Origin of the sequence: Nocardia sp. NPDC052316, assembly GCF_044547795.1 — a bacterium.
Lineage (GTDB): Bacteria > Actinomycetota > Actinomycetes > Mycobacteriales > Mycobacteriaceae > Nocardia.
Window position 1 is genome coordinate 114,551 of sequence record NZ_JBIUBB010000009.1, and the last position, 54,676, is coordinate 169,226.

Annotated in this window: 60 protein-coding genes (1 of these 60 only partly in view); 32 read left to right on the forward strand and 28 right to left on the reverse strand. The window is 66.6% G+C overall.

Annotated features, from left to right (window positions below):
- The 4 genes from ACIHA7_RS36570 to ACIHA7_RS36585 all read left to right on the forward strand — a co-directional run.
- Nucleotides 1-80 carry the final stretch of an ADP-ribosylglycohydrolase family protein gene (locus ACIHA7_RS36570; RefSeq protein WP_397296135.1) on the forward strand. The gene continues 877 nt to the left of window position 1, outside the view, so 80 of the gene's 957 nt are visible here — the last part of the coding sequence; the start codon falls outside the window, past its left edge; it ends in the stop codon at nucleotides 78-80.
- A gap of 170 nt (nucleotides 81-250) precedes the next feature.
- The gene (locus tag ACIHA7_RS36575; protein ID WP_397296137.1) at nucleotides 251-460 is read left to right on the forward strand and encodes a hypothetical protein; all 210 of its coding nucleotides are present in this window, start codon (nucleotides 251-253) and stop codon (nucleotides 458-460) included.
- 4 nt (nucleotides 461-464) lie between these two features.
- Nucleotides 465-1,310 (forward strand): hypothetical protein, encoded by an 846-nt coding sequence (locus ACIHA7_RS36580; protein WP_397296138.1) that lies wholly within the window; start codon nucleotides 465-467, stop codon nucleotides 1,308-1,310.
- 118 nt (nucleotides 1,311-1,428) lie between these two features.
- Nucleotides 1,429-2,394 (forward strand): DUF1152 domain-containing protein, encoded by a 966-nt coding sequence (locus ACIHA7_RS36585; RefSeq protein ID WP_397296139.1) that lies wholly within the window; start codon nucleotides 1,429-1,431, stop codon nucleotides 2,392-2,394.
- A gap of 7 nt (nucleotides 2,395-2,401) precedes the next feature.
- On the opposite strand, the gene ACIHA7_RS36590 is transcribed toward ACIHA7_RS36585, so the two are convergent.
- Nucleotides 2,402-2,896: an Lrp/AsnC family transcriptional regulator gene (locus ACIHA7_RS36590; protein WP_397296141.1), complete on the reverse strand. Its 495-nt coding sequence runs from the start codon at nucleotides 2,894-2,896 to the stop codon at nucleotides 2,402-2,404.
- A gap of 63 nt (nucleotides 2,897-2,959) precedes the next feature.
- Between ACIHA7_RS36590 and ACIHA7_RS36595 the strand changes: the two genes are divergently transcribed.
- From ACIHA7_RS36595 to ACIHA7_RS36610, 4 genes are all read left to right on the forward strand, one after another.
- Nucleotides 2,960-3,838, forward strand: coding sequence for an EamA family transporter (locus ACIHA7_RS36595; protein ID WP_397296142.1), 879 nt, complete (start codon nucleotides 2,960-2,962; stop codon nucleotides 3,836-3,838).
- A 2-nt stretch (nucleotides 3,839-3,840) separates the two neighbouring features.
- Nucleotides 3,841-4,821 carry an aldo/keto reductase gene (locus ACIHA7_RS36600; protein WP_397296144.1) on the forward strand — a complete coding sequence of 327 codons (981 nt, stop codon included), beginning with the start codon at nucleotides 3,841-3,843 and terminating at the stop codon, nucleotides 4,819-4,821.
- Between the two features lie 228 nt (nucleotides 4,822-5,049).
- Nucleotides 5,050-6,366 (forward strand): pentapeptide repeat-containing protein, encoded by a 1,317-nt coding sequence (locus ACIHA7_RS36605; protein ID WP_397296146.1) that lies wholly within the window; start codon nucleotides 5,050-5,052, stop codon nucleotides 6,364-6,366.
- Nucleotides 6,367-6,864: 498 nt separating this feature from the next.
- Complete coding sequence (locus tag ACIHA7_RS36610; protein WP_397296148.1) at nucleotides 6,865-7,242, forward strand: hypothetical protein; 378 nt, start codon at nucleotides 6,865-6,867, stop codon at nucleotides 7,240-7,242.
- Between the two features lie 7 nt (nucleotides 7,243-7,249).
- On the opposite strand, the gene ACIHA7_RS36615 is transcribed toward ACIHA7_RS36610, so the two are convergent.
- Nucleotides 7,250-7,681 (reverse strand): SRPBCC family protein, encoded by a 432-nt coding sequence (locus ACIHA7_RS36615; protein WP_397296150.1) that lies wholly within the window; start codon nucleotides 7,679-7,681, stop codon nucleotides 7,250-7,252.
- Nucleotides 7,682-7,944: 263 nt separating this feature from the next.
- On the opposite strand from ACIHA7_RS36615, the gene ACIHA7_RS36620 reads away from it, so the two are divergent.
- Together ACIHA7_RS36620 and ACIHA7_RS36625 are read left to right on the forward strand one after the other, a co-directional pair.
- Nucleotides 7,945-9,219, forward strand: coding sequence for a cation:proton antiporter (locus tag ACIHA7_RS36620; protein ID WP_397296152.1), 1,275 nt, complete (start codon nucleotides 7,945-7,947; stop codon nucleotides 9,217-9,219).
- Between the two features lie 123 nt (nucleotides 9,220-9,342).
- A complete protein-coding gene (locus ACIHA7_RS36625) occupies nucleotides 9,343-9,909 on the forward strand; it encodes a hemerythrin domain-containing protein (protein ID WP_397296154.1) in 567 nt (188 codons plus the stop codon).
- 91 nt (nucleotides 9,910-10,000) lie between these two features.
- On the opposite strand, the gene ACIHA7_RS36630 is transcribed toward ACIHA7_RS36625, so the two are convergent.
- Nucleotides 10,001-11,524 carry a carboxylesterase/lipase family protein gene (locus ACIHA7_RS36630; RefSeq protein ID WP_397296156.1) on the reverse strand — a complete coding sequence of 508 codons (1,524 nt, stop codon included), beginning with the start codon at nucleotides 11,522-11,524 and terminating at the stop codon, nucleotides 10,001-10,003.
- 100 nt (nucleotides 11,525-11,624) lie between these two features.
- On the opposite strand from ACIHA7_RS36630, the gene ACIHA7_RS36635 reads away from it, so the two are divergent.
- On the forward strand, nucleotides 11,625-12,875 hold the full coding sequence (locus ACIHA7_RS36635; RefSeq protein ID WP_397296158.1) for an ROK family transcriptional regulator: 1,251 nt from the start codon (nucleotides 11,625-11,627) through the stop codon (nucleotides 12,873-12,875).
- Here ACIHA7_RS36635 and ACIHA7_RS36640 read toward each other — a convergent pair.
- The 6 genes from ACIHA7_RS36640 to ACIHA7_RS36665 all read right to left on the reverse strand — a co-directional run bounded on the left by ACIHA7_RS36640 (nucleotide 12,872) and on the right by ACIHA7_RS36665 (nucleotide 17,265).
- Nucleotides 12,872-13,729 (reverse strand): class I SAM-dependent methyltransferase, encoded by an 858-nt coding sequence (locus ACIHA7_RS36640; protein ID WP_397296160.1) that lies wholly within the window; start codon nucleotides 13,727-13,729, stop codon nucleotides 12,872-12,874. The genes ACIHA7_RS36635 and ACIHA7_RS36640 overlap by 4 nt on opposite strands.
- Nucleotides 13,730-13,819: 90 nt before the next feature.
- A complete protein-coding gene (msrA, locus tag ACIHA7_RS36645; RefSeq protein ID WP_397296162.1) occupies nucleotides 13,820-14,335 on the reverse strand; it encodes a peptide-methionine (S)-S-oxide reductase MsrA in 516 nt (171 codons plus the stop codon).
- A complete protein-coding gene (msrB, locus tag ACIHA7_RS36650; RefSeq protein ID WP_397296163.1) occupies nucleotides 14,332-14,787 on the reverse strand; it encodes a peptide-methionine (R)-S-oxide reductase MsrB in 456 nt (151 codons plus the stop codon). Before msrB ends, msrA begins: the two co-directional genes overlap by 4 nt.
- A gap of 80 nt (nucleotides 14,788-14,867) precedes the next feature.
- Nucleotides 14,868-15,656, reverse strand: coding sequence for a 2-phosphosulfolactate phosphatase (locus ACIHA7_RS36655; protein WP_397296164.1), 789 nt, complete (start codon nucleotides 15,654-15,656; stop codon nucleotides 14,868-14,870).
- A gap of 101 nt (nucleotides 15,657-15,757) precedes the next feature.
- Entirely contained in the window at nucleotides 15,758-16,420 is a 663-nt protein-coding gene (locus ACIHA7_RS36660) for a peptidylprolyl isomerase (RefSeq protein ID WP_397296166.1), read from the reverse strand.
- 77 nt (nucleotides 16,421-16,497) lie between these two features.
- A complete protein-coding gene (locus tag ACIHA7_RS36665; protein ID WP_397296168.1) occupies nucleotides 16,498-17,265 on the reverse strand; it encodes a DsbA family protein in 768 nt (255 codons plus the stop codon).
- Nucleotides 17,266-17,388: 123 nt separating this feature from the next.
- Between ACIHA7_RS36665 and ACIHA7_RS36670 the strand changes: the two genes are divergently transcribed.
- Nucleotides 17,389-17,787 (forward strand): NUDIX domain-containing protein, encoded by a 399-nt coding sequence (locus tag ACIHA7_RS36670; protein WP_397296170.1) that lies wholly within the window; start codon nucleotides 17,389-17,391, stop codon nucleotides 17,785-17,787.
- A gap of 79 nt (nucleotides 17,788-17,866) precedes the next feature.
- Here the strand turns inward: ACIHA7_RS36670 and ACIHA7_RS36675 are convergent, their stop codons facing one another.
- Entirely contained in the window at nucleotides 17,867-18,946 is a 1,080-nt protein-coding gene (locus tag ACIHA7_RS36675) for an ADP-ribosylglycohydrolase family protein (RefSeq protein ID WP_397296172.1), read from the reverse strand.
- 146 nt (nucleotides 18,947-19,092) lie between these two features.
- Between ACIHA7_RS36675 and ACIHA7_RS36680 the strand changes: the two genes are divergently transcribed.
- The 3 genes from ACIHA7_RS36680 (at nucleotide 19,093) to ACIHA7_RS36690 (ending at nucleotide 23,703) form a co-directional block, all read left to right on the forward strand.
- Nucleotides 19,093-20,703, forward strand: coding sequence for an alkaline phosphatase D family protein (locus ACIHA7_RS36680; RefSeq protein WP_397296174.1), 1,611 nt, complete (start codon nucleotides 19,093-19,095; stop codon nucleotides 20,701-20,703).
- 204 nt (nucleotides 20,704-20,907) lie between these two features.
- Nucleotides 20,908-22,638, forward strand: coding sequence for a DUF3556 domain-containing protein (locus ACIHA7_RS36685; RefSeq protein ID WP_397296176.1), 1,731 nt, complete (start codon nucleotides 20,908-20,910; stop codon nucleotides 22,636-22,638).
- 162 nt (nucleotides 22,639-22,800) lie between these two features.
- Nucleotides 22,801-23,703, forward strand: coding sequence for an aromatic prenyltransferase (locus ACIHA7_RS36690; RefSeq protein WP_397296178.1), 903 nt, complete (start codon nucleotides 22,801-22,803; stop codon nucleotides 23,701-23,703).
- On the opposite strand, the gene ACIHA7_RS36695 is transcribed toward ACIHA7_RS36690, so the two are convergent.
- Nucleotides 23,700-24,017 (reverse strand): NIPSNAP family protein, encoded by a 318-nt coding sequence (locus ACIHA7_RS36695; RefSeq protein WP_397296180.1) that lies wholly within the window; start codon nucleotides 24,015-24,017, stop codon nucleotides 23,700-23,702. The two genes, ACIHA7_RS36690 and ACIHA7_RS36695, sit on opposite strands and share 4 nt — an antisense overlap.
- A 170-nt stretch (nucleotides 24,018-24,187) precedes the next feature.
- On the opposite strand from ACIHA7_RS36695, the gene ACIHA7_RS36700 reads away from it, so the two are divergent.
- Both ACIHA7_RS36700 and ACIHA7_RS36705 read left to right on the forward strand, forming a co-directional pair.
- Nucleotides 24,188-24,331, forward strand: coding sequence for a hypothetical protein (locus tag ACIHA7_RS36700; protein WP_397296182.1), 144 nt, complete (start codon nucleotides 24,188-24,190; stop codon nucleotides 24,329-24,331).
- Nucleotides 24,332-24,501: 170 nt separating this feature from the next.
- Nucleotides 24,502-25,443, forward strand: a complete 942-nt coding sequence (locus tag ACIHA7_RS36705; protein WP_397296184.1) for an RDD family protein — start codon at nucleotides 24,502-24,504, stop codon at nucleotides 25,441-25,443.
- Here the strand turns inward: ACIHA7_RS36705 and ACIHA7_RS36710 are convergent, their stop codons facing one another.
- Nucleotides 25,444-26,112: a VOC family protein gene (locus ACIHA7_RS36710; RefSeq protein ID WP_397296186.1), complete on the reverse strand. Its 669-nt coding sequence runs from the start codon at nucleotides 26,110-26,112 to the stop codon at nucleotides 25,444-25,446.
- A gap of 207 nt (nucleotides 26,113-26,319) precedes the next feature.
- Between ACIHA7_RS36710 and ACIHA7_RS36715 the strand changes: the two genes are divergently transcribed.
- From ACIHA7_RS36715 to ACIHA7_RS36740, 6 genes are all read left to right on the forward strand, one after another.
- On the forward strand, nucleotides 26,320-27,501 hold the full coding sequence (locus ACIHA7_RS36715; protein ID WP_397296188.1) for an ROK family transcriptional regulator: 1,182 nt from the start codon (nucleotides 26,320-26,322) through the stop codon (nucleotides 27,499-27,501).
- A 37-nt stretch (nucleotides 27,502-27,538) separates the two neighbouring features.
- The gene (locus ACIHA7_RS36720; RefSeq protein WP_397296190.1) at nucleotides 27,539-28,879 is read left to right on the forward strand and encodes an ABC transporter substrate-binding protein; all 1,341 of its coding nucleotides are present in this window, start codon (nucleotides 27,539-27,541) and stop codon (nucleotides 28,877-28,879) included.
- 136 nt (nucleotides 28,880-29,015) lie between these two features.
- A complete protein-coding gene (locus tag ACIHA7_RS36725) occupies nucleotides 29,016-29,903 on the forward strand; it encodes a carbohydrate ABC transporter permease (protein ID WP_397296192.1) in 888 nt (295 codons plus the stop codon).
- Between the two features lie 3 nt (nucleotides 29,904-29,906).
- Entirely contained in the window at nucleotides 29,907-30,794 is an 888-nt protein-coding gene (locus ACIHA7_RS36730) for a carbohydrate ABC transporter permease (RefSeq protein ID WP_397296194.1), read from the forward strand.
- On the forward strand, nucleotides 30,794-32,083 hold the full coding sequence (locus ACIHA7_RS36735) for a 6-phospho-beta-glucosidase (protein ID WP_397296196.1): 1,290 nt from the start codon (nucleotides 30,794-30,796) through the stop codon (nucleotides 32,081-32,083). Before ACIHA7_RS36730 ends, ACIHA7_RS36735 begins: the two co-directional genes overlap by 1 nt.
- Nucleotides 32,084-32,127: 44 nt before the next feature.
- Complete coding sequence (locus ACIHA7_RS36740; RefSeq protein WP_397296198.1) at nucleotides 32,128-33,180, forward strand: N-acetylglucosamine kinase; 1,053 nt, start codon at nucleotides 32,128-32,130, stop codon at nucleotides 33,178-33,180.
- Between the two features lie 4 nt (nucleotides 33,181-33,184).
- Here the strand turns inward: ACIHA7_RS36740 and ACIHA7_RS36745 are convergent, their stop codons facing one another.
- The gene (locus ACIHA7_RS36745; protein ID WP_397296200.1) at nucleotides 33,185-34,513 is read right to left on the reverse strand and encodes a cation:proton antiporter; all 1,329 of its coding nucleotides are present in this window, start codon (nucleotides 34,511-34,513) and stop codon (nucleotides 33,185-33,187) included.
- 143 nt (nucleotides 34,514-34,656) lie between these two features.
- A complete protein-coding gene (locus ACIHA7_RS36750; RefSeq protein ID WP_397296202.1) occupies nucleotides 34,657-35,304 on the reverse strand; it encodes a TetR/AcrR family transcriptional regulator in 648 nt (215 codons plus the stop codon).
- Nucleotides 35,305-35,350: 46 nt separating this feature from the next.
- Between ACIHA7_RS36750 and ACIHA7_RS36755 the strand changes: the two genes are divergently transcribed.
- The gene (locus tag ACIHA7_RS36755; protein ID WP_397296204.1) at nucleotides 35,351-36,355 is read left to right on the forward strand and encodes a hypothetical protein; all 1,005 of its coding nucleotides are present in this window, start codon (nucleotides 35,351-35,353) and stop codon (nucleotides 36,353-36,355) included.
- Nucleotides 36,356-36,499: 144 nt separating this feature from the next.
- Here ACIHA7_RS36755 and ACIHA7_RS36760 read toward each other — a convergent pair whose 3' ends face one another.
- From ACIHA7_RS36760 to ACIHA7_RS36785, 6 genes are all read right to left on the reverse strand, one after another.
- Nucleotides 36,500-37,666, reverse strand: a complete 1,167-nt coding sequence (locus tag ACIHA7_RS36760; RefSeq protein WP_397296206.1) for a DUF6236 family protein — start codon at nucleotides 37,664-37,666, stop codon at nucleotides 36,500-36,502.
- A gap of 121 nt (nucleotides 37,667-37,787) precedes the next feature.
- Nucleotides 37,788-38,492: a cation transporter gene (locus tag ACIHA7_RS36765; RefSeq protein WP_397296208.1), complete on the reverse strand. Its 705-nt coding sequence runs from the start codon at nucleotides 38,490-38,492 to the stop codon at nucleotides 37,788-37,790.
- Nucleotides 38,492-38,812 (reverse strand): ArsR/SmtB family transcription factor, encoded by a 321-nt coding sequence (locus ACIHA7_RS36770; protein ID WP_397296340.1) that lies wholly within the window; start codon nucleotides 38,810-38,812, stop codon nucleotides 38,492-38,494. Before ACIHA7_RS36770 ends, ACIHA7_RS36765 begins: the two co-directional genes overlap by 1 nt.
- A gap of 130 nt (nucleotides 38,813-38,942) precedes the next feature.
- Complete coding sequence (locus ACIHA7_RS36775; protein WP_397296210.1) at nucleotides 38,943-39,680, reverse strand: LGFP repeat-containing protein; 738 nt, start codon at nucleotides 39,678-39,680, stop codon at nucleotides 38,943-38,945.
- 110 nt (nucleotides 39,681-39,790) lie between these two features.
- Nucleotides 39,791-40,519: an LGFP repeat-containing protein gene (locus ACIHA7_RS36780; protein ID WP_397296212.1), complete on the reverse strand. Its 729-nt coding sequence runs from the start codon at nucleotides 40,517-40,519 to the stop codon at nucleotides 39,791-39,793.
- A 47-nt stretch (nucleotides 40,520-40,566) separates the two neighbouring features.
- Entirely contained in the window at nucleotides 40,567-40,890 is a 324-nt protein-coding gene (locus ACIHA7_RS36785; RefSeq protein WP_397296214.1) for a hypothetical protein, read from the reverse strand.
- 133 nt (nucleotides 40,891-41,023) lie between these two features.
- Between ACIHA7_RS36785 and ACIHA7_RS36790 the strand changes: the two genes are divergently transcribed.
- Nucleotides 41,024-42,043, forward strand: a complete 1,020-nt coding sequence (locus tag ACIHA7_RS36790; RefSeq protein WP_397296216.1) for an NADP-dependent oxidoreductase — start codon at nucleotides 41,024-41,026, stop codon at nucleotides 42,041-42,043.
- Here ACIHA7_RS36790 and ACIHA7_RS36795 read toward each other — a convergent pair.
- Together ACIHA7_RS36795 and ACIHA7_RS36800 are read right to left on the reverse strand one after the other, a co-directional pair.
- Nucleotides 42,040-42,396, reverse strand: coding sequence for a hypothetical protein (locus ACIHA7_RS36795; protein ID WP_397296217.1), 357 nt, complete (start codon nucleotides 42,394-42,396; stop codon nucleotides 42,040-42,042). The genes ACIHA7_RS36790 and ACIHA7_RS36795 overlap by 4 nt on opposite strands.
- A 97-nt stretch (nucleotides 42,397-42,493) precedes the next feature.
- Nucleotides 42,494-43,321, reverse strand: coding sequence for an SAM-dependent methyltransferase (locus ACIHA7_RS36800; RefSeq protein WP_397296218.1), 828 nt, complete (start codon nucleotides 43,319-43,321; stop codon nucleotides 42,494-42,496).
- A gap of 510 nt (nucleotides 43,322-43,831) precedes the next feature.
- On the opposite strand from ACIHA7_RS36800, the gene ACIHA7_RS36805 reads away from it, so the two are divergent.
- Nucleotides 43,832-44,107, forward strand: coding sequence for a hypothetical protein (locus tag ACIHA7_RS36805; protein WP_107660396.1), 276 nt, complete (start codon nucleotides 43,832-43,834; stop codon nucleotides 44,105-44,107).
- Between the two features lie 14 nt (nucleotides 44,108-44,121).
- Here the strand turns inward: ACIHA7_RS36805 and ACIHA7_RS36810 are convergent, their stop codons facing one another.
- On the reverse strand, nucleotides 44,122-45,150 hold the full coding sequence (locus ACIHA7_RS36810; RefSeq protein ID WP_397296220.1) for an Acg family FMN-binding oxidoreductase: 1,029 nt from the start codon (nucleotides 45,148-45,150) through the stop codon (nucleotides 44,122-44,124).
- 268 nt (nucleotides 45,151-45,418) lie between these two features.
- On the opposite strand from ACIHA7_RS36810, the gene ACIHA7_RS36815 reads away from it, so the two are divergent.
- From ACIHA7_RS36815 to ACIHA7_RS36825, 3 genes are all read left to right on the forward strand, one after another.
- Nucleotides 45,419-45,955: a MarR family winged helix-turn-helix transcriptional regulator gene (locus ACIHA7_RS36815; RefSeq protein ID WP_397296222.1), complete on the forward strand. Its 537-nt coding sequence runs from the start codon at nucleotides 45,419-45,421 to the stop codon at nucleotides 45,953-45,955.
- 323 nt (nucleotides 45,956-46,278) lie between these two features.
- Entirely contained in the window at nucleotides 46,279-48,948 is a 2,670-nt protein-coding gene (locus ACIHA7_RS36820; protein ID WP_397296224.1) for a hypothetical protein, read from the forward strand.
- A gap of 12 nt (nucleotides 48,949-48,960) precedes the next feature.
- Complete coding sequence (locus ACIHA7_RS36825; protein WP_397296226.1) at nucleotides 48,961-49,824, forward strand: hypothetical protein; 864 nt, start codon at nucleotides 48,961-48,963, stop codon at nucleotides 49,822-49,824.
- A gap of 132 nt (nucleotides 49,825-49,956) precedes the next feature.
- Here ACIHA7_RS36825 and ACIHA7_RS36830 read toward each other — a convergent pair whose 3' ends face one another.
- Entirely contained in the window at nucleotides 49,957-50,451 is a 495-nt protein-coding gene (locus tag ACIHA7_RS36830) for a phosphoribosyltransferase (RefSeq protein ID WP_397296227.1), read from the reverse strand.
- Between the two features lie 348 nt (nucleotides 50,452-50,799).
- Here ACIHA7_RS36830 and ACIHA7_RS36835 point away from each other — a divergent pair, with 348 nt between their 5' ends.
- On the forward strand, nucleotides 50,800-51,153 hold the full coding sequence (locus ACIHA7_RS36835; RefSeq protein ID WP_397296229.1) for a hypothetical protein: 354 nt from the start codon (nucleotides 50,800-50,802) through the stop codon (nucleotides 51,151-51,153).
- 8 nt (nucleotides 51,154-51,161) lie between these two features.
- Here ACIHA7_RS36835 and ACIHA7_RS36840 read toward each other — a convergent pair whose 3' ends face one another.
- The 3 genes from ACIHA7_RS36840 to ACIHA7_RS36850 form a co-directional block, all read right to left on the reverse strand.
- Nucleotides 51,162-51,506, reverse strand: a complete 345-nt coding sequence (locus tag ACIHA7_RS36840; RefSeq protein ID WP_397296231.1) for a hypothetical protein — start codon at nucleotides 51,504-51,506, stop codon at nucleotides 51,162-51,164.
- Between the two features lie 165 nt (nucleotides 51,507-51,671).
- Nucleotides 51,672-51,875: an amino acid--tRNA ligase-related protein gene (locus ACIHA7_RS36845; RefSeq protein WP_397296342.1), complete on the reverse strand. Its 204-nt coding sequence runs from the start codon at nucleotides 51,873-51,875 to the stop codon at nucleotides 51,672-51,674.
- Between the two features lie 118 nt (nucleotides 51,876-51,993).
- Complete coding sequence (locus tag ACIHA7_RS36850; protein ID WP_397296232.1) at nucleotides 51,994-52,740, reverse strand: DUF6882 domain-containing protein; 747 nt, start codon at nucleotides 52,738-52,740, stop codon at nucleotides 51,994-51,996.
- A gap of 129 nt (nucleotides 52,741-52,869) precedes the next feature.
- Here ACIHA7_RS36850 and ACIHA7_RS36855 point away from each other — a divergent pair, with 129 nt between their 5' ends.
- Both ACIHA7_RS36855 and ACIHA7_RS36860 read left to right on the forward strand, forming a co-directional pair.
- Complete coding sequence (locus tag ACIHA7_RS36855; RefSeq protein WP_397296233.1) at nucleotides 52,870-53,319, forward strand: helix-turn-helix transcriptional regulator; 450 nt, start codon at nucleotides 52,870-52,872, stop codon at nucleotides 53,317-53,319.
- A 5-nt stretch (nucleotides 53,320-53,324) separates the two neighbouring features.
- On the forward strand, nucleotides 53,325-53,735 hold the full coding sequence (locus ACIHA7_RS36860) for a VOC family protein (protein ID WP_135236954.1): 411 nt from the start codon (nucleotides 53,325-53,327) through the stop codon (nucleotides 53,733-53,735).
- A gap of 5 nt (nucleotides 53,736-53,740) precedes the next feature.
- On the opposite strand, the gene ACIHA7_RS36865 is transcribed toward ACIHA7_RS36860, so the two are convergent.
- Nucleotides 53,741-54,670 (reverse strand): LysR family transcriptional regulator, encoded by a 930-nt coding sequence (locus ACIHA7_RS36865; RefSeq protein ID WP_397296235.1) that lies wholly within the window; start codon nucleotides 54,668-54,670, stop codon nucleotides 53,741-53,743.
- Nucleotides 54,671-54,676 lie beyond the last annotated feature (6 nt).

Sequence of the window (54,676 nt, forward strand, 5' to 3'; positions counted from 1 at the left end):
TCAACCCGCCGCCCCGAGCGCGACGGCGCAAGTCCTCCGGCGTCGGTCGTCTTCGGAATTGGTTGTCCGGCACGTCCTGAGTCACATGCCGGCGAACCCCTGCACCATGGTAGGACCCCCGCATGACGCCACGCGCACCGTCCTGGCGGAATCCACGCTCGACCTCTTGATATTCCGTTGCCGCGCCACGAAGATCGCGCTACGCGCTCGAGCTGTCCATGTCTGTCCCGGCGTGGATTACTCTGGCGAGGTGGGGTTTACCGAATATGCGCCAGGTGATGTCGTCTACTTTCCGGAGGGCCCGTTCAGCGGTGTCTGCGGGGTTGTCCGGACGGTCGACGCGCGTACCGCGAAGCTGCGCATCGACTTCGGTGAGGGCGCGGTCCATCGGGAAGGAAATGTACTGCGGGAGCGGCGGCACACGCTGACCGTCGGCTTCGACGAGATCGAGTTGGGCTAGCCGCGTGCCCGCAACCGCATCGCGATCCGCCCGCATCTCCGGTCGCGTGGTCGCCGTACTCGTCGTGCTGGCTTCGGGTCTGGTGGCCGCTTTCGTTGCCGCTCCGGGCAAGCTTGCGGCGGCAGGCTCGAGCGACAGCTTCGGCGATGAAAGCAGCCTTCGCGCAGCCCTCCGTGTGGCGTTCGTCGAGTATTGGCGCTCCGGCGACCGGGATTTCTCACCCGCCTTGTCGGACGTTGTCGATTATTGGTTCCGCTATCACCTGGTCAAAGCCGTGATCGCAGCCGTATTGCTGATCGTGCTCGGTGTGCTCGCCGTTCTGCTCTGGCGGGCGTTCCTGCGCAGCACCCGACACAGCCCCGCCCTCGCCTCGGCGGGTGCTCTGGTCACGCTGCTGGCACTTGCCGCGTCAGTGCTGGTAATGGCCAACGTTCAGGGTGCGGTAGCCCCTTTCTCCTCCCTGTTGCCGATTCTGACGACCGGCGCACCCGACCCCGCGCTCGCGGACACGCTCGACCAAATCCGGCGGCAACTCGGCGACCTCCCGAGTGCGGGGAGCCGAACCCCGCCCGCTCTCGACATGATGATCAGCGACTTCGCCCGCTACCACCTGGCCATGGCCGTGATCGCCGCCGTCGCGGCCCTCGTCCTCATCGCCATCAGCATCGCGTCATGGACAGCGTTCGCGCGAACGAACTCCGCCGACAGCCGAACCAGACGGGTGTGGGGTTGCTTCGGCGTGCTGTTCGCGATGGTGTCGCTGGCCGCGCTGCTCGTCGCCGTGGTGAACACATCCACCGCCGCGGACTCGGCCCCCGCTCTCCTGGCCTTCTTCGAGGGCGGCTGGTGAAGCACCGCGTAAACACGCCACAACAGAAGGCGCGGACGGTCGGCGAACTCGGGTATCCAGTGCGGTAGCCGCGCGAAACCGCATGGCAGCAAGTCGTTTCCGTCGCCATGATGGCTGTGTGTCTTCGTTCAGTTTGGCCGAGCCGCCACTGTTCACCCGCCTGCGGAAGGCCGCCAGGGTGCTGATAGCCGGGGCGGGTGGCGGATTCGATGTGTACGGCGGCCTGCCGCTGGCCGTGGCCCTGGAAGGGCTCGGCAAGGAGGTGTTTTTGGCGAACCTCTCGTTCAGCGACCTGCGCCGCACCCCGATCGACGACTGGCTCGCGCCGGGAGTCGCCGCCGTGCACCCCGACATCGACGGCAACGACGACTACTTCCCCGAGCGCACCCTGGCACGCTGGCTGGCGAGCACCGGTCGGACACCGATTGTCTACGCCTTCCCAAAATCTGGCGTCCGACCTTTGCTGGCCGCCTACCAGGCGCTCCTCGATCACCTGCACGCCGACGCGTTGGTGCTGATCGACGGCGGCACCGACATCCTGCTGCGCGGCGACGAGGCCGGGCTCGGCACCCCGCACGAGGACATGACCAGCCTGGCGGCCGCCGCGGCGCTGGCGGATATCGACCGTCTCGTGGTGTCGGTCGGTTTCGGCATCGACACCTATCACGGCGTCTGCCACGCGCACGTACTGGAGAATCTCGCTGCGCTGCAACGCCAGAACGCGTTCCTCGGCGCGCTCTCCATACCGCCGGACAGCCCGGAGGGCGCGGCGTACCTCGCCGCCGTCCGGCACTCCGTCACCGATACGCCGTTGCGCCCCAGCATCGTTCATTCCCAGATCGCTGACGCGCTGCGCGGCGAATTCGGTGATGTGCACGCCACCACCCGCACCGACGGCACCGAACTGTTCGTGAATCCACTGATGGCGATGTACCTGACCATAGATCTGCCCGCGCTCGCCCGCAGCGTCGAATACCTACCGCTGCTCGCGCGGACCGAGCACGCCTACCAGGTGGTCCAGGTCATCGAAGCGCATCTGTCGGCGCGCCCGAATCCGCGTCCGCACAGTTTCATTCCGCACTGACCTGGGGTCAGGACGGAATCGGCAGCGGCCGCCGCGGTACCGGCTCGGCGACGACGATCGACGTGGTCGTCTGCCCGAACATGAGGAACCCGTCGAGTATCTCCTCGAGCTCGCCGATCGACGGCCCGTGCACCTGGAGCAGGAAGCAGTCCTCGCCGGTGATCCGGAAGCACTGGACCACCTGCGGCGTATCGCGCGCCGCCGCAACAATTTTCGGCAGCTGACCGGGGCCGGGCCGGATGCGCACCAGCGCGGTTACCGGCATGCCGAGGGCGGCCGGGTCGACCTCCATCCGGAAGCCGGTGATCACGCCGTCGCGTTCCAGCCGCTGCACCCGCTCGGTGACCGCGGGCGCCGACATACCGACCCGCCGGGCGAGTTCGGACATGGACAGCCGCGGCTCCGCGTGCAGCTCGTTGAGCAGCCGCACGTTCACTGCGTCCAGCAGCCGCGATCGTTCGGTAAAGGAATCTCGGCCGTTCTGCCTTGATTTTCCAGCCATCTCACGCCGTCTTCCTGGATAGTGCCATTCCGGTGACCGGTGTTTCTTAGGAAGATACTCCGCATGACAACACCGTCCGGGGTCGCTACGCGGCGAACCACGCCGCGGGTGCCTGCGGCGGCCTACTTCGGCATCAGCGCGATCTTCCACTACCTGGGGCCCGCTTTCGCCGTGCTCCTGTTCGCCCGCGTGGACGTACTCGGCGTGGCCTGGCTGCGAATCGCGGCCGCCGCAGTGGTTTTCGCGGCATGGCGGAAGCCGTGGCGGCTCGGTCGCCAGCTCACACCGGAGCAGCGGTGGGTACTGCTCGGGCTCGGCGTGGTGCTCGCGGCCATGAACGCGACGTTCTATCTGGCCATCGAACGACTGCCGCTGGCCACTGTCGGGGCGATCGAATTCCTCGGCACGATCGTGCTCGCGGCGATCGGCATCCGCAGCGGCCGCAACGGAATCGCCCTCGTGCTCGCCATAGCCGGCGTGATCATGTTGGTCGACCTCCAGTTTGCCGGTGCGCCATGGGGTTTCGTCTTCGCTTTCGTTAATTGTGCGCTGTTCATGCTCTATGTGGTCCTCGGCCATCGCATCGCGAACACCGGCGGGGGACTGTCCGGCGTCGACCAGCTCGCCGCCGCGATGCTGGTCGCCGCTGTCGTCGCGACACCGTTCTGCCTCGGCACGGCGATCCCCGCCCTCACCAGCCCGGCGGCGTTGCTGGCCGGTGTCGGCGTCGGTGTCTGTTCGTCGGTGATCCCGTACGTCACCGACCAACTCGCCATGGTCCGATTACGCCGCCACACCTTCGCCTTGATGCTGAGCATCCTGCCCGCCGTCGCGACGGTGATCGGCATCGTGGTGCTCACACAGATACCCACCATCCAGGAGTTGACCGGCATCGCCTTGATCGCCGTCGGTGTCCTGGTCCACCAAGAAAGCAAGGAGTAGCGATGGAATACCTCCGGTTGGGCACCTCCGGACTCACCGTGTCCCGGATCTGTCTCGGCATGATGAGCTACGGCAGCCCCGACTCGTGGGCCTGGATGCTCGACGAGGATGCCGCGGCGCCGATCGTGCGGCAGGCCGTCGAATCGGGCGTGACGTTCTTCGACACCGCCGACATGTACTCCGACGGAGTCAGCGAAGTGATCACCGGTCGTTTGCTCGCCCAACTGTTTCCCCGCCGCGACGACTACGTGCTGGCCACCAAGGTCTACTTCCCGATGGGCTCCGGCCCGAACGACAAAGGTCTGTCCCGCAAGCACATCATGTCCGCCATCGACGCCTCACTCGACCGGCTCGGCGTCGACCACGTCGATCTGTACCAGATCCACCGCTGGGACAACGAGACACCGATCGAGGAGACCATGCACGCCCTGCACGACGTCGTCTCCGCCGGAAAGGCCAGGTACATCGGCGCATCCAGCATGTTCGCCTGGCAGTTCGCCAAGGCGCAGCACGTCGCCGAGACCAACGGCTGGGCGAAATTCATCTCGATGCAGAACCACTACAACCTCGCCTACCGCGAAGAGGAGCGAGAAATGATCCCCCTCTGCCGCGACCAAGGCGTCGGCATCATCCCGTGGAGCCCCCTGGCCCGCGGACTGCTCACCGGTTCCCGCGAACGCGGCGGCGTCCAGACCACCGTCCGCTCCGGCACCGACCCCATCGCGGAGTCCATGTACACCGACGACGACTTCGACGTGGTAGACGCGGTACGCAAGGTCGCCGCCGAACGCGACCTCCCACCCGCCCGAATCGCCCTGGCCTGGCTACTCGGCCGCCCCGGCGTAACCGCCCCGATCATCGGCGCCACCAAAACCAAGCACCTGGAGGACGCGGTCGCCGCAGTACCGATCCGCCTGAGCGAGCAGGAAATCGCAACCCTCCAAGCCCCCTACCGGCCACACCCCGTACTCGGCCACCAATAGCGCCGGCGTGGTGCGGCATTCCCGCTGGCCCTGGCGGGGTCACGTTGCCTATGCCGCGCACTGAACGACTTTGCCGGACCCACGCCCGTCTCAGGAACGATGCGAGTCAGCAGCGGCTCGTCCCCGGCACGTTTCCGGTATCGGCGGACAGGCGGTGCGCGTGTGGGCATGATCGGTTCCATGGAGATGCGCTCCTCTGATCATGGTGGCGAGCAACCGTTTCGGGTGATGCCGTGGTGGCTAGTGGTCGGCGGTTTCGTGCTGGCGATCGCGTTCGGGCTGGTGGTGGCGTGGTGGCTGTGGAACATCGCGGAGGCGGGCGGCCCGTCGAGAGCGGCGCTGCGCATCGACGCCATCCGCACAGGCTTGACTGTTGTCGCCGGAGCGGGTGGCGCGGTGGGGTTACTGCTGGTGGGGCGGCGTCAGTGGTTGAACGAGCGGGCACAACAGCATCGAGAACAGGTCGACGCCATCGCCCGGGCCCATCAAGAACGCGTGCAAGCGCACGTCGAAGCCGCCGCTGCTGCCGATCAAGCCGCCCGCGACCGGGCCACCGCGATCTCGGAGTACGACGCGACCGAGCGCCGGGTCACGGACCTGTTCGCCAAGGCGGTCGAGCACCTCGGCTCGGATGACGCGCCGGTTCGGTTGGGCGGGATATACGCGCTGGAACGATTGGCACACAACAACGAGCGCTACCGGCACGTGACGGCAGATGTCCTGTGCGCCTACCTACGCATGCCGGTGCGTAGGGAAGTCTCCGACGAAGAGCACGTGCGGTTGGCCATCCAACGTATCTTGACCCGGAGAACACGGTCCGGTCCTGACAGCTGGGCGGACCTGCGGCTCGACCTCGCCGGTGCAAAGCTCGACGGATTCGATGCCTCGGGTTGCGACTTCAGCGACGTCGATTTCACCGGAGCGACCTTCTCCGGAGTGACGGCATTCGACGACAGCGAGTTCCATGGGGAGACGCGATTCGGCGGCGCGATGTTCCTCGGCGATGTGTCACTGCGCCGAACGCGGTGGCACGTTCCGACGGACTTCAGCGCCGCGGCATGGCACTGCACCGTGAGCTTCGAAGAGTCGGTGTTCGAACAGCACGTGCGCTTCGACCGCAGCAGCTTCGGGGATCAACGAATCTCGTTCCGCGAGAGCATCTTCAGACGAACAGTCACCTTCGACCACAGTCGGTTCGCCGGGGAATCCACTTTCGGCCGGGCCTGTTTCGAATCCAATGCGTCGTTCGAGCATGCCGAGTTCGGCACCGCCGCCTCCTTCCGCGGTTCCGCGTTCGGCGGTATCGCGATGTTCCGGCGATCGGTCTTCACCGGCCCGGTCGATTTCAGTGATGCGCAATTCGGGGAGCACGCGTCTTTCGACCGCGTCGATTTCGTCGGCGGCGTCAGCTTCAGTCCGGTGCCGATCGAGCGAACGAGCGCTGTGCGCGCCCGTGCAGGCGCACACTCGATCCGCCAGCTGCCGACCACATGGGCGGAGTACGCCATCGACGATCGCTGGGTCGGTCTCGCACCCAACGCTTGATACCCCGAAGGTGAACGAGCGTGGTCGCACCGACGGGCGCGACAGCGGCGACCCGCGTCGTGACGTCCCGCTCGGTGATCGGCAGCCCCGACGCATGGGACGTGACGGCGGCGACAGTTACTACACCACCTCGACGCAGACCCTTCGCGACGGCGTTTGTAGGGTGCTTGACCAGTGCGACGCCGCATCCCACTTGTCACCCACTCGTCGGGTGCGTGAAACCGCGCTCGACAGGCATCGGAGATCGCCTCTTTCGGCGGTTGGTGCATCGAAAACCCCTGCCAGGCAACGACCTTGACGGATGGCCAATGCCCGGCCGCTGCATGATTTCCGCGCGTTGTCTGAACGTCGTCCGCGATGTCAGTCGATGGTGCCGCAAGCTGTGCGCAGGAACCCGTCAGTCCGGGCTGCTTGTCACGTGGGAATGCACTGCTCGAGGATGCTCTGCAGGTTGCGGCGGCGTGCCGGGGTGAGGGTTTCCAATGCTGCTCGGATGCCGTGCATCTGCTCGCGTACATGCTGGGCGATCGCGGAGCCCTTTGCGGTGGCGACTACCTTTTTCACGCGGCGGTCGGTTTGGTCGATGTGCCGCTCGACAAGTCCGCGCTGTTCGAGCCGATCGATGAGCACGGTTCCGCCGGGTGGCAGAAGCAGGCCGACGTGGCGGGCATCGATCAGCTGCTCGATCGCCTCGAACGCGACGAGTTCGACCTTGTCGCCGTGGGCCGGGCGCTGCTGGCCAATCCCGACAGGGCCACCAAGGCGCTGCAAGGCCGCCTCGACGAGACGATCGCCTTCGACCGCGCAGTTGAAGTCCCTCAACTGATCCAGCCTTCACCCGCCTCGCTCGCTGGACCGCAGGGAAGCAGTGCGTAGACGATTGCTACATCTTGCCACCAAGTTCTTCGGCGCAGGCGTTGAGTATTCGCCCGAACACATGGCCGACAACGGTTCTGGCGATCCTGCCTACGAGCGGGTTCGCATCGATGGCGGTGGTCCACACCACTCGGGTCCCGCCCGGCACCGTGGTGAACGTCATCGACGCGCCCTTGTGCGGTATCGGCGGGAAACTGCGGTCGACGACATACTCGAAGGAGTGCGGCCGGTCGTAGCTGGTGATGCGCTCATCGAAGCGACCGATCAGCCAGGTGTGCCGCCGAATTGCGCCGACCCCGTAAGCCGCGCCGTCGCCCGGCCGGGTGAGCTTGTCACGCAACACCCAAGCCGTGCGTTCGTAATTCGTCGTGGTGGCACACCAGTCGAAGACTTCCTCGAGCGGTGCATCGATAGTGCGCTCGACAACGATGGTTTCCATACCGATCCCCTTTGTCGTTGTTCTCGGATATGACTCTTGGACACCGTCCGGCCCCTGACCGTGACATCGTGCTGTATGTCCTGCATCACGGCAGCGCCGGGATTCGTGTTCGCCCGGAGCGTTCGTCGGCTCCTCGAAAGCTGATCGTGCGAATTCCGCAGCCCGCGAACGAGTTCGCCTGAGTTTCGGACCGCACCGACCGGGTAGATCTTGATTTTCTGCTCCGATCGACAGGTGATGTGCGTAGTGGCGTGGCAACAACGATGAACGAGCTCGATATCGAACGCGCTTACCTGATCGCCGGAGTCGCATTGCTGTTGGCGGCCACGTTGCCTCGGCTCTTCAGAGATCGGGCGATCACGGCACCGATGCTCATGTTGGGGGTCGGGGCGATCGGCGGGCTCGTGATCGGACCGACGGGTTTGCAACCGGTGTCCCCGTTGTCGCATCCGACCGTGATCGAGCACCTCGCGGAACTGTGCGTGATCGTGGCCCTGATGGGTGTCGGTCTCGCCATTGACCGCCCGCTGCACTGGCGTACCTGGGGCTCCACCTGGCGGCTGCTGCTGATCACGATGCCGCTGTGCATCGTGGCCATGGCGGTATTCGGATGGTGGGCGGCAGCGTTGACACCCCCTGCGGCCGCTCTCCTCGCCGCAGCGCTGGCTCCCACCGACCCGGTACTGGCCTCGGATGTGCAGGTCGAAGGCCCGACACCCGGCGGTGCGAGCTCGGCCGAGGAGGACGACGAGGTGCGTTTCGCACTCACGTCGGAGGCCGGTCTCAATGATGCACTGGCGTTCCCCTTCGTGTATCTGGCGATCTTCCTCGCGACCCAGGGCTCGGTGCAGACGTGGTTCGCAGGCTGGTTCGCGTGGGAACTGCTCGGCAAGATCGCCGTCGGCGCCGTCCTCGGTGCGATCGTGGGGGACCTGCTCGGTCGCGGCTTGTTCCGATTCCCGCTGGAGAACGCGCGACTCGCCGACCAAGGGGAGCCGATCGCCGCCTTGGCCGCGGTGTTCGCGGTGTACGGGCTCACCGAACTCGTCGGCGGCTACGGCTTTCTCGCGGTCTTCGCGTGCGCGATCGCCATGCGACGGATCGAGCGCGACAGCGGATACCACGAGCAGATGCACAGCCTGGTCGAACAGTTGGAGCACGTCCTCACCCTCGTTGTGCTGCTGCTCCTCGGCGCGGCACTGACCACCGGCCTGCTGACCGCGCTGTCCTGGCAAGGAGCCGCGCTCGGTGTACTGCTCGTTTTCGTGTTCCGTCCGCTCGCCGGATGGCTGGCACTGCAGCGATGCGACGAGATGGTGCCGAAAGAGCGTGCCGTCACGGCCTTCTTCGGCGTCCGCGGAATCGGCTCGATCTACTACGTCTCCTACGGCCTGACCCAGGCAGACCTTTCCTCGGAAACCGAAGCCCTATGGGCGATCACGGCGTTCACGATCGTGCTGTCCGTGCTCGTCCACGGTGCCAGCGCGGGCTGGGTGATGAAACACCTGGAGAACGTCCGGGGGAAGGAGAGTGCGTAACGCGGTCGGAAGCACCCGAGCCCACCGACCTTGATCGGTGTCGTTTGTGCGCCGTCGAGCCGGGTAGGGCGTCGGTGGATGGCTATCAGCCCGGCCACCCATTCCGACCAGGAGGTATCAACCATGGCGACACAACGCATCGACAGCACTGCGGATGTCATCGACTTCCTAGTGGAGCAACACAATCGGATCCGCCAGCTGTTCACCGAAACCGCCGCGGCGGTAACCCCGGAGGAGCGCGAGCAGAAGTTCTTCGAGCTGCGCAGGCTGCTGGCGGTGCACGAGACCGCCGAGGAGGAAATCGTCCACCCGCGGGCTCGCCGGGCGATCGACAACGGCGACGCGATCGTGGATGCCCGGTTGCAGGAGGAGAACAAGGCCAAGCAGGCCCTGTCCGAACTCGACAAGATGAACGTGAACGCGCCGGAGTTCGGCGTAAAGCTCGCCGCCCTGCGCGACGCGGTACTCAACCACGCCGGTCACGAGGAGAGCGAGGAGTTCGAGCAGCTGCGCACCCAACTCGACCAGAACGACCTCGAGCGCATGCGCGGCGTCGTCGAGTTCGCCGAGAAGACCGCGCCGACCCGGCCGCACCCCGGCGTCGAGTCCGCGACCGCCAACATGTTTGCGGGACCGTTCGCCGCAGTGCTCGACCGCGTCCGCGACGCGATCTCGAAACCGCGTCAGTAGCAGTGCGTTTCGAGAGATCGAGGTAGCGCCAGCGGCGGCTGCGGGCAGTGAAGTCCGGCCGCCGCAGGCTACTCGATGGGTCTCCGGGCTATCAGGACGCCCAGATTCGGTGTTGGGCGGCGAACGGGTCGCGCTCGATTCGGCTCTGCTCGGACCAGATCATCGTCTGCCGCTGGTCCAGGGTGTAGCGGGGCCAATTCGGGCCTGGGTCAAGGTTTTTGATGAAGGCGACCCAGGACGCATGCATGGTTTCGGCCAATGCCCGGGGCGGTGCCTCGCCCTCGACGTCGGTGACGCCGGGGGCGTCCAGTAGATCGAACTCGAACGGCAGGTCCAGGCAGTGCGCTGCCAGCCCGCGATAGCTCGGAGCCGTTGACCTCCAGTCGAATTCGTACAGCCAGGTCGGCAGGTTCCGTCCGGCGCGCGCTTCGGCGACCCGATACGACGGCCCACGAATGATGGTGTCGCTGATGGCCTGACCGGCCAACTGAGTCGCGTCCGCGCCGGGGTAGGCGGCGCGGTAGGCGTCCATGTCGGCGCCCCGACCGGCGAGGGCGAGCGGGCTGGCGGCCGCCGCTTCCGGATGCTGCGCGAGCATGATTGCCGCCATATTGAATTCGTGCTTGGTGAAGCCGAGCAGCAGCGGAATGTCGCCGCCCGCACCGTTACGCAACATCGCCGGCGTCGCTTCGGTGATCAGCCTGCCGTCGGCGAACGGTGCCAAGCCAAGCATCGGCACGTTCTCGCTTCCCGGCCCCGGCGCTTGGAGCGCGTCTTGCAGGTCGAGCATCTTGTCCTCGGACAGGGCGCGCAACGCGGCCGCCGTCGCGGGCACCCCGGTGCGCCGGGTGAACAGCTCGGCGACGGCGCGTCCCGTGGCCGAGTCGTTCGGCTGGGTGACCGCCCCGGAGGCGCAGATGCCTGCCCGGAACAGACCGCGCGCGGAAGGTGTGGCCATCAGCGCCCAGACCGCTCCGCCGCCCGCGGATTGACCGGCGATGGTGACTTGCGCCGGATCGCCGCCGAACGACTGGATATTGTCGCGCACCCACTGGAGGCCCGCGATCCAGTCCAGCACCGCTCGATTGTCCGGAGCGCCGTCCAAACTCAGGAAGCCATCGATGCCGAGCCGGTAACCGACCGAAACCACCACCACCCCAGCACGATTGAACGCGGCCCCGTCGTACCAGGGGCTGGCGGGGCTGCCCGCGACGAAGCCGCCACCGTGGATCCACACCAGCACCGGCAGCCCACGCGCCGACGGGTCGGGGGTGAAGACGTTCAGGTTGAGGATGGCCGCGCCCGGAATGCTCGGCTCGGGGATGGTGGTCACCGCACCCAGCGACCGGCGCTGGGCGGTGGGGCCGTAAGCGGTGCACTCCAGCGTCTCGGTCCACGGCGCGGGCGGTACCGGAGCGGCGAACCGCAGCTCACCGACGGGTGGCTTCGCGAACGGCACGCCGAGGAAAGCGATGCCGGTGGCGCGCCGGGTGCCCCGGACCGGACCGTAGGTCGTCCGGACGACGTCCGACGGGGTTCGCTCGGACGAGCACGCCGCGGCCACTGCCAGTGCGCCGGCTCCTAGCAGCACCGTCCGGCGGGTCAGGTGGGGCATTGCGACCTCGATTCATGCGGGTTTGACCAAGGCATGTTCGCGGCTCCGCAAGAAATAAGTCAATGGTTGAAAAAATTCCCGACCAGCCTATTGTGGATGTGTGGAGACACCACCGGCACACGATTCGGTGGCCGTGCGCCGCCGCAACCTCGGCCTGGTGCTGCGCCACGTCGCCGAACACGGTCCCTGCGCGCGCACCGAGATCGCCGTGGCCACCGGCCTGTCGCACGCGTCGGTCACCACCCTCGTGGCCGATCTCACGGCCCGCGGGCTGCTGCGCGAAGACGGCGTGCTGAACAACGGCGGGCGTGGACGTCCACGACGACTGCTGCGCATGGTCGCGCGCCGCGCGGTGACCGTCGCGGTGCAGATCAGCGCCGAACAGCTGCGCGTGGCCGTCGCCGATCTCGCAGGCACGATCGTGTGGCAGGACGCCGTGCCGCACCACAGTGCCGCCGGGGTACCCGCCACCATGGCGGACGCGGTCGCCACCGCCGTCCGGCGGGCCGAAGCGGCCGCGCCACCCGGCGCGGAACTGGTGCGCGTCGCGGTCGCGATGGCGGGGCCGATCGCCGACGACGACGCGCAAACCGTGCTCGTCGCACCGGATTTCGGTTGGCTGCGCCCGGTCCGGTTGCGGGCGCTGATCGCCGCCCGATTGCCAGGGCGGGCCTGCCCGATCGACGTGATCAACGATGCGAATGCCGCCGCACTGGCCGAGTACCACGCGCAGCCCCGGCGCCCGCGCGGCGTCGTCTACATCGCGGCAGGCACCGGCATCGGCGGCGGCGTCGTGCTGGACGGGCGCATCCACACCGGCAGCCACGGCGTCGCCGGCGAGCCGGGGCACCTGCCCGTCGCCATCGACGGGCCGCTGTGCGCCTGCGGTGCGCACGGCTGCCTGGTCTGCTATGCGGGCCCCGAGGCGCTGCTCACCGCCGCCGGTTTCGGTGATCTCTTGCGGCGCAACGGACTAAGCCCCGCCGCCGATCAGCTGACCCGGGCACTCGACCGCGGCGACGAACGCGCCCGCGCGGCAACCGATCTCGCAGGCAAGGCCCTGGGCACCGCGATCCTTTCCATCACCGCCCTGCTCGACATCGACGAAGTGATCCTCGGCGGCACCCTCGCGCAATGGTTTCCCTGGTTGGAGCCATCGTTGCGCAGCCAGCTCGCCGGCCGCCGGGCGTCGGTCCCCGACATCGAACCGGCGGTCACCCCCGCCCGCCTCGGCGCCGACGCCACCCTGCTCGGCGTCATCGAATACGCCCGCCGCGCAGCCCTATCCGATCCGGCCACCGTCCCGCGCGCCGCCCCCACCCCGAACCGCTCGGCGCTTCCCGCGGGCTAGGGGACTCCGGCCTTGGTTGCCGCCACGGCGTACAGGAGTGGGATACGGGCGTCGGCGGGTGGGAGCCGCCACCATCCGCTGTCCTCGTCGCGAACCATGCGTTCGAATCTGGGCCAGGGCAGCAGCTCGGTCTCCCGCAGCCGGGTGATGGTCAACCCCGCCTCGATCAATGCGGTGACCACCTCGCCGAGACCGTGCGCCCACTCATAGACCGGGGCGGCGTCGACCGGAAGTGCGGGCCCGTCGGTGTAGGTGTGCACGCTGTTGTGCTCGACCGCACCGCGCCCTGCCAGATAGTCGTTGCGCAGCAACAACTCCTGCCGGTCCGGCGCAGGCTTCGGCCCCAAGGAGGTCAGCACCGGATGGAACTCCACGATGTAGGCCAGGCCGCCGGGCCGCAGCAGTTCGGCCACCACCGCCGCCCACCGATCCAGGTCCGGTAGATAGCACAGCGATCCTTTGGCGATATAGACGATGTCGAATCGGTTGGCGCCCAGAGCTGTTACCGCGTCGTAGACGTCGGAGCGCACGTAGTCGACATCGACACCGTGGTGCTCGGCGATGCGGCGAGCGTGCTCGACGGCCTGGCCGGAGAAGTCGAGTCCGACGGCACGTGCGCCGCGCCGGGCGAAGGCGATCGTCTCGGTACCGAGGTGGCATTGCAGATGGACCAGGTCGCGACCGGGCAAGGCGCCCAGGTCATCCCATTCGAACGGGGCGAACCACCATTCCGCGGGGATGGTGCCGTCCGCACCGTAGAACCGGGAGGCCGCGTGGATGGGGGTCCGTGCGTCCCAATTGCGTTCGTTGGCACGCATGAGTTCGACGGTGTGGGAGTCGAATTCGCTGTCCATCCAGCTCCTTGCTCGGTGCTGCCCGACACAATGTACAGCGACTGCGCCACCTCGGAAGGTGGCGCAGTCGGTGGTCCTACGGCCGCGCGTCTACTGCGCCGCGGTCTCCCGCTTCGGCAACTTCCACCCGGGGCGGGGGAAGTGGCAGGTGTAACCGTCCGGGTAGCGCTCCAGGTAGTCCTGGTGCTCCGGTTCGGCCTCCCAGAACTCGCTCGCCGGGGTCACCTCGGTGACCACCTTGCCCGGCCACAGACCCGAGGCGTCCACGTCGGCGATGGTCTCCAGCGCGATCCGTTTCTGCTCCTCGTCGAGGTAGAAGATCGCGGACCGGTAGCTGGTGCCGATGTCGTTGCCCTGGCGGTCCTTGGTGGTCGGATCGTGGATCTGGAACAGGAACTCCAGCAGCGCCCGGTAATCGGTCTGCGCCGGGTCGTAGATGATCTCGACGGCTTCCGCATGGCCCGGGTGGTTGCGATAGGTGGGGTGGTCGTTCTTGCCACCGGTGTAGCCGACCCGAGTCGACAACACCCCCGGCTGCTTGCGGATCAGATCCTCCATGCCCCAGAAGCATCCGCCGGCCAGAATCGCCTTGCGTGTGTCGGTCACGCGTCCTCCTTCGTGAACAGGGTCCGGTACTGTCCGTAACCTTCCGCCTCGAGGTTATCGAGGTGAATGAAACGCAGTGCCGCGGAATTGATGCAATACCGCAGGCCGCCTGCCTCGCGCGGCCCGTCGGTGAACACGTGCCCGAGATGGCTGCCGCCGTGCGCCGAACGCGCCTCGGTGCGAATCATCAGATGGCTGAAGTCCCGCTTCTCGACCACGTTCGCGGCGTCGATCGGCTTGGTGAAGCTCGGCCATCCCGATCCGCTGTCGAACTTGTCGACCGACGCGAACAACGGCTCGCCGGACACCACGTCGACGTAGATTCCGGGCTCGTGATTGTCCCAGTACTCGCCGGTGAACGCCCGTTCTGTCCCGTTCTCCTGGGTGACGTGGTACTGCTCAGGTGACAGGGCGGCGACGGCCGCGGGATTCCTGTTGTATTCCTGTGCCACATGACCTCCTCATATCGGCCCCACGTATAACCCGCGACCCGGTTCGGAAAGTCCCCGCCCTGCGGGACGTCACACTCGCGTCACCAGTGTGCCGCCTCGACGGCCGACGCGTCGACGAATGAGCCGTCGACCAGCACCGGAACCGTCGTGCTCACGTCGATTTCGGTGGCGACGGCGACATCGTCGGCGAACCCGATCGCCGCCAACTCACGGCCGGAGGCGCACTCGGCGACCAGCTGCGGCACGTCACCAGTGGCGTCGAAGCAGGACTTGGCCGCTGCGGCCTCCGGCGATAATGGCCCGGCGCCACGCGCGGCGAGGGCCGAGATGACCGCCGCGGCGCCGAACCAGTCCTCGATCGCAGGCCGCAGCACGTCCTGTCCCGGCCAGTGCTCGCCCGCGGCGATCACCGCGATCGGCCGCTCCGTGGTTCCCCACCCTTGCTCGACCATCCACCGCGCGACCGAGGACGCGTTCCGCAGGCAGGCCGCGATCACCGGCACGCCACCGACGGACGCCGAAATGGCCGACCCGTTCGGCGACGGCAACACCAGCCGTGCCGGGGCGGGTGCCCGCCGCAACGCCGCAGGGGACAGCGACCACGGCTGCTGAGCGGACACGGCCGTACGCCCGACCGCCAGCCGCGCGTCCCGGCTCGCCGCGAACGCCGCGGCTGTCTCGTCGCGCCACGGATACGGAAACACCCGCGTACCGGCCTCGACCGCAACCGACACCGACGTCGTGAACGACAGCACATCGACCACGACGAGCGCCGCACTCTCGGGCCCGAGCGCCCGCGCGCCCGCCAAACCCCATTCGGTCCGCACTCCCCAGGAAAGCTGCTTCGACCACTCCGGAATATCCGGCATCCTTCCCCCTGCCCATCTCGCGTCTGCCAGCCGATCAGTCTGGCTCACCCGGCGTGCGGGTACCAACCCGATCGGTTCGGCAGTGGGGCTACGCGAACCGGCTAGCCGAGGTGCGCGCTGGTGATGACCACCGGTTCGGCAGGCAGCCCGTCGCGCGGACCACGCTCGGTGGGCGTGATGCCCGCGGCGACCATCCGGTCCAGCACGTCCATACCGCGCACGACCTGTCCGAGCACCGAGTAGTTCGCCGGAATGTTGGCGAAGGAGTGCACGATGAAGAATTCGCTGCCGTTGGTGCCCGGCCCCTGGTTACCCATCGCCACGGTGCCGCGCGGGTAGGTCTCGGTGCCGTCGACCTCGTCGGGGAATCGGTAACCGGGCCCGCCTTTCTCCACCTCGTAGATGTCGCCGCATTGCAGGACGCCGAGGCGGGCGCTGTCGGTCAGCCGCCAGCATTGGCTCTGATCGTAGAAGCGCTGCAGCACCAGGCTCGCCATGTTCTGCACACCACACGGGGCGGCGCCCGCGCGGTCGAGTCGCACGGTCACCGGGCCGTAGTTGAACTGGAACGTCACGTCCATGGTGCCGATGGCAGGCGCGACGGGCGGCGGTGGCAGCACCGGGCGCGCCGCCGGGTTCTCCGGGGTCGGCGTGAAGGCGCACGTCACCACGGGCGGGCCTGCCGAGGCCGGGGCAGTGCCGGCGATGAGGCCGGACAACGATAGGACGGAGATGGCGAGCGCGGCGCCCCAGCGTGAGTTCATAGCGAGCAAGCTAGCGGATCGCACCGAAACAAGTTCGGCAAAGCCGCAATTCGGGCACGTTCTTGTTCGATCGGCTACTACCGCGTGGCGGCGATCAGCGGGCCGAGACCGTCGGGAGCGAACAACTGCTCCGCGTCGGCGACCTGCTGACCGTTGACGAACACCGACGGCGTGGAGTTGACCCCGCCCGCGAGCACCTCTTTGGTCTTCACCCGCAGGTACGAGTCGTACTTGCGCTCGGTAATGCATTGGGCCACTGCGGCATCGGCGTACCCGGACTCCCTGGCTATCTCGACCAGCCGGTCGTCGGCGAGGCCGTCGCCGCCTTCGGCGGGCTGGTTGTCGAACATCGCGACCAGCCAGCCCTGGTACTTCGCCGGATCCGCCTCGGCGACACAGAACGACGCGTTGCCCGCGCGGGACGAGTACTGATTGGTCGAGGCCCGGTCCAGGAACGAGATCACGTTGTACTCGACGATGGCCGAACCGCTGGCCGCCGCCTCCTGGAGCACTCTGGCGTTGGCCCGGTCGAACATTTGGCATGCGGGACACTGCAAGTCGGCGACGACGCGGACGACGACCTTCGCGCCGGGGTCACCGATCCGGACCGCGCCGGTGTCGGTGACGCCCGCGGGGGCGCCGGGGAGTTGCGCGGAGTTCTGCACCGGCTTCGGGGTACCGACGACATCCTTGGTCAGATCCTGCGCCACGATCCCCACGCACAGCGCCGAGACGAGGGTGAAAAGCACACCGCCGGTCACCAATCCGACGAGAACCTTGCGATTGTGCGCGGCGCGCTGCGACTCCGACGGAAGACTCGACCAGTCGCCCTGGTTGGTGTTCACCTATGTGCCCCCGTGCTTCTCGCCGCTCGAACAGTTTCGCTCCGCCACCCTAATGGTTGCCGACCGGGTTTGGGGCGCCGACCGGTCGACCCGCTCCCGAGCCGGAAAAGTAGGGTGGGGCCGGTGATTCGCACAGCCGCGTTGGCCCACGTCAGGGATCGTCGTCTGCTGCAGGCGCGATCGATCGGCAAAGAAGTCTTCTACATGGCGGGCGGGAAGATCGATCCCGGCGAGACGCCCGAACTGGCACTGCATCGCGAGGTCAGGGAGGAGCTCGGCGTCGGTATCGTGTCCTGCGACGAGCTCGGTGTGTTCCTGGCCGAGGCGTACGGGCACGCGTCCGGCACCCGGCTGCACATGACCTGCTTCACCGCGGAACTCGACGGTGACCCGCGGCCGACCAGTGAGATCGCGGAGCTGCGGTACTTCACTGTGCGCGAGTACGCGGCGATGGATCATGTGGCGCCGGGGTCGATGCTGGTGTTCCGCAGGCTGCACGAGCTCGGTGTCGTCGACTGGTAAGTCGTCTGGATCATCGCTCGACTGCTCGACCAACGTTGCGCTTACTGCTGATGTTCCCGGTGCGTGTCGCTGCCGCGCCTTACAAACCCTCATCGACCGGGTATCGCGCGGCCAGCGCGGACCGATCACCGACACCGAAGTTCATGACCAGGTCATCGGCCACCTGAATCAGCACGTCGCGTCCCTCCACCACGGACACCCAATCCATCGGCAGCGCGGAGACACCGTGCATGGCGCCGATCAGATTCCCGGCCACCGCGCCGGTGGAGTCGGAGTCACCGGAGTGGTTCACCGACAGCAGGAGTGCCGCGCGCACGTCGCCGGTCCGCGCCGCGTGCATGGCGCTGTACACGGCGACGGCCAGGCACTCTTCGGCGATCCATCCGGCACCGACCTGCTCGACCTGTTCGGCGGCAGGCGCGTCCTCGGCCACCGTGATCGCTCGCGTCAACGCGTCGATGGTCTCCGCGCTCCCCGGGATGTCGGTGAGTTGAGCAATGGTCTCGCGCACCGCGTCCGGCAACTCGCTGCCGCGCACCACTCGATCGACCAGGGCCGCGAACGCTCCTGCGGCGAGGTAACCCGTTGGGTGTCCGTGGGTCAGCTGCGCTGCCCGCGCGGCGGTAGTGAACGCGTGCTCAGGCCCCATTCCGGCCAGCCCGAACGGCGCGGACCGCATGACGGTGCCGCAGCCTTTCGAGTGCGAGTTCACCGGCCCGTTCGCGCCGAACGGCTCCGGCGCGACGTAACTCAGCGCCTGCCTGCGCAGCCCGGACATGCACGCGTTCCCCGGCGCCCGTACCGCGTGCAGAAACGGCAAGCTCACCAGCCAGCCATCACTGTCTACTGCCGGGCCCTCACCCTGCTGAGTCTGTAACCAGCGCAGATATGCCCGACGCAACGCAGGCACGGGGTCGGCGCCCGGCACCGACCGCAACAAACCCTCCGCCGTGAACAGGGTCATTTGCGTGTCGTCGGTAATCTGCTGCGGCGCACCGTCATCGTGCTGCGGCACAAATCCCGTTACCCCGTCCGCGCCGTACCGGTCGCGAATTTGGCTCAGGTTCTGGAATTCGATGGGCCACCCCACGGCGTCCCCGACCGCCCCACCCAGCAGAGATCCTCGAACCCGGTCGAAAATCGTCGCGTAATCCACCATGAGACAACATCATTACCGACCGAGCCGGTCGGTGTCGCGCCGCCAACATAAGTGGGCGTGGCGATCATAGGACGCTGTCGCAGACGGGTATCCGCTGAACTCACTTGCCAACCTCAGCGGCGCTGAACGAAGTAACCTCGACTGGTATGGCTGAGTTGGTTTTGGGCCCGGTTTTGCGGCATGTGGATTCGACTTCGGCGACGGTCTGGGTAGAGACGGACGGCGCCTGTACGGTCGACGTGCTCGGTCGGCGGTCGCGGACGTTTCAGGTGGGGGAGCAGCATTTCGCGCTGATCGTCGTCGATGGGCTGGAACCTGATTCGTCCATTCCCTACACGGTGGCGCTGGACGGTGTGGTCGCCTGGCCGGAGCCGGAGTCCACGTTGCCGCCGTGCCGGATTCGCACGCAGGTGGTCGAGAAGATCATTTTCGGTTCGTGCCGCGCGGCCAAGGCGACGCCGGAGGAGCTGACACCGGACAAGCTCGGACCCGACGCCTTGGACGCGTACGCGATGCGGATGCAGAGCCTGCCCGAACGGGAATGGCCGGACGCGATGCTGCTGCTCGGCGATCAGGTGTACGCCGACGAGCCGACACCACGGATGAAGCAGTGGCTGGCGCAGCGGCGCGGCGGGCAGGAGCCCGAGGGCGAGGTGGTGTCGTTTCGTGAGTACGCCGAGCTGTACCACGAATCGTGGTCGGACCCGGAGATTCGCTGGCTGATGTCGAACGTGCCGACCTCGATGATCTTCGACGACCACGACGTGCGCGACGACTGGAACACCTCGCGGACGTGGCGGGAGCGGATGGCGGAGCAGCCGTGGTGGCGCAAGCGCATTCGCGCCGGGCTCGCGTCGTACTGGGTGTATCAGCACATCGGCAACCTCGGCCCGGACGAGCTCGCGCGAAACCTGCTGTACCGCAAGGTGTCCGAGGCGGGCGTCGACGTGCAGGATCTACTGGAGGACTTCGCCGAGGAGGCCGACAAGGAGGTCGACGGCCGCAAACCGACCCGCTGGAGCTACCGTCGCGACTTCGGCCGGATCCGGCTGCTCGTGATCGACACCCGCAGCGGCCGCATCCTCGACGGTCAGCGGCTCATGGTCGGCTCCGACGAGTTCGATTGGATCGAGGAGAACGCCGCAGGCGACTACGACCACCTGCTCATCGGCTCGTCGCTGCCCTGGCTGATGCCGCACGCGCTGAGCTACCTGCAATCGCTCAACGAGCGTGCGGCGAGCCAGCCGGGCTGGCGTGGCCGACTCGGTGAGCAGGTCAGGCAGGCAGCCGATCTGGAGCACTGGCCCGCCTTCCGCGCCTCCTTCGAACGGTTGGCGCGGCTGATCCACCGGCTCGGCACCGCACCGGACGCACCGAGCACCATCTGCGTGCTGTCCGGCGACGTCCACCACAGCTACGCCGCCCGCGCCACCTACGCGCAGCCGACGAAATCCGAAGTGCTGCAACTGGTGTGCTCGCCCGTCCACAACGACCCACCCAAGATCTTCCGCCCCGTCTTCGCCCTCTCCTGGGCCACCGCCATCGCCGCCGCCCTGCGCCGCCACGCCGCCCGCCGCGGCATCTCACCTGACCCGGTGCACTGGCAAAAGGTCAGCGGCCCCCACTTCGGCAACTCCATCGCCTCCCTCGACATCACCGGCCGCTCCGCCAGATTCACCCTGGAATCCGCCCGCGCGGACCACAGCCTCGTCAAAGCCGCCGAACTGGACCTCCCGCTCGGCAGCCACCGCCGCTAGCTGGTCGACCGATCATGGGGAAATGGTGCCGGGCTCGGTCGAGTGGACGACGGCCTCAATTCCCCGAGATCACCTGTCCGATGGGGCGGGCTGATCTTGGGACGGGGCGTTGACACGGCATTGCTGACCTGTCAACGTATCCAAGGACCGCGAGGTCCCCGATTCGGGTGGGTGCCTCGGTGTCGTCGAATCGGAGAGTGCTCGATGGGGTTTCTGAAACCCGACCTGCCGGTGGTCGATATGGCGGAGTGGAGCAAAGGCACTCGCAGCGAACGGATTCGGCCGATGGCCCGGCACTGGGCCGAGGTGGGGTTCGGGACGCCGGTGGCGCTGCATCTGTTCTATGCGGGCAAGGTGTGTCTCTACGTCCTCGGTGGCTGGCTGATCGTGTTGTCCACCAAGGGCATCGATGGGTTCACCGACGTGGGGGACTGGTGGTCGGAGCCGATCGTCTTCCAGAAGGTCGTGCTGTACACGTTGCTGTTCGAGGTGGTCGGGCTCGGGTGCGGGTTCGGTCCGTTGAACAACAGGTTCTTTCCGCCGCTCGGTTCGATCCTGTATTGGTTGCGGCCCAAGACGATTCGATTGCCGCCATGGCCCGATCGGGTGCCGTTGACCAGGGGCACCACCCGCACGCCGGTGGATGTCGCGTTGTACGCGGCGTTTCTGGTGCTGACGTCGATCGCGTTGCTGGCCGATGGGACCGGTCCGGTACCGGAGTTGGGGACGACGGTGGGGCTGCTTCCGCTCTGGCAGATCGCGGCCGTGCTCGGGCTGCTCGCGGTCATCGGGTTGCGCGACAAGGTGATCTTCCTGGCCGCGCGCGGGGAGGTGTATGCCACGCTGGCGGTCACCTTCCTATTCGCCGGTGCCGACATGATCGTCGCCGCGAAGGTGGTGTTCGTGGTGATCTGGATGGGCGCGGCGACCTCGAAGCTGAACAAACACTTCCCGTTCGTGGTGTCCACCATGATGTCCAACAGCCCGGTCTTCCGGCGAAAGTCGCTGAAGCGCAAGTTCTTCGAGAACTTCCCCGACGATCTGCGGCCTGGGCGGTTGTCCCGGATCTTCGCCCACGGTGGCACCGCCGTCGAGATGTGCGTCCCGCCGGTGCTGTTCTTCTCCCACGGTGGTCTGCCGACCACGATCGCCGCGATCGTGCTGATCGGCTTCCACCTGACGATCCTGACCGCCATCCCCATGGGCGTGCCGCTGGAGTGGAACGTCTTCATGATCTTCGGTGTGCTGGTGCTGTTCGTCGCGCACGCCGACCTCGGTCTAGCCGATCTGCACAATCCGCTTCCGGTGGCGGTGCTGTTCGTCGTGATCGCAGGCATCGTCATCGCCGGAAACCTGTTCCCGCGCAAAATCTCGTTCCTGCCCGGCATGCGCTACTACGCGGGCAACTGGGACACCACGCTGTGGTGCATCAAACCGTCGGCCGCAGCGAAGATCAGCCGCGGCATCGTCGCGATCGCAGCCATGCCGCAGGCGCAGCTGGAGCGGTTCTACGGCAAGGACCGGGCGCAGATCCCGATGTTCATGGGATATGCCTTCCGCGCCATGAACACCCACGGCCGGGCGCTGTTCACCCTGGTGCATCGAGCCATACCGCCCGGGCGCGAGGACGAGTACACCATCACCGACGGCGAGCGCATCTGCAGCACCGCGCTCGGTTGGAACTTCGGCGACGGCCACCTGCACAACGAGCAACTCATCGCCGCCATGCAGCAGCGATGCCGGTTCGAACCCGGCGAAGTGCGTGTCGTATTGCTCGACGCGCAGCCGATTCATAAAGGGACACAGGAGTATCGGCTCGTGGACGCCGCCACCGGAGAGTTCGAGCGCGGGGTCGTCTACGTCGCGGACATGGTGACCCGCCAGCCGTGGGCCGACGACGTGCCCGTCCACGTCCACCGCGGCGAACCTGCCTGACCGCGGCACCTCGACCGACCGTCCGGCAATAACGCAGGAAATGCGCACCACCGCGTAGCCGCCCGACTACCCTCATGCCAAGGCATTGCGTTCGACATTCTTGTTCCTGAGCCATCGGCGGTTGCGGACCGCCGATGGCGGCGTGGATATTCGAGGTGACTCATGCGCACATCCGCCGTTCCAACTCTCGATCGCTTCCGGCAGGACCTGCGGGAATACGCGCGCCTGGCCGAGGCCCGCTATGACCCGTCCGTGGTGGATCCGGTGCTGGACACGTTGTCCGACCTGTGGACCGGCTCCGTCGTCGGCGTGCGCACCACCACGCACCCGGTGCCCGAGCGCAAGGTCAACACGCGGGTGATACACCCCGGCGAACCGACCGAGCTGATCCAGACCCTGCGTGACGCAGGCCTGCTCACCTACACCGGCCATCCGATGGAACAGTTGCTGGCCGAGATCTGTGCGGCCATGCCCGCGCGCGCGGGCGTCGATGTCGCGCTCGACGGCGGCGTGGAGAAGATCTGGTTGATCTTCCCTGAACTCGCCGACGTGGAGCGAATACTGGCCTTCCCCGGCATGCCCGAGTCGGCCCGCGCGCACGCCGCGCACCTGCTCCGCTACGGCGGCCGAATCGGCATCCTCGCAGTCGATTTCGTGGCGCGCACGGTGAATCTCTACTCGCAGGTCTTCGAAGCGGGACAACTCACCGCCGCCGACATCACCACCGTGCTGGCCGAGCTGGACTTCGTGGCCGCCACCGACGAGGAGCTGGCGCTGCTCGGCCGTACCTTCAACCTGTATCGCACGTTCTCCTGGACTTCGCCACGCATGCAACGCATTTGCTTCCCGCTGCGCTGCACGGCCTCGACCTTCCCGACCCACCTCGACCCGGTCCTGGCCCGCTTCGTCGACGGAGCCCCCTTCGCCGACCCGGAAACCCGCGGCTTCGTGTTCTACACCGCCTACGGTGCCACTTCCCGGTACTACAAGGTCCAAGCCGAGTACCTCGCAGGCCAACGTCCGACGTTCCCCGGCGGCACCGAACCACAGGTCAATCGCGACTAGGCACCGCGGTCCGGGAGCATCGGCCGCATGAAGGTGCGCTCGTACCGCAGCACACAGCCGCTCTCGTCACGGATGCGATCGGCGTCGACGAAGTCGGGATCGACGCCGAACAGCGCACGATACTGCTCGTAGGCGCCGAGGCCGGCGAAGCTGAACAAGGCCATCGCCTTGTCACTGGCCCCCTCCGCGGGCAGGAAGTAACCGTGATGCGTGCCGCCATGTCGCTCGACCAACTCCATCCACCGGCGGCCGAAACGCTCGAACGCCTCGATCTTCGCGGGATCGATCACATACTCCACAACACAGGTGATCATGGCTTCAGGCTACGACCGCCGCGGCAAGCCGGTCACCGTGCGGCTGTGTCGTGGGTCACAGACTGTTTGGCCTGCTGAAGCCGGGGCATACAGCCCGTCGGGCGACGCACAGTGCGCGCCGACGAAACAGTGCTTCGGAAGGATCGGTATCTGTCGTGGTTCTGCTGCTGGTGGGAATCGGTACTGCGTCAGCCGTCGTGATCGCAGCGCACGCCATGGTGGTGGCCGCGCATCTGGCGCAGCGCCGTGCCGCCCCGCGCCGCCGGGTTGCCGTGGATGTCCGCCCCGTGCCCTCGACCCGAGTCTCCGCCTAGCCCGAACGAGCACGCGAGTCCGCGCCGATCTGTTCGCCGCTGTCCTGTCGGCTGTTCGGCCGATTGTGCGACCTCACTCGTGGCGAGGACTCTGTGAGACGCAAGCGGAATGCGCCGATGCGCGGGTTTTCCCGGACTCGCCCAGCCGGCCTTGCGAAGAGGTGCACATCATGGCCGAGCCCATCCCCACACCCGAAACGGCGCCGGCGAACAGGCGAATAGTCGCGTGGGCGGTCGACTTCGCCGTGATCACAGCGGTGGCGGTCCTGCTCGGCTCGGTGACGCACTACCGGATCACCGACTACCTGTCCGGCTGGCCCGGCCTTGCCCAGTCGGGTGGCTGGAATCTGTTCCGCGCCAACGGAGATTGGGGCGGAGCGGCGCAGGCGTTCGGCTGGGATGTCTTCGGTGAAGTCCTCCTTCTGGTCACCGAGGCGTTTCTCGCGCTCGTGCTGATCGTGTTCGTCTATCACTTCGCCTGCCTGCTCTGGAAAGGCCGCACGCTCGGAAAGTTCTTGCTGGACATCCGAGTTCACGCGCCGGCCGATCCGACGGGCAAGCTCGGAAAGTGGCAGTCGGCCCGTCGGGCGCTGGCGAGCACCGTGGTGGATGTCGGCCTGTACTCCGCCGCCTGCATCGCGTTGCTCGCAGGCGAGTTCGTACTTTCGGTCGTCCTCTGGCACCTCGCCGTCATCGCGCTCGTGCTCAACGCGGCTCCGATGGCGGGCACGAGCCGTCGAACCGTGATCGACCGCATCGCGGGCACCACGGTCGTGCGCGCCGGCCTGTACCGAAAGTCGTGGCAGGCCGCCAGGGATGCGGGGATCGTCGAGCGCGGCACCCAAGGCGCGCAGCTCGGGCTCGAGCGGGTGCAAGCCGTCTCACAGGCCATGAAGGAACACGCACAACACCTTTCCGCGGACGAACGGCTCCGCGAGCTGCGCGCGTCTACCCAGGCGACACAGCTGCGCCGCCTGGGTGAGCATGCGGGCAGGCACACCGGCGAGACCGTCCGGCAGCTGCGCGATTCCGAACGCGGACAGCAAGCTCAGGCCACGGCCAAGAAGGTCGGCACGAATCTCCGAGCGGTGTACGCGCGCCGCCGTCGCTGATCAGCTTTCGAGGTGCGCCGCCGCGGTGAGCATGAGTTTGCCGCCGTCCTCGGGTGCGTCGATGCGCACCGCGACCGAGGCGCGGGCCGGGAAGTCGGCTTGCGTGGGAAACCAGATACGTTCGGGATCGACCAGGATCAGCAGCCCGTCGTGATCGCCCACCGGGGTGAAGCTCGGCAACCGCGGCGTAAACGCTTGCAGTCCATACGTTTCGGCGAGCTCCCGCACCGCCTGCGCGACATCGGGCACGCCGATCCCCACTTCGCTGATCGACAGCAGGCGAGGCGCGTCCCCGGTACTCGCGGGAGCGTCGGCGTCGGCCTGCCGGGCGATCAGCTCCAGCACGATACCGTCGGGGCCACGGAAATATACCGACCGCGAATCCCATCCGGGTGGCCCGTCGATGACGTCGGAACCGTTGAACTCGATGGTGTCCAGCCGCCCGCGTACCCAGTTCTGGGCCAGTTCGAAATCATCTGGGGAAATCCCGAACGCCAGATGATGCACCCCGTCGAACGGCGCGCCGCGGGTCAGCGCGAGCTTGCTGAAGCCGACCTGCACCGTCACCCGCTCGGGCTCCGCCGCGACCGGAAGCCGTAGCACGTCCCGGTAGAACTCGGCCGCCGCGTCGAGATCTGTTGTGTCGATGGCTACTTCGCGAATTTTCATGGCAGTCCCTTCGGTGTCGTACGTTCGGGTGCGACACTAGATCCTCAACGATGGTTGAGGTCAACGGCGACGTCCGACACATGACGTGTGGGTATCCGCCACGCGGACAGCGATTGACAGCCGGACGAACCGGACATAGTGTCCCTCCTCACAGTAATTGGAAACTTTCCTAATAGTTCACCCGCGCGGTGAGGGGAGGGGCGTCACGTGACCACGCGCCAGACCCTCGCAGGCACGCCCAGCCTGCTCCGCGCGATCAACGACCGCGCCGCGCTGGAACTACTGCTCGCCAACGGCCCGCTGTCCCGCACCCAAATCGGCACGCTCACCGGCCTTTCCAAGCCGACCGCCTCCCAGTTGCTTTCCCGTCTGGAGGCGGCCGGCCTGGTGGTCCCGGTCGGCACCATGCCGGGCGGGCCAGGGCCGAATGCCCAGCTGTACCAGGTGAATCCGACGGCGGGTTACGTGGCCGGGCTCGACGTGACCGCCTCCCGTATTCGCATCGCCGTCGCCGACATCACCGGCCGGGTGCTCGCCGAACACGAGGTCGCCACAAAGGGTTGGCCCGCCGCCGAGACCATCACCAGGGTGGGCGAGGCGGTCGCCGAGACGGTCACCCTTGCCGAGATCGGCGACGGGGTCTGCTGCGAGGTGGTCATCGGCATCGGCGGCGCGCTCGACCCGGCAACCGGCAAATTGCGGTACGCCACCCACCTTCCCGGCTGGCATTCCCCGCGACTGGTCGCCGAACTCGAGGCGGCCATCGGCTGCTCGGTCTCGGTCGAGAACGACGTCAACCTCGCCGCCATCGCCGAGCAGGCGCACGGCGCGGCGCAGGGCAGCGAGGACTTCGTGCTGCTGTGGACCGGGGTCGGTGTCGGCGCCGCGATCGTGATCGCGGGCCGCCTGCACCGCGGGTTTCACAGCGGCGCAGGCGAAGTCGGCTACATGCCGCTGCCGGGCGCACCGATCGTGCACGACGTCCGCCGCAAGAATTCCGGCGGCTTCCAGGAATTGGCCGGTGCCCCGGCGGTGTTGGCGTTGGCGAAAAAGCACGGCCTGTCCGCGCCGACGGCCGCGCGGGTGGTCGCCGAGGCCCTGGACACGCCGGGGTCCGGCGACGCGTTCCTGGTCGAGTTCGCCAGCAGGCTGGCCCTCGGGATCGCCTCGATCGTCTCGGTGGTGGACCCGGAGCTGCTGATCCTGGGCGGTGACGTGCCACGGGCCGGCGGTGAGCGGCTGGCCGCGCTGGTCGAGGACGCCCTGACCGAACTCACCTTCGCCCGACCCGCGGTGCGCGCCAGCACCGTTCCCGGGTCGCCCGTACTACACGGAGCGCTGGAACGCGCCTTGGCCACCACGAGGGACACCGTGTTCTCGACTCACTGATCCACCGCACCTCGAGCAGTACCCAGGAGAACCGCACATGCGCAGAACGACACGTCGCATCCTCGCCGCCCTCACCGCATGCGCGTCTGCCGCGCTGTTCGTCACCGCCTGTACCGGGCAGAGCTCCACCGGTGGCGACGACGGCTCCGACCAAGGCAAAGAAGTCAGCATCACGTTCTGGCACGGCTGGAGTCAGGACCACGAGGTCAAGGCGATCAACGACAACATCGCCGCCTTCGAGAAACTGCACCCCAACATCCACGTCAAGGCGGTCGCCAACATCGCCGACGACAAGCTCGAACAGGCGCTGCGGGCCGGCGGCCGGGACGCGCCGGACGCCGTCTCCTCGTTCACCACCGACTCGGTCGGCAAGTTCTGCTCGGCCAACGTCTGGGCCGATCTCGACCCCTTCCTGAAGAAGTCCGGTATCGATCCCGCCGCGACCTTCCCGCGCGCGATGCTCGAGTACAGCCGGTTCCAGGGCAACCAGTGCGCGCTGCCGCTGCTCAGCGACTCCTACGGCCTGTACTACAACAAGACCGCCTTCGCGGCCGCCGGGATCACCTCGCCACCAAAGACATTCAGCGAGTTCGAGGCCGCGGCACTGAAGCTGACCATCGCCGAGGGCGACAGCTACAAGCAGCTCGGCTTCATGCCGAACTACCACGGTTACGAGACCAGCCCCACGCACTACCTGGGTCAATACGGCGCGACATACTTCGACGCGAACGGTAAGTCGAACATCGCCACCGATCCCAAAGTCGCCGCGATGTTCTCCTGGCAGAAAGAGCTGATCGGCAAGCTCGGCGGGTACGACAAGCTGGAGCGCTACCGCACCACCTTCGGCGAGGAGTTCAGCGCGAAGAACCCCTTCCACACCGGCCAGGTGGCCATGTCCCTCGACGGCGAATGGCGCACCGCGTCGCTGGCCGAGTTCCCGGTCGGCTTCGAGTGGGCGACCGCGCCGTTCCCGGTGCCCGACGACCAGGCCGAGACCTACGGCCGTGGCTACCAGACCGGCACCATCATCGGCGTCGCCAAGTCGAGCCAAAAGCAGACGGCGGCTTGGGAATTGGTGAAGTACCTGGCCACGAACACCGATGCCCTGGTCAGCTTCGCCAATGCCATCCACAACGTGCCGAGCACCAATGAGGCCTTGAATTCGCCGAAGCTGACGGCCGATCCGAACTTCAAGACCTTCATCGACATCGCGAAGAACCCCAACACCTCGACCACGCCGGCCAGCATCAACGGTGGCGCGTACCAGCTTTCGCTGAACAACTTCGGCTACGAGTACGAGGCGGGCAAGGTCGACCTCGCCGCGGGGCTGGCCGCGACAGCGAAGGAGATCGACGAGGCGATCGACCAGGCGAAGTGATGTAGCGATGGCACTGTCGAGCACGTCCGTCCCGGTGGCACTCGAGCCGACGCTCGAACACCCTACCCCGGCGGCATCGAAACGGCCCGCTCCGGCGGCACTGAGGCACAAGCGCCGCCGTAGAACCCTGCGTACCTTGGCATTTCTCGCGCCGTGGCTGATCGGGTTCGGTTTTTTCTTCGCTTACCCGTTGCTGTCCACCCTCTACTTCTCCTTCATGAAGTACGACGGGTTCACCGCGCCGACCTTCACCGGCCTGAAGAACTGGGATTACGTCCTCGACAAGTACCCGGTTTTCTGGCGGGGGCTGGGCAACACCCTGTGGCTGGTGTTGGTGATGGTGACGCTGCGGGCGGCCTTCGGACTCGGTATCGGACTGTTGGTCACCAAGATCAAGACCGGGCTCGGCTTCTTCCGCACGGTGTTCTATCTGCCCTTCCTCGCGCCGCCGGTGGCGGCCACGATGGCCTTCGCGTTCCTGCTGAACCCGGGGACCGGCCCGGTGAACCACCTGCTCGGCACCGTCGGTCTGCCGCAGCCGGGGTGGTTCACCGACCCGGAGTGGTCCAAGCCCGCGTTGACCATGCTCGCGCTCTGGGGCATCGGCGACCTGATGGTCATCTTCACGGCGGCGCTGCTGGACGTGTCCAAGGAGCAGTACGAGGCGGCCGAGCTCGACGGTGCCGGTCCGTGGCAGCGGTTCCGGTACGTCACGCTGCCGAACATCACGCCCATCGTGCTGTTCGCGGTGGTGACCGGGGTGATCCAGACGATGCAGTACTACACGCAGGCGATCGTGGCGGGGAAGGTCGCCAGCGGAAAGGCGGGCAATTCCGGTGAGCCTTTCGTGCCGGGCTACCCGCACGGCTCCACCTGGACTCTGCCGCAGATGGTCTACAACCTCGGTTTCCAGCGTTTCGATATCGGCTCCGCGTGCGTGGTCGCCGTGATCCTGTTCGCCATCTCGATGGCGTTCACCGCCTTGCTGCTGCGGCGCAAATCCGGCTTCCTGCAGGAGGACTGAGCGATGACCATGACGCCCGCGCGCCCGGTGCCCACCATGCCGACCGCCGAAGCCAGGGGTGCCCGCCGCAAGGACGCGCTCAACTGGGTCGCCGTGCACTCGCTCGCCATCGCCGCCGCGCTGCTGTTCCTGATGCCGTTCGCCTTCGTTCTGCTCACCTCGGTCATGTCGGACCGGCAGGCGCTCACCGCCGACCTCTGGCCCGCCGAGTGGCACTGGGGAAACTACGTAAAGGTTTGGGAGACACCCGGATTCCTCACCTGGTGGCGCAACACCCTGGTGTACGCGGCGGTCGGCACCGCGCTGACGCTGCTCTCCAGCATCCCGGTGGCCTACGCGCTGGCCAAGTTTCGCTTCCGCGGTCGCAACCTCGCGCTGATGGCCGTTGTCTCGATGATGATGCTGCCGCCGCAGGTGACGGTCATCCCGATGTACATGATCTGGTCCAAGCAGTTTCACCTCACCGGCTCGCTGTGGCCGTTGATCATTCCGCTGGCCTTCGGTGACGCCTTCTCCATCTTCCTGCTGCGGCAGTTCCTGCTGACCATCCCCGACGACTATCTGGAAGCGGCCCGCATCGACGGCTGCGGTGAAGTACGCATCCTGCTGCGGATCGTGTTGCCGATGGCGAAGCCCGCCGTCGCCGCGGTCGCGCTGTTCCAGTTCTTCTATTGCTGGAACGACTATTTCGGGCCGCAGATCTACGCCAGCGAGAACCCGGCCGCCTGGACGCTGAGCTACGGCCTGGAGTCGTTCAAGAGCGCCCACCACGTCAACTGGAACCTCACCATGGCCGCCACCCTGCTGGTGATGGCGCCGGTGATCCTCCTCTTCTTCTTCGCACAGAAGGCCTTCATCGAAGGCGTGACACTGACAGGGGTCAAGGGCTGATGCGCGCACTGAAACTTTGCATAGTCGGTGGTGGTTCCACCTACACGCCGGAGCTGATCGACGGATTCGCCCGTCTCCGTGACACTCTCCCGATCGGCGAGATCGTCCTCATCGACCCCGCCGTTGACCGGCTCGAGTTGATCGCCGGGCTGGCCCGCCGGATCTTCGCCAAACAGGGGCACCAGGCCACGGTCAGCACGGCCACCTCGGTCGCCGACGGGGTCGACGGCGCCGATGCCGTGCTGCTGCAACTGCGCATCGGCGGGCAGGCCGCCCGCAACGAGGACGAGCGCTGGCCCCTCGAATGTGGTTGCGTCGGACAGGAAACGACCGGCGCCGGCGGTCTGGCGAAGGCGCTGCGCACCGTTCCGGTGGTGCTCGACATCGCCGAGCAGGTGCGCCGGGCCAACCCGGAGGCCTGGATCATCGACTTCACCAATCCGGTCGGGATCGTCACGCGCGCACTGCAAACGGCGGGACACAAAGCCGTCGGGCTGTGCAATGTGGCGATCGGGTTCCAGCGAAAGTTCGCCGCGCACTTGGGTGTCGACGCGGAGCTGATCCAGCTCGACCACGTCGGCCTCAATCACCTCACCTGGGTGCGTGGCGTCACGGTGCTCGACCACCCCGGCGCGGGCACCGGGTACGAGGCGCTGCCCAAGCTGCTCGCCGACTTCGGCGCGGACATCGCGGCCGACGTGCGGCTGCCGCTGGCGCTGATCCAGCGGCTCGGCGTCGTCCCGTCGTATTACCTGCGCTACTTCTATCAGCACGACGTGGTGGTCGTGGAGTCCGCGACCACCGGTTCCCGGGCCGCCGAGGTGGCGGCCATCGAGCGGGAGTTGCTGGACATGTATGCCGACCCCACCCTCGACACCAAGCCCGAACTACTCGGAAAGCGCGGCGGCGCTTTCTATTCCGAGGCCGCGGTACAACTGCTCGCCGCCCTGCTCGGCACGGGTGGCGGCACCAGTATTCAGGTGGTCAACACCCGCAACGACGGCATCCTGCCGTTCCTGCCCGACGATGCCGTGATCGAGGTGCCTGCGGCGGTGGACGCCGCAGGGGTGCGCCCACTGCCGCAGCACCCGATCGAACCGCTCTACGCAGGCTTGGTCGCGCACGTCACCGCCTACGAGCAGCTCGCATTGCAGGCCGCGCTGGAAGGCAGTCGCGACCGTGTTTTCCGCGCACTACTAGCGCACCCGCTGGTCGGCCAGAACGAGCTGGCCGACCAGCTGACCGATCGGCTGATCGCGCATAACCGCGCCTACCTGGGCTGGGCGTGATCATGCCGAAAAACACCGTGAACTGTTGGCGGGGGAAGCGTCTGATGAAAATCCCACAGAACGAGCAGATTCCGGGCGTCCTCGCCATCGATGCGGGCAACAGCAAGACCGATGTGGCGCTGGTCGGCATCGACGGGTCGGTGCTCGGCGCCGCCCGCGGCGGCGGCTACCAACCGCACCGCACCGGCGCCCGCCAGGCGATCGAGGGGCTCAGCCCGCTGGTCGAGTCGGTGGCCCGGCAGGCCGGATTGACCCGCGGTGGGATTCTCACCACCCGGGTGAGCGCGTGCATGGCCAATGTCGATCTGCCCATCGAGGAGCAGCGCTTGCATGCCGCGATCGCCGCGCGGCCTTGGGGTTTGACCGTGGGCGTGGTCAACGACACCTTCGGCCTGCTCCGCGCGGGCACCGACGGCCCGCGCGGAGTCGCGGTGGTCTGCGGCGCGGGCATCAACTGTGTCGGACTGCTGCCGGACGGGCGCACCGCCCGCTTCCCGGCGCTCGGTGTGCTCACCGGCGACTGGGGCGGTGGCGGCGGCATGGCGGCCGAGGCGATGTGGCACGCCGCCAGAGCAGAGGACGGTCGCGGCGAACCGACCGCGCTGTCCGCGGCCATCGGCGCGTATTTCGGGCTCGCCGGAGCCAATGCGGTGGCCGAGGCGATCCATCTCGGCCAGCTCGCGGAGCAGCGGCTGCACGAACTCGTCCGGGTGCTGTTCACCACCGCGGAGGCCGGAGATCCGACCGCGCTGCGCCTGATCGATCGGCAGGCCGACGAGATCACCCGGCTTGCCATGGTCGCGTTGCGCAAGCTCGATCTGCTCGATACGCCGACCCCGGTGATCCTCGGTGGTGGTGTGCTCGCGGCGCGCCAGCCACTGCTGGTCGACAATGTGAAGTCCCGGCTTGCCGAGGTCGCGCCGCTGGCCGAGCCTCGAATCGTTGTTGCCCCACCGGTTCTCGGAGCCGCGCTGCTCGGGCTGGATCATCTCGGTGCGTCCGCCGCTGCCCGCCAACGGCTTCGCTCCGCCTATCCGACGCTGTCCGCGTCCGACGGCAGGCCGGAGTTCCCCAGCGAGATGGGCCAGCCCGCTTGAGTCGTCACTCCGGTACGTACTGGTGGGGAGGCTTGCGTTGCTCCTCGGCCCCCTCGCTCGACAGCAACGGCCAGCCCTTGCGCAGCACGAAGTCCAGCCACGCGCCGCAGGCCTGGGAGGTCAGCACGGCGGTGAGGACGAGTGTGGTGAAGAAGGGGGCGTTGATGATGCCCGCGTCGAACGCGACGCTGGCCAAGACGATCCCTGGCCCGCCGCGGGCATTGCACGTCACGGCCAGGTTGACGATGTCGAGGCCGCGAAAGCCCGCCAACCGGGCGGCCAGGCCGGTCGACAGCAGCACCACCGCCGAGGAGCCGATCAGGAACGCGATCAGCATGACCGGTGAGAAACCCTTGGTGAAGTCGAGCCGGTAGCCGACGACCGCGAAGTAGATCGGGATGAACACCGCCGCCGAGACGTGGTCGATCGCCTCCAGTGGGACGCGGAAGCGCTGGTGCTCGGTGCTTTTCACGCCGCCGACGATGCCGAAGCCCGCGAGGAACGCGGCGAAGGCCAGCGTGACGTCCAGCGCCGCCGCGACGCTGACATAGCCGAGGACGACCACCATGATCCAGGCGATCGGGGTGTGCGCGGCGAGCACGTTCCAGCGGGCGCGGCTGAGCCTGCGCAGCAACGGTGGCAGCACGGTCATGGCGACCAGCACATACAGGCCGTTGGCGAGCACATGCACCGACACCGTTTCGGCCAGCGCGTCGCCGCCCGCCGCGACGGTGGCCGAGGCGATCGCGGTGGCCAGCGCCAGCACTCCCCAGAGCACGATGTCCTCCACGACGGCGGCGCCGAGGATGAGGCTGGCGAACCGGGTGTGCAGGATGCCCAGGTCGTAGAAGATCTTGGTGATCACCGGGATCGAGGTGACCGCCGTCGCGACCGCGAACACCAGGATCACCGCGGATTCGCTGCCCGCGCTGCCCATGAAATCCGCCAGCGGCAGCAGTGGGGCCACCGCGAGGGCCAGGAAGAACGGCAACGGCGTCCCGAGTCCGAGAATCCAGGCGGTCGGCTTCCAATTTTCCTTACCCAGCACATTCCGCGCGCTCGCGCCCGAGACGAACATCAGCAACAACAAACCCAGGTGATAGAGAAAGCCGATCACCACCGTCGAGGGGTCGCCGCCGCCGTCGCCGAAGATCCGCGCCGCCGTATCGGGCGCCAGCAGCCCGAACAGCGACGGACCGAGCAGAATGCCCGCCGCGATCTCGCCGACGACCTTCGGTTGCCGCAGCAGCGCGGCGAGTTGGCCGAACAGATTGGCGCAGGCGATCAGCAGCAACAACGCCAACGTCAGTGATCCCACCGTATCCGTGGACATACGCTCTCCTTGCCGACCGTGCGGTATCGGATAAGCGCAGTCTCCCAAAGCATCCCGCCGCACACGACCGGTTCACCGACACCGGGCACCGAGTACGGCGGTGGATTGCTATGGCCGACAAGCTGATCGGCGCGAGCCGGTGCTCAGCGCGGCACACCGCGACGGGCTGCGGAACTGGGCCGTTCAGCGGAGGTCGGCGGGCCGTCGAGCAGGAGTGTCACCTGTTCGTTCAGCATGTCGACTTCCTGTGCGGCGACGAAGTCTTCGCTCGTGGTGACCCTGGCAGCGAAACCGTCGAGCAGCAGCAAGATCCATTCGGCGAGCCGTTCGGCAGGCACGTCGCCGCGGATGTGCTGAATCCGCTGGGCGGCGCGCACGGCGGCTTGCAGTGCGGTACGGGCGGTTTCGTCGTCGGCGCGCAGGGCCAGGGCGATGTCCGGCCGGTGGGTGAGGCCGCCGACGACGGAGATGAACCCGGCGGCCCTGGGGTCGACCAGTCCGGCCGCGGCGTGCTCGACGTAGCCGAGGACCAGCCGACGCGGATCGTTCGGATCGGCCTGCTGCGCGAAGAACTCGCGGGTCTCCACGGTGTTGTGCTCGAGGACGGCGACCAGCAGCGCGTCCTTGGTGGGGAAGTAGTGGAAAAAGGTGCCCGAGCCGATCCCGGCGATACGGCAGATGATCGCGGTGGTGGCCCCGGCATAGCCGTACTCGGCGAAGGCGGTCAGCCCCGCATCGATGATCTGGAGTCGTCGGGCCTGGTGTCGCTGCGGATCGATGGGGCGGGGCACGACTTCAGCATAGTTAATAGAGTGGCTACTCTGTTAATATCGGGGAATGCGTTCGTCCTCGCGTCCGGCGGTCACCGCCGGTAGTGCACGGGAGCGACGGCGCGCGGTGCTCACACTCTTCGTCCTCGCTCCCGTGCTGGGGGAGGTACTCGGCGCTTCGCTGCGGTTGAGCTATTTCATTCAGCCGCTGCGGGTAGTGGCCATCGTCTGCTTCTACGGTGCCGGGGTAGTGCTGATCCGCGAGATCGCGCAACGGTGGCGGTTGTCCGTCTGGGGAATTGTGTTGCTCGGCTGTGCCTTTGCCCTCATCGAGGAGGGGCTGGCCTTGCAGACGATCTTCAACCCCGTCGGGATGGACGGTGCGCCGGTGTTTGGAAATGCGTTGGGAGTCAACTGGTTCTGGGCGGCGGTCGTCTCCGGCTACCACGTCGTATGGAGTGTGCTGCTCCCGATCGCAGTGGTCCATCTGGTCTTTCCGCGCGGCAGTCGCGTGCCGTGGCTGTCCCGATGGTCGGCCGGAGTTCTCGCTGTTGTCTTTGCCTGCGGCACGGCGCTGTTCGTAGCAATCTCGCTGCTGCGCTCCGACTTCAGACTCCCGCTGGGGTATGGCGTAGCCACGATCGTCGTGGCGGCTGGTCTCGTTTGGGCGAGTACGCGATGCCGGGACAACGGACGCGTTGTGCGGACCGGGCGCGCTCCGAAACCCACGGTGGTCGTGCTGTTCTCAGTGGTGGCAGGCACCGTGTGGTTCGTGTTGTTCCTGGCCGCGTTCATCGGCGGGCCGATCTCGTTCGTGTGGTGGACCGTTGGGGCGCTGACGTTCGCCGCCGCGGTGGCCCTGCTGCTGCGGCGCTGGGTGCGGCGCGAGTGGACGCCGCGACACCAGCTCGCCCTCTGCTTCGGTACCGGTCTGTCAGCGGCGCTGTTCGGGCTGCTCCTGGTTGCGTTGGACGGACATCTCGCGAACATCGTCTTCCAGTGCGTCGTGGTAGCCGCGCTCATTGCGGCGTACCTCTGGATGAGGCGGCGACTGAGTTCATCCAACGGTTGATCGTGGCTGGACTTGGTGTCCGCGACATGGTCGGATCACCGTGAGAGATTCGCCTCGCTGCCCAACGACCAGATCGCCGCGATAACCACGAACGCCGACTCTCCGCGGCCGCCTATCCCAGCGAACGCTTCGGCGGCGGTCGGATCACGGATCGAGGGTTCTCTGGAAGCGGGCCGGCGGCAGTCTCTCGAGCAGGGCGTTTCCGTTGATCGTTCGATCGGCTGCAAGCAGGTAGGAAACCGGAGAATTCGTCTTCATGTCTTTGCGGGTATTAATTTGCCGCGCGAGATATGGAATAATCGAAGCCGCCACGGCTGCTCCGCCGATTACATATTGACCGCCTGCTGCCAATAAACCGCCGAGCATTGTACCTGTGGCGACGTTGATATCTACTTTCAAGCTCATTGTGCCGACGGTCGATTCGATGCCGAGACCTCGTAACGCGCGTCGCAGCTCGATGAGCTGACGTTTGGTGGTGCTCTCGTATGTCGACTGGATATGCGCGTGGGCAACGGTTAGATTCTGGACGGCAGATATTTCCGCCAGCTGCTCGGAAAGCTCGGAGACGTGGTCCCTGAACGCCGCGAGTTCCGCGCCGTACCGGGCGCGGAATGAAATCAGCTTATCAACCGGCACGTTGTCCAAATTCCTGGGCTCGATGACGGTGCGCAAGGCCAGATGAACGTAGGCACTTTCTACTTCATCCAAGCGGGGAATCGTGGGGCTATCGATCAAAAGGTCTGTCAGCCTGTCTACCGTTCCGGCAGCTGCGTGCATGGCCGGGTCGTCTGTTGCTGGCGTCATGAGGGAGTTGCGTGCCATCACGTCGGCCAGGGCGGTCAAATAGATGCGTCCCAGTTTCGGATGCAGCCCGATGCGATCGGGATAGTACTCTTCGGACACTCTCGCAAAACGCCCCTCGCATAGCATGGAGCGCAAGTCTTTTTCCATCTTCCCGACGCCGGTGAGAGCTAAGACCCATACCAAGTCGCGGTCGAGGAGATTTTGCGATGGGGTCGGGGCACCGACACCGGTGGAAAAGGGGGTAACCGCCGCGTACGGTCCCGCACTTGCCAAAGAGTAGTTGCTGACCATCTCGTCGCAGTGTTCGTCGAAGACCCGCCGGAAGTAGTCGCCGACTTCGCAGAGTTCCTGCTGATCCGGTTGGACATCGAGGAGAAAGTCCGATTCCGAGCGGACGCGTTTTACGAAATTACTGTCCGAGTGTTCGGGTTGGTTCCACCGCATAACGGCGAGCCTGTCCCAGGTGAGCATGGCAATTTTCAGCCAGTTTTCGTCCCGGAACTTCAACCAAGGATAGTAGAGAGCGATTGTTCGCACGCCACCAGGATGCCAGAACGAGGCACAGTTGAGAGCGGAATCGAACAGGATGTGGTCGTATGGGCGGCGGCATGAGCGAGGTGAGTCGCTGTTACCGCTCGTCGTCGCAGCAGTCGCAGGCCGGGGTTCGCTGCTGCGTGGTGTCCGCGAATGATGTTGTGGGGCAGCAGGTGTCGCCTTTCCAAGCGTTGCGACCTTCTTTGACCGCGATGGCCGCGATGACGAGCGCGGCGATCGGGTCGGCCCAGGACCATCCGAACAGGCTGTTGAGGACCAGGCCGACCAGGAGCACCGCCGAGAGATAGGTGCACAGGAGGGTCTGCTTGGAATCGGCTACCGCGGAAGCGGATCCGAGTTCGCGCCCGGCCCGGCGTTGCGCCGAGGAAAGCACCGGCATGATCGCCGAACTCGCTGCCGCCAAACCGATTCCGATCGGCGAATGCTCGGCCTCGCCGACGCCGAGTAGCGATCGGACGGCGTCGACCGTGACGTAGGTGGCGAGGGCGAAGAACGAGAAGGCGATGACGCGCAGGGTGATCTTCTCGCGCGCTTCGGGATCACGGCCGCTGAACTGCCATGCCACCGCGGCCGCGGAGGACACCTCGATCACCGAGTCGAGGCCGAACCCGATCAACGCCGTCGAGGACACCCGCGTGCCTTCGGTGAGCGCGATGATCGCCTCGATCACGTTGTAGCTGATCGTCGCGGCGACGAACCATCGGATGCGCCGCACCAATACCTGCCGCCGTGCGGGATTCGGGCCGAGTGGAAGCAGGGGAGTGCCGAGGTCCGACATCAGCAGCAGTCCTCGGTCGTCGAGGCGGGGCAGCAGGTGGGGTCGACCGCGAGCACCAAACCGACGAGGTCGTCGAGTGCTCGTCCGATGCGCGGATCGGCCAACTCGTACCGGCTCCGCCGACCGTCCGGCACCGCGACCACCAGTCCGCAACCGCGCAGGCAGGCCAGGTGGTTGGACAGGATCTGCCGCGACACCCCGATCTGGTCGGCCAGCTCGGACGGGTACCCGGGTGCGGCCCGCAGGCTCAACAGAATCCGCGTTCGAGTCGAGTCCGAGAGCGCGTACCCGAACCGGGAGAGCGCGTCACTGTGCAGCATCGTGTCCACACGCTGACTGTACAGAAATGTCTGTATTCAGAAAAGCGTGTACTGACAGAGGCTCGAACAACTGAGCCACCCGCCGGACAGCTCGGGTGGCTCGGTCATGTGCCTGCGGTGATCGAATTACCTAGGGCTTCCAGGTGATTCGGCCACCTTGGAACTCTTGGGCTTTACCGCCCTCGAAGTCGTATTCGTCCCCGGTCGGATAGCCGTAGACGCCGTCCGCGCCGGCTCTGGCCTCCCAGCTGGTTCGGATCGCGCCCCATACGGCGTGCGCGCCGGTGCGCGGCGACCAATAGATCGCACCGTCGTTGAAGAGGTTGTAGCGGCCGTTGTTCTTGGCGGGCGCCTCGTCGGTGATCGGGAAGCCGAGCGGGCTGTTCTCCGCGCCCAGTGCGTACCACTTGTCCCGGATCACCCCGCTGACCTGGTGTGCCGCGGTGCCAACGGACCAGTAGATCGAACCGCCCTGGAAGTGGCTGAAGCGTCCGGGCTTAGCCGGGGTCGACTCTTCGCGGGTCACCGGGTAGCGCAGCCCGCCGGTCTCCGCACCGAGCGCGCGCCACTTGTCCAGGATCGGGCCGCCGATCTGGTGGGCGCCGGTGTCGTTGTGCCAGTAGATGGCGGCATTGCGTTCGAAGGTCTGGAACTTGCCGCCGTTGGCGGCGTCCGACTCTGGTGAGGTCGGGTCGCCGAAGACGGCGCCACCGCCGGCCTGGTCGTATTCGACCTCGATCGCGCCGCCGACCTCGAAGGGGCCGATCGGGCGCGCGGCCGCGGTGCCCGCCGTCAAGAGCACCGCCAGCGCGACGGTGGCCGTGGCCAGTGGTGCGGACGAGCGGTGGATACCACGAAGGCGAACCAAGAGAACTCCTAGTCAGGTGTGCCGAGACAGGGCGGAGCGTCGGTAGGCGATGATGGCACGACGACTCGACCACCGCGTACGCACCCCGGTCCGAACGGCTCGGCGGCGGGTCAGGGCTGCCAGGTGATGCGGCCGCCCTGGAAGTCCTGGGCCTTGCCGTTCTGGTAGTCGTACTCGTCGCTGGTCGGGTAGCCGTAGCCGCCGTTCACACCTGCCCTGGCTTCCCAGGTGGTGCGGATGGCACCCCAGACGACGTGCGCACCGGTGGCACCGGACCAATAGATGGCGCCGTCATTGAACAGGTTGTAGCGGCCGTTGTTCTTGGCGGGCGCCTCGTCGGTGATCGGGAAGCCGAGCGGGCTGTTCTCCCAGCCGTAGGAGCCCCACTTGTCGCGGATCGCACCGCCGATCTGGTGCGCGGCCGTGCCGACGGACCAATAGATCGAGCCGCCCTGGAAGTGGTTGTAGCGCCCCGGCTTCGACGGCGTCGCCGCTTCCCTGGTGACGGGGTAGCCGAGGAAGCCGTTCTCCCAGCCGAGATTGCCCCACTTGTCGCGAATGGCGCCGCCGACCTGGTGGGCGCCGGTGGCCGGGTGCCAGTAGATGGAGGAGTTGCGTTCGAAGGCCTGGTACTTGCCGCCGCGGCCCGCATCGGATTCGGGGATGACCGGGTCGCCGAAGACCGCGCCACCGCCGGCCTGGTCGTACTCGACCTCGATCGCCCCGCCGACATCGAAGGGCCCGATCGGCCGTCCGGCCGCGGTACCCGCGGTCAGCAGGACCGCGAGGGTGGCGGTGGTCATGGTGAATGCGACGCGGGTGCGACGTAGGCGTGCCAAAAGAAACTCCTCGAGCAAGGTTGGTCGTATCCGGGACAGGGTGGAGCTCAGCTACCAGGGTGCAGCCATTTGCCGATCGGCAGCGAGGGCAGGGCGCGCACCGCGAGCATGATCGGGTCGCAGTACAGGTTGTCCAGCGGCGCGCCCCCGGTGCCGCAGACGAAGTTCCCCTGCTTGTCGTAGTTCGACGAGTGGCCCTTGTAAGACCAGGTCAGGCCGTCGTCGGAGGGGCTCCACGGACATTGGTTCGGTTGCAGGCCCTGGCACGGACCTTCCACGCCCCACGGCCCGACGGGGTAGGCGGAGGCGGCGGGCGCGAGTGCCAGCGTGAGCAAACTCGCAGCGGCGGTGCCGACAAACACGCGCTTCATTGCTGATTTCACGATTTTTCCCTTCGACGTAGAAGAGCCGGCGTCGTGGTGTCCGACAATCGCTCTATCGGTCGCACCGGCAGCGCCGTTAGCCCTACCAGGTGCGGACAGGCTCGGGTCTAAGCTCGATTCCATGGTCGAGACGACGCGAATCGTGCTTGCTTCCCGCCCCGAGGGTGCGCCAACCGCGGCGAACTTCCGTACCGAGACCGCCGAGCTGCCGCCGCTCGACGAGGGGCAGGTGCTGCTGCGCACGCTGTATCTGTCCCTTGATCCGTACATGCGTGGCCGGATGAGCGCCGCGAAGTCGTATGCGAAACCGGTCGAGGTCGGTGGCGTGCTGGTCGGCGGCACCGTCGCCGAGGTGGTCGATTCCCGGGCCGCCGAGTTCGCGAAAGGTGATGTGGTGCTGGCCTATTCGGGCTGGCAGACGCACGACGTGGCGGCCGCGTCGAGCCTGCGCAAGCTCGATCCCGACACCGCGCCGGTCTCGACGGCGCTCGGGGTGCTCGGCATGCCCGGTTTCACCGCGTACTCCGGTTTGCTGAAGATCGGGCAGCCGAAGGCGGGGGAGACCGTGGTAGTCGCCGCCGCCACCGGGCCGGTCGGCTCGGCGGTGGGTCAGATCGCCAAGATCAAGGGTGCCCGCGCGGTCGGCATCGCGGGCGGACCGCGCAAGTGCGCGGCGCTGCTCGACGAGCTCGGTTTCGATGTCGCGATCGACCATCGCGCGCCCGACTTCGCCGAACAGCTGAAGGCTGCGGTGCCCAACGGCATCGATGTCTACTTCGAGAACGTGGCGGGCGCGGTCGCCGACGCGGTATATCCGCTGCTGAACACCTACGCGCGCGTGCCGGTGTGCGGGCTCATCGCCAACTACAACACGACCGGCGACGCCGACGGCCCGGATCGCCTGCCTGCTTTCTACAGCCGCATCCTGGTCAAGAGTCTCACCGTGCGCGGCTTCATCCAGACCGAGTTCGTCCGCGAGCTGTACCCGGACTTCCTGCGGGAGATGGGCGAATGGGTCGGCGACGGCCGCGTCCGCTACCTCGAAGACGTCACCGAGGGGTTGGAAAACGCTCCCGACGCGTTCATCGGCATGCTCGCGGGTCGCAATTTCGGCAAGGTGGTTGTGAAAGTCGCCGACTAGCGCGCCACCGTGCTGCCGCCGATCGCCAGGTACACCATCATCACCATGAACAGGAACCAGCCCGCGCCCTGCCAGATCGGCCACGGCCTGCCGCGTCGCCACTCGCGGTAGGTCTGGATGAACGCCCCGACGCCGCCGAGTAGCAGGATCACGGTGGGAATCAGCAGCATCGCGGTCTTCGCGCCGGTGTCGCAGAGCAGGGTGTCCGCGTCGGCGCAGGCGCTGCGGTTCGCCGTCCAGATGGCCGCGACCGCGAAAGCCAACGCGGCCGCCGCGTTGACCATGAGGACATAGGTCGCGGCGCGCCGATAGGTTTTCGGATCGCGTTGGCGTTTCCGCACGTCGTTGACCATGTCTGCACCTCACCGGTTCGGGTCCGCCTTGGGGCTCTTCCCGAGATTGCCGACCTGGCGCATGCCAAACATCGCCTGCTCAGGGCAGGCTCGCTGATCAGGGCTTGCGGCCGACGCCAGCCCAATACCACGCGGATTCCGGGTCGACCGGTTCCTCGCCGGGCGTGGGATGCCAGGTGACCACCGGGACGACGCCCGGCTCGATCAGTTCGGTGCCCGCGAACAGCGCCTCGGTCTCGGTGCGGCTGCGCGGGTAGAAGGTGATGCCGGCGTCTTCCGCGGCGGCGGCCACCCTGGCCATCGCGCGCTCGTCGAAATCCGCGGTGGGATGGGTGAGGACGAGGTAGCTGCCGGACGGCACCACGTCCAGGAGGTTGCGGATGATGCCGTGCGGGTCGTCGCTGTCGCGGAAGTACATCATGATCGCCACGAGCATGATGGCGATCGGCTGTTCGAGGTCGAGGGTGGCGCCGAGGGTCGTGTCGCGCAGGATGGCGTCGGGGTCGTGCAGATCGGCGTGGATGAACGCCGTCCTGCCCTGCGGCTTGCTCGACATCAGGGCACGGGCGTGCGCGAGCACGATCGGATCGTTGTCCACGTAGACCACGCGGGCCGCCGGATCGAGCCGTTGCGCCACTTCGTGCGTGTTGCCCGCGGTGGGGATGCCGGTGCCGATGTCGAGGAACTGGTTGACACCAGCCTCGCTGGTCAGATACTTCACCGCGCGGCCTAGGAACGCCCGATTGGCGCGCGCCATGGTCTGAATGGCCGGGATGTGACCGGCAATGGCGTCGCCGAGCGCGCGGTCGGCCGGGTAATTGTCTTTTCCGCCGAGCCAGTAATCGTAGACGCGCGCTTCGTGCGCGACGGTCGTATCGATCTTGGTGGGCAATGCGGTTGGGGTCTGTGCACGACTGTCGGACATGGTAATTCCCTCCTGTGGCGGTGCTGAGAGCGTCGGGCCTGGCACCGCCCAGTCGCCGACGGGGCACGGCGACTGCTACTGCGAATCTTGCCCGCCAAGGATATTCCAGCGAATGCCTGGCATGCGGTGCTTCCGCCGGAAGAGGGTGTGTTTTCGGGGAACCACCCGGTTTCGGCGAACTTTTCCGCAAACGCAGCACCGGTGGCCGCCGATGCGGCGTCGATCCGGGCGACCGACGCCCGCGTGCGGTGTGTCGTCGTGCGGTGTGTCGCACCGCATCCATGATCTTGATGGGGTTGAATTGCGCAGGTCACGAGTTTTTCCGGCGACGAGCGGAAAGCAGGAGACGACATGGCACGAGTCCGTAGCGACAGCTAGCGCCGTCGTTCCCGTGGTGTCGTCGAATTCTTCGGCGGCGCGATTTCTTCGATACCCGAGTCTTGGCGAGCACACCGCGATTTCTCGTGTCCGGACCCATCCCAGCCTGCGAAAAGGAGCACGCACGTGAGCATGATTCTGGCCGCGCTACACGACACCGTTCTCGCGGAGGTCGGAAATCCGACACCGGAGGCGCCGCCGCTGGCGGACAAACTGCTGCAAATGGGTCGCTACTTCACTTGGCTGGTCCAACTGTCCGGTATCACCGCCATCACCTACGGCGGCGGCCGCTTCGCCTGGGAGAAGTGGAACGGCGGCGGTCTGCAATCCCCGAAAATGATCGCCAGCGCCATGGCGGGCGGCGCGGTAGCAACCAGCGCGGGCACCATCATGAACGCCGTCATCTAAATCGGGCCCTGACGTCACCGGCTCGACGAATTCTCTCTCGTTGAGCCGGATTCGGTTGTGCTGTGGTCGAATACGTCGGACAGCGTGCGGCGGGGTGTGGGGGCGCGGCCACCTTCGCGCGTGGCGGTGCCGATGCGGATCAGTACCTGCGGAACCGCGGGGTGGGGGAGTAAGTCGGCGACCATCGTGCTGGTCGCTTCCGACTCGGTGAGATGGGTGAGGGGGCAGCTGGCCAAGCCTCGGTGGGTGCATTCGAGTAGCACCTGGGACAAGGCTTCGCCGGTATCCATCCATTCGCCGGGGGAGTGGCCTGCGGTGCCGAGCACCACCAAGCGGGAGTGGTCGTCGAGATCGGGTCGGCGGTTCGAGTAGGGAGGGGACGGGAAGGCCCGCCCGACCCCGACGCGCTCGGCTTCGGCGACGGAAGCACGGGCCGCGGCGGGAATTCCGTCGAATGATCCGGAACCGGCACTCCACCAGTCCAATTCCTGTTGGTACGCCCGATCGTGTCGGTGCAGTGCGGTGGCGTGCTCGGTGCCGGCAATCAGAGTGCGACGGTGCTCAGCACCGATCTCGTCGACCGTCACGTGGTGCGGTCGAGCCAGCTCGCGCAAGGTATCGAGCACCGTGGGCCAGTCTTCGGGCGGCGCCATCGGCAATCGATCGGTGTGCCGCACCGCGATGGCGCGGACCCGGGCGGCGGTCTGGTTCAGCGCCCCGTGCCACGGCCGGAATTCGAGCACGGCCAGCAGATCCGGCTGGTGCGCGTCCGGTATCCGGTTGGCGAACGTGAACCATCCCAAAGACATGAAGGCCAGGCGGGCGTGGTCGAGCGCCGCACCGCAGCTGATCGCCTGTTGCCTGCCGTCCGGATCGGCGACGGAGAGCTGCCGGTGCTGGACGCGGTAGAGCCGCAGTCGGTTGTCGTCGAACTCCCAGCGCCACGGCTGGGTGTTGTGTACCGACGGTGCGCGGCCTGCCAATGTCAGCGCTCGCCGAATAGTCCCGAGATCCGGTGTGCCGTAGTCCCTGTCTGTGACCATGAGCCGAGTCTTTTCGTCGGCTACCGCCCGGACAACGGTCTTCGAGCCCTTGTTTCGAGGCCGATGGTCACAAATGCACCGATGTCGCGAGGCAGTGCATGCACTTCTCCCGCAATGATCTTGCGCGGGTGCGGCCGTTGCTCGCCTCGGCGACGGAACGCGCGATGCGCAGCGGTAGCGGATCGTCATGGGCGACACCGCGGTAACGGAGTGGTCGCCCCGGCGCGACGATGCGAAATTCGTCGGTAGCAATGCGTACAGTGCAGGTATGCCCGAGGTAGCGCATCCAAGTTCCGCGGTGCGTGTCGAGCCGGCCGCAGCGCCGGGCACCGCCGCAACCGCCAAGGACTCCGATCCCGACCTGCTGTCGTTGGCGAATCAACTGTGCTTCGCCTTATATTCCACGTCGCGCTCGATGACGGCGGCCTATCAGCCCTTCCTCGAGCAGATGCGGATCACCTATCCCCAGTACCTCGCGCTGCTCGCGCTGTGGGAACGGCCCGGCATGACGATGAAGGAACTGGGCGAACAGCTGAGCCTGGACTACGGCACCGTCTCGCCGCTCATCCAGCGACTACAGGCGCACGGGTTCGTGGAAAGCGTGCGCAGAGCGCACGATCGCCGCGCGGTAGAGCTCCGCGCGACCGATGCGGGTGTCGCCCTGCAACATCAGGCCAGGGAGATGATCGAGTCGGTGATGGAAGGGGTCGGCTACCCGATCGAGCACCTCATCGAACTCCGCGATCAGGTCAACGCGCTGGGCGAACGGCTGGACGCGATCGCCGAGGCGCGAAAAGAAGCCTGAGGGCGTCGGTTACGCGTCGAGCACCTTGACCTTGCGTTGCACCACCGGCGGCTCGGTCGACCAGGGGTTGATCCAATGATCGGTGACTCGGCTGCAGCGTTCAGCTCGGACTAGACGTTGGACCGCGCCCTTTTCTAATGCCTCTGTGTTCCGTTCAGTCGACCGGACTCTTCTGGATCGGCGGGTGCTGGCTGCATTCTCGGTGCACATGATCGCTAGTGCTCGGCACGCACTGCTTCTCCCGCCCGCGATACCTGCAATGACGCGGTCTCGCTCGCGGAGGAGGGCGAGGTCGTCACATACGGCAGAGAGGCAGGCCAGCAATGAATCGTGCAGCGGATAGCGAATTGGTGGAGAGCCTCGACCACGGCACTCCGGCGAAGCCGTTGGTATTGACGAGCGCGACTCGCCAAATAGACAAGGCGACCCTGGTGCCGTTGGTCGTTCCGGTTCCGCAGACCGGTCACGCGCTGGTGAAGTCGGGGTTCGTCGGCCAGCTCGAGTTGCGGCCGGAAGAGGTCGACGCGGCTGCGGCACTGCTGGCGGAGACGGGTACGCGCGACGAGAGCAGCGACGCGATGGCGGCGTTACTGCGGTCTTGTGCGGGCGCGGAGTCTGCGGCACGACCGTGGGCGGTCGACTTCGCGGCGGTTCCGGTGGCTCGGTTACTCGACTTCGGGCATGCGCTGACCGAGGTGCGCCGCAGGCGATTCGAAGCGGCCGGCCCGTCCGAAGCCGAGGATGAGCGCCGGTCCGTGCTCGCGGCGAGCACGGCCACACAGGGGCTCGCCCTTGTTACCGCGGAAAGCCCGTTGGGAATGTTGAATCTGGAGCGACTGGAGATGGCTCCGGCAGGGCTGGAACGTGGCGAGTTGATCGCGACAGTTCCGCTGGCGCCGATGGAGGAAACCGCAGTCGTGCACAAAGAGTGGTCGGTGCGGACCAAGGAGTTCACCTCCACCGTCACCGACTCGCTGGAAGAGTTCAGCGAGACCGGGGTCACCGACAACACCGAGCTGGCGCAGTCGACGAACTCGCAGACCCAGCATTCGAATCAGTTCAATGTCACGGGAACGGTCTCCGGCGGAATACCCGTCATTTCCGGATCGGCGAGCTCCGGCTTCAGTGCCCAGGGCTCGGAATCGCAGTCGGCCGCCGATAGCAGGAAGCACGCGAAAACTCTGACGGAGAAGGCATCTACCCGGTCCAAGCAGGAGCACAAGGTCACCATCTCAACGACCACGGTGACGGGTTCGGAGGTGTCGACCACGCGTAAACTGCGCAATCCCAGCGAGAGCGAGCCCATCCGGGTCGACTACTTCAGCATGATGCGTAAATGGCGGGTGCGGCTCTACCGATACGGCCTACGACTGACCTACGACATCGTGATACCTGAGCCCGGCGCGGCGCTGCGCGCGGCGCACAAGGAGCTCGAGGAGTTGAAGAGCAAGCTCGGCCCGTTCGAGTTCACCGTACCGTTCAGCGATATCACCGAAGAAGTACGTCGCGGTGAGACACAGCCGCACTACCGGGTGCTCGCCGACCGATACGACGCGCAGAACGTACCGCTGCCGCCGAAAGCTCACCCGCCCATCTCTTACCGGGTCTACGACGGAGGGACTCCGAAGGATCGCTTCGTCACCCAGCGGTCACTCGACGGTATTCCGGCCGACAACGAGATCCTGGACGTCACCATCGACGGTCGGATGGAACGCTACAACGATACGATCGGCCGCTTCTCGGTCATCGGTTCGTCGCTCTGTATTTCGCAGTTCCCCGCCAACAAAGAATACGTCTTCCCACCGGGAACAGTGTTGCGGCGCAACACCGATGGCGGCAATTTTCTCGCGGGTGCCACCGGATCGCCCGTTGTGGTGTTCTTCTGGGACGAGGTCGCCACGCAATCCGTCCAGCTGACCGTCCGCTTCCGGCCGACCGATCGTGCCGTCGACCAATGGAAGTCCGATGTATGGACCGCGTTGTTCAACGCCGCGCAGACGCGGTACTTCGCCGAGCAGCAGGATATCGCCGCGCGTATCCAGCAGTTGGAGCAGCGGCTGAACGGTGTCGACACCTTGACACTGCGACGCGAGGAAAGCGACGAGATCATGAAGGGAGTCGTCAGATTCATTGCTGGTCAGGCCTATCAGTACATGGCCGACGGCACAGTCACCGCGTTCGACAAGGCGAGCATCGACAGCGGCGGCGTCAGCCAGGCGGCGTACGGGATCGGGTTCGTCGCGAACAAACTCGATATCGGTGACAAGGACATGGCGGCGGTACGACAGCATGAGCGGGTTGTGCGGCTGATCAACCAGGCCATCGAGTGGGAGAATGTGGTCAGCTTCCTGTATTCGTACTTCTGGGATACGCCGAAGAGCTGGGATTTCGTTCGTGACCTGCAGCATCCCGACGCGACACGGCAGGCATTTCTGCGGGCCGGTGCCGCGCGTGTGGTGCTGACGGTTCGCAAAGGGTTCGAGGATACGTGGCTCAGGTTTGCCGAAAGTGGCTTCACCAACCCCGAGTTCGAGCCCGATGCCAGATATCTGCAAATCGCCCAGGAGATCGCGGCGTATGACGACCGCAACTACCCGGGCATCCCACCGGCCAACCCGGCCCGCACCGCGACCCGCCTGCAGGACGCCGTCTACGCGGCATCGACCGCGGTGGTGCGAGCCAGCGACAACCCGGTCACTATCAAGGTCGACTCCACTGTCGGATTCGTCGTCGGCGAGCGTGTCGTCATCGATTCTGCGGACAGTCGCGACGCCGAGGGACGAGTGATCCAGGAAACGCAGCCGATCACCTCCATCCCGGACTCGACCCGCCTGGTCGTAGCCCGGCTGGGCTACGACCACGATGGCTCCGCGACGCCGTTCGCGGTGATTCAGCCGGGGATGAAGGGCGCGTTGATCGCCGAGTGGAACGAGTACACCCCCACCTCCGGTACGGACATCGCTATCACCAGCGATCTCACCGAGATCGCCTGAACGGAGCAGACCATGGCCACACCCGCGGTCAGTCCGGCGCCCGCGCCAGGGGTGTTCCGCCCGCCGCCGCTGCTGCCGGACCTCCAGGCTGCTCGGCAGGCGGGACGCCGGGTCGGGGTCGCATACGGTGAGTTCGCGGCGTGGGAGCAGTATTTTCTCGATCTGTTCGCCGAAGGCGGGGTCGTTCAGGGCATCGCGCTGTGGGACAGGCTGCCTCCCGAGCGCAAACTGGAAGTTCTCGCCAGGGTGCAGAACGCTTATAACTCCCTGCCGAAACTGCCGCCGAGCACAAGCATCGCTATGGCGCGGGTACTGCGCGAAGGATTTGCGGAAGGATCCCAGACCGGTTATGAGACAGCGCTTTTCGCCACTCGAGCGGTTTGGGTTGCGTGCGAGCTCGCGAAGGCGTACGCCGTGGCGAAGGCGTCCACGCCGGTGCCCTATCACATCGGCGCGTCGATCAACCTGACCCGAGACTGCACGTCGCATACCGCATCGCGAGCGATCCTGGAGATGACCGGTGTCGAAGTCCCTGCCGAACGTCTGGTGCGAACCTTCGGTGTTCCCAAAGTCTCCATCGCGAAATACCGGGACGCGGTGACCTACGCTCGGCGGTGGTTCGAGATGGTCGGCATCCGGCTCGAGGGCAAGCCGGTCGATCTCCTGCAGGCGATCCAACGTAAGGCTGTCGGCCGCTACGTGGTGTTCTTCCAAGGCGAGGGGCACGTGGTCTTCGCCGAGATCACCGTCACCGAAACACGAATCATCGACGACCAGGCAGGCAAGGTGTGGCACACCATCATCGAGGCACAGAACTATCTGAAGGAGCCGATCGGTGCCGCCCACCGCATCGAGTCGGTGGTGCTGCCGTTCTGAGGACCCCCGTGGCCGGTGGCGCGTTTCGGACCACCGAACAGTTCGACCATCGCGTTCCGTGATCAGGTCAACGCGCTGGGCGAACGGCTGGACGCGATCGCCGAGGCGCGAAAAGAAGCCTGAGCGCGTCGGCTACGCGTCGAGCACCTTGACTTTGCGTTGCACCACCGGCGGCTCGGTCGACCAGGGGAAGTTGATCCAGCGGTCGGTGTGCTTCCAGACGTATTCGCAGTCGACCTCCGAGCGCGGCTTCTGGTAGATCACCGCACAGCGGACCTCCGCGACGTGGTGCGCGCAGAAGTCGCGCACCAGTTTGAGGGTGGCGCCGGTGTCGGCCACATCGTCGGCCACCAGCACGGTGGCTCCGGCCAAATCGACGGCCTGCGGCACCGGCGGCAACATCACCGGCAGGTCGAGGCGCTGGTCGATGCCGGTGTAGAACTCCACGTTCATCACGTGCAGGTTCTTCACGTCCAGCGCGTACCCGAGCGCGCCGGCCACGAACAACCCGCCGCGCGCGATCGACAGGATCAGATCGGGCTCGAACCCGTCGTCCGCGATCATGGTCGCCAACTCCCGGCTCGCCGAACCGAACAACTCCCAGCTCAGCACTTCCCGATCCGCCATGGATGCTCCGTCTCCCTCGATGCGACTGCGCACAGAGCATACGAGTAGCCACGATGTGGCCGTCGGCACGTACCCGGTCCGTGGGATCGGCAAACATTGTTTTGTCTGTGACGGCGATTTATGGGCTTTGCCGGTGCGTATTTCTGGCGATTTCTATCCTGCTTTTCGGTGGATAATGTTTTGCCCGCGACACCCGGTTTCAAATCGGCCGTACCGTCGCTCGATTCCGCTACGGTTCGCGCTATCGCGTGTTACCCGGAGTCCTTTTCGGCCGCGTCGATCCGCACCATGCCGGTGCTCGTGTGTACTGCGGCCGAATGACCGAATCCAGAGAGAATGGGGATCGTCATGCGCATCAACCCGATTCGGATCGTAGCTCTCGTGGCCTTGTTCGTCGCGGCGGCCGCCGGCCTGACCTTCCTCGCCTCGGTGGCCAGCGCGGACGAGACGTGGATCTACGTCTGCGACGACATCGAGGAGCCCGAAGACGTCGGGGTGGCGGGCACCGGAAACTGCCACGCGGAGCACGGAGCGCCCGCGACCGGTCCGATCAAACAGAAATTCAAACTGCACCAGCGCGGTGTGCAACCGAAACCCGAGATGGTTGCCGTTTGTGAGGGTGAAGACCAGGGCGGGTTCGGAGAAGCGGCGCTGCCGGGTAAAGTTGACGGCTTCGGTTGCTACGTTTATGAAATGCGCTGAAGTTCGTATCAGTTCCTGGCGGATCTGCGGCGTCGCATCATGCTGATCCCGGTACTGGACTGGTCGGGCCACGGCGGTCGCCGCAGAATCGCCAGCGTGACGAACACCGTGGCCACCAGCCCGATGAACTCACCGAGCAGCGCCACCCGGGTGACGTCGACCGCGGCCTCCCAGTGGACCTTGCCGTTATGAATGACGAAGATCCCCTGCGGTGACGCCGCGAACGGACCCCCACCCACCCTGGTGACGGTGATAACGGTCGACCCATCGGCCGCCTCATAGGGCTCACCGAAAACCTGCCCACCTTGCGCACTGGGCTCCAGCCGTCGCACCGACCTACCGATGATCGTCATTGTCCCCACTTTCGCCGCCATCTCCGCGACATCGAAGGCCGCCCCACTGGCCCCCACAGTACCCGCCGAAATCGCGGCAAGGGGGCCCGTTCGCGCCGAAAGACGCGACGCGCCACCGGTGTCCGCCCGGCGGCAGCTGCCCCGGCGTGGACAGCTGCCGCGGGCTCACGGGCGGAGTCGGTGAATATCGCGAGGGAACAGGGTCGCCTGGCGGATGTTGTCCGCTCCGATCAAGCGAGCGACCCATCGTTCCAAACCGATGGCGAACCCCCCGTGTGGCGGCATGCCGTGCCGCATGGCTGCAAGGTATGAGCCGTGACCCGCGGTTTCCTCCGCGCAGCTCCGAAAGCTGTTGGCGCACTGGCAGATCGATCGCCACTACCTGCGCGAGGCCGGATCGGTCACGCAGCACGACGAATGTGACGGTCGCCAGTTGCGTCACTGCCGCATATTCGAGCTCAGCGGGGAGCTTCGGCGACGCCAGTGATTATTCGGCCGGTACGGCCACGGGGTCGGGGCTGTGCGACGACATGGCGGTGACGAGACCGTGCTCGTTGAACGCGATGGTGACTTCGATACCGGAGCCGGCGATGCGCATGGTCGAACCGTCGTTGCCGAAGGTGGCGGTCAGTCCGCGCTGGAGCGCGTAGCTGTGTAGTGCGCGTTTGTGATCGGGCAGCTGGAGTTTGAAGACGCCGGTGAGTGTCTGCATGGTGTGCGTCAGGTCGGGGGCGGGGAGTGCGAGATCGGGGTGTTCGATCAGTACCGCGAGGCGGGTGCCGCCGCCGACGTCGCAGCTGTACCAGGTCCAACTGCCGGACACGGCCTTGGCGAGTTCACCCATGAGCCAGGTGGCCCGATTGGGGTCGGTGGGTGCGCCGGGCAGGTCCGCGAACGGTACCTCGTCGGTGCAGAGCGCCGAAATGCCGTGCCGCAGTCCGTAATCGCGCACCGAGCGGGCCAGCTCGGTCACCTCCGGCGGATACCAGTCATTGTTGGCCCAACTCCACAGCCAACTGCGCGGACCGGGCGCCGCCGTGCCGAGCACATGAAATCGCGTGCACACCAACGGTTTGTCGCCGAAGAACTCGAACCGCGGCGGTTCATAACTCACCTGCCACCGATGTTCACCCAGTACCTCGATACTGTGCTCTTGATGTTCGAAAGACATCAGTGCGGCATCGTCGAGTAACTGTTCGAGCGTGGGTGATTCGTGGTGAAGATAAGCGGTCACGACCCCCGATACTGTCCTACCGGCGAGTGCGGTGCACCCCCCTAGAAATGACGTCCCTCACTTGCCGGTGAATTCGGTATGAAGGCGGGGCGTTAGGCAACTTCGGGACAACATGGCACGATCATTCGAGTGACCAGCAAGCCCGACGAAGCGCAGACCCTGCGCGATCTCGCGCGGTTGCGTCGTGTCCGCGACCGGATCGATCGGGAATACGCCCAGCCGCTCGACGTCGAGGCCCTCGCCAGGGACGCGCACATGTCGGCGGGCCACCTCAGCCGCCAGTTCCGCCTGGCCTACGGCGAGTCGCCGTACAGCTACCTGATGACGCGGCGGATCGAGCGCGCTATGGCGTTGCTGCGCCGCGGCGACCTCAGCGTCACCGAAGTCTGTTTCGCGGTCGGGTGCTCATCGTTGGGCACCTTCAGCACCCGCTTCACCGAGCTGGTCGGCGTGCCGCCGAGCACCTACCGGCGCGAGGCGGCGGAGGCGACCGCGGGGATGCCGTCCTGCGTGGCCAAACAGGTCACCAGACCGATCAGGAATCGAGAAGCGCCGGTGAGTGCGCCGGAATTAGCCTGATCAGCATGACAATCACCATTCAATCGAGCTTCCTCCCGCAGAACGACCCGGAGGCCGCCATCGCCTTCTACCGCGACATCCTCGGCTTCGAGGTGCGCAACGACGTCGGATACAACGGGATGCGCTGGATCACGGTCGGCCCGGCGGAGCAGCCCGGCACCTCGATCGTCCTGTACCCGCCCGCCGCCAGCCCCGGCATCACCGATGACGAGCGGCGCACCATCGAGGAGATGATGGCCAAGGGCACCTACGGCAGCATCCTGCTGGCAACCAAGGATGTCGACGGCACCTTCGAGCGCCTGCAGGCCGGCGACGCCGAGGTGGTCCAGGAGCCGACCGACCAGCCCTACGGCGTCCGCGACTGCGCTTTCCGCGATCCGGCGGGCAACATGGTCCGGATCCAGCAGGTGAGCTGAGCGGCTCAGCTCACCGAACGCAGCCGATGCAGGGTGGACGGATCCAGATCGAGGGTCAGTTCGATCGGCCCGAGTTCGGTCGCGATGCGCGCGAACTCCGTCGCCCAGCGGCTGACGGTCTCGGCGCGGTGGATCAAGCCCCAGCTCAGCGTGGGATTCTCGTCGATCGGCAGGTACACGGCCTCGCCGCGGTCGTAGTACTTGATCGCCTGACCACACGCGAAGGCCACCGCGTCACCCGAGGTCACGGCCCAGAGCACCTCTTCGCGGGTCGGCGCGGGCGCACCCGCGGGGCGGGCGCCCGGTGCCAGCGGCGAGAACGACTCCTCCCAGTACTCCGGGATCGGCAGCCCGGATGGCAGGACGTGGTAGCCGGCCAGCTCGGCCAGTGACACCGAGGCGCGCCCGGCCAGCGGGTGCGTGCGCCCGACGACAAGCACGATGGGCTCGCTGAACGCGACGGGTCCTTCGCGCAGGTCGGGTTCGCGCACGGGCAGCGCGAGCAGGGCCACGTCGACCTCGTCGCCGCGGATCAGCGCGAACGGGTCGTCGATGCGCACCTCGCGCATGCGGAATTCGACGTGCGGGAAGCGGTTCCGGAACAACGCGGTCATCGGCGCCAGGTCCTGCCACATCGGGCCGAGCACGCCCAAGGTCAGCGTGTCCGCGCCGCCGCGCGCGAGGTTCGTCGCCGATTCGACGCCGTCGAGGATGCGGCGGTAGCCGGCTTGCAGGTCGTCGCGCAGCTGTTCGCCCAGCGGCGTCAGGGTCACCTTGCGGCTGGTTCGCTCGAACAGTGGCGCACCGATTCGCCGCTCCTGCTTGGCGATCGTCTGACTCACCCGGGGCGTCGAAATATGTAAGCGCTCCGCGGTACGGCCGAAATGTAACTCTTCGGCGAGGGTCAGGAAGATCTCGATGTCACGCAATTCCACTCCGTC

Excerpts from the sequence above, each read along its gene's own strand:
- ACIHA7_RS36590 (WP_397296141.1), bottom strand. The coding sequence starts at position 2,896 with ATGGCTGGAAAATCAAGGCAGAACGGCCGAGATTCCTTTACCGAACGA.
- ACIHA7_RS36595 (WP_397296142.1), top strand. The coding sequence starts at position 2,960 with ATGACAACACCGTCCGGGGTCGCTACGCGGCGAACCACGCCGCGGGTG.
- ACIHA7_RS36600 (WP_397296144.1), top strand. The coding sequence starts at position 3,841 with ATGGAATACCTCCGGTTGGGCACCTCCGGACTCACCGTGTCCCGGATC.
- ACIHA7_RS36605 (WP_397296146.1), top strand. The coding sequence starts at position 5,050 with ATGCCGTGGTGGCTAGTGGTCGGCGGTTTCGTGCTGGCGATCGCGTTC.
- ACIHA7_RS36615 (WP_397296150.1), bottom strand. The coding sequence starts at position 7,681 with ATGGAAACCATCGTTGTCGAGCGCACTATCGATGCACCGCTCGAGGAA.
- ACIHA7_RS36620 (WP_397296152.1), top strand. The coding sequence starts at position 7,945 with ATGAACGAGCTCGATATCGAACGCGCTTACCTGATCGCCGGAGTCGCA.
- ACIHA7_RS36625 (WP_397296154.1), top strand. The coding sequence starts at position 9,343 with ATGGCGACACAACGCATCGACAGCACTGCGGATGTCATCGACTTCCTA.
- ACIHA7_RS36630 (WP_397296156.1), bottom strand. The coding sequence starts at position 11,524 with ATGCCCCACCTGACCCGCCGGACGGTGCTGCTAGGAGCCGGCGCACTG.
- ACIHA7_RS36640 (WP_397296160.1), bottom strand. The coding sequence starts at position 13,729 with ATGGACAGCGAATTCGACTCCCACACCGTCGAACTCATGCGTGCCAAC.
- ACIHA7_RS36655 (WP_397296164.1), bottom strand. The coding sequence starts at position 15,656 with ATGCCGGATATTCCGGAGTGGTCGAAGCAGCTTTCCTGGGGAGTGCGG.
- ACIHA7_RS36660 (WP_397296166.1), bottom strand. The coding sequence starts at position 16,420 with ATGAACTCACGCTGGGGCGCCGCGCTCGCCATCTCCGTCCTATCGTTG.
- ACIHA7_RS36675 (WP_397296172.1), bottom strand. The coding sequence starts at position 18,946 with ATGGTGGATTACGCGACGATTTTCGACCGGGTTCGAGGATCTCTGCTG.
- ACIHA7_RS36680 (WP_397296174.1), top strand. The coding sequence starts at position 19,093 with ATGGCTGAGTTGGTTTTGGGCCCGGTTTTGCGGCATGTGGATTCGACT.
- ACIHA7_RS36685 (WP_397296176.1), top strand. The coding sequence starts at position 20,908 with ATGGGGTTTCTGAAACCCGACCTGCCGGTGGTCGATATGGCGGAGTGG.
- ACIHA7_RS36690 (WP_397296178.1), top strand. The coding sequence starts at position 22,801 with ATGCGCACATCCGCCGTTCCAACTCTCGATCGCTTCCGGCAGGACCTG.
- ACIHA7_RS36695 (WP_397296180.1), bottom strand. The coding sequence starts at position 24,017 with ATGATCACCTGTGTTGTGGAGTATGTGATCGATCCCGCGAAGATCGAG.
- ACIHA7_RS36705 (WP_397296184.1), top strand. The coding sequence starts at position 24,502 with ATGGCCGAGCCCATCCCCACACCCGAAACGGCGCCGGCGAACAGGCGA.
- ACIHA7_RS36710 (WP_397296186.1), bottom strand. The coding sequence starts at position 26,112 with ATGAAAATTCGCGAAGTAGCCATCGACACAACAGATCTCGACGCGGCG.
- ACIHA7_RS36720 (WP_397296190.1), top strand. The coding sequence starts at position 27,539 with ATGCGCAGAACGACACGTCGCATCCTCGCCGCCCTCACCGCATGCGCG.
- ACIHA7_RS36730 (WP_397296194.1), top strand. The coding sequence starts at position 29,907 with ATGACCATGACGCCCGCGCGCCCGGTGCCCACCATGCCGACCGCCGAA.
- ACIHA7_RS36735 (WP_397296196.1), top strand. The coding sequence starts at position 30,794 with ATGCGCGCACTGAAACTTTGCATAGTCGGTGGTGGTTCCACCTACACG.
- ACIHA7_RS36740 (WP_397296198.1), top strand. The coding sequence starts at position 32,128 with ATGAAAATCCCACAGAACGAGCAGATTCCGGGCGTCCTCGCCATCGAT.
- ACIHA7_RS36745 (WP_397296200.1), bottom strand. The coding sequence starts at position 34,513 with ATGTCCACGGATACGGTGGGATCACTGACGTTGGCGTTGTTGCTGCTG.
- ACIHA7_RS36755 (WP_397296204.1), top strand. The coding sequence starts at position 35,351 with ATGCGTTCGTCCTCGCGTCCGGCGGTCACCGCCGGTAGTGCACGGGAG.
- ACIHA7_RS36765 (WP_397296208.1), bottom strand. The coding sequence starts at position 38,492 with ATGTCGGACCTCGGCACTCCCCTGCTTCCACTCGGCCCGAATCCCGCA.
- ACIHA7_RS36770 (WP_397296340.1), bottom strand. The coding sequence starts at position 38,812 with ATGCTGCACAGTGACGCGCTCTCCCGGTTCGGGTACGCGCTCTCGGAC.
- ACIHA7_RS36785 (WP_397296214.1), bottom strand. The coding sequence starts at position 40,890 with ATGAAGCGCGTGTTTGTCGGCACCGCCGCTGCGAGTTTGCTCACGCTG.
- ACIHA7_RS36790 (WP_397296216.1), top strand. The coding sequence starts at position 41,024 with ATGGTCGAGACGACGCGAATCGTGCTTGCTTCCCGCCCCGAGGGTGCG.
- ACIHA7_RS36795 (WP_397296217.1), bottom strand. The coding sequence starts at position 42,396 with ATGGTCAACGACGTGCGGAAACGCCAACGCGATCCGAAAACCTATCGG.
- ACIHA7_RS36800 (WP_397296218.1), bottom strand. The coding sequence starts at position 43,321 with ATGTCCGACAGTCGTGCACAGACCCCAACCGCATTGCCCACCAAGATC.
- ACIHA7_RS36805 (WP_107660396.1), top strand. The coding sequence starts at position 43,832 with ATGATTCTGGCCGCGCTACACGACACCGTTCTCGCGGAGGTCGGAAAT.
- ACIHA7_RS36810 (WP_397296220.1), bottom strand. The coding sequence starts at position 45,150 with ATGGTCACAGACAGGGACTACGGCACACCGGATCTCGGGACTATTCGG.
- ACIHA7_RS36815 (WP_397296222.1), top strand. The coding sequence starts at position 45,419 with ATGCCCGAGGTAGCGCATCCAAGTTCCGCGGTGCGTGTCGAGCCGGCC.
- ACIHA7_RS36820 (WP_397296224.1), top strand. The coding sequence starts at position 46,279 with ATGAATCGTGCAGCGGATAGCGAATTGGTGGAGAGCCTCGACCACGGC.
- ACIHA7_RS36825 (WP_397296226.1), top strand. The coding sequence starts at position 48,961 with ATGGCCACACCCGCGGTCAGTCCGGCGCCCGCGCCAGGGGTGTTCCGC.
- ACIHA7_RS36830 (WP_397296227.1), bottom strand. The coding sequence starts at position 50,451 with ATGGCGGATCGGGAAGTGCTGAGCTGGGAGTTGTTCGGTTCGGCGAGC.
- ACIHA7_RS36835 (WP_397296229.1), top strand. The coding sequence starts at position 50,800 with ATGCGCATCAACCCGATTCGGATCGTAGCTCTCGTGGCCTTGTTCGTC.
- ACIHA7_RS36840 (WP_397296231.1), bottom strand. The coding sequence starts at position 51,506 with ATGACGATCATCGGTAGGTCGGTGCGACGGCTGGAGCCCAGTGCGCAA.
- ACIHA7_RS36860 (WP_135236954.1), top strand. The coding sequence starts at position 53,325 with ATGACAATCACCATTCAATCGAGCTTCCTCCCGCAGAACGACCCGGAG.